We start from the raw sequence: 57,671 nt of genomic DNA, 5'->3' as shown, positions 1-57,671 counted from the left end.
TCAGCACCGCAGAGCAGCTTGCAAAGCTGGCGGAGCTGGTGAATGCGGGCGATACAAGTTACAATAACAAACACTACAAGCTCACCGCCGATCTTGACCTTTCCGCTTACGGCGAAGACTGGAACAGCGGCAAGGGCTGGATGCCGATCGGAAGCACCAGCACCTTCCCTTTCAAGGGAGCCTTTGACGGCGGCAGCAAAAAAATCACCGGGCTTTTTATCAACCGCACGGAGGAGCTTACCGGCCTGTTTGGCTTTGTGACCGGTACGGTGGAAAATCTTAAGCTTATGGAGGTAAGCATCACTGGCGGTGATTTTGTCGGCAGCGTGGCGGGCTATGTTTACGGCGCCAACAGCGACGTGGCAAACTGCAGTGTTTCCGGCTCGATCAGCGGTGCAGGCGGTGTCGGCGGGGTGGTAGGCTATACTTATTACGGCATTGTGATAAACTGCAATGCTTATGGTTTGGTTAGCGGGGCAAAAAGTGTTGGCGGTGTGGCGGGTTCTGTCTTCGGCACCGACAGCGGTGTGGTAAACTGCTATGCAACCAGCACTGTTACTGGCAAAGGTGATAGTGCCGGCGGAGTGGCAGGCAGGGTTAACAGCGGCATTGTGACAAACAGCTATGCCACAGGTACCGTCACCGGCACAGGCAGCCATATCGGCGGCGTGGCGGGCTATGTTGCACTCAATGGCGACGTGATAAACTGCTATGCCACAGGTGCAGTTATCAGCAATGGTGCAGGCAGCAATTTCGGCGGAGTGGCAGGTATTACTTACGGCAATGTAACAAACTGCGCCGCGCTGAACCCCAGTGTCACTGGCAGCAGCGAGGTCGGGCGCGTGGCGGGAGCCATCGCCGGCGGCGGCACACTTACCGGCAATGCGGCTTTTTCCGGCATGACAGACTTGGGCACAGGAAAATTCGGAAGCATAGTAAATAGTCCGGCCGATAAAAACGGCGTGGATATTAGCACTGCCGAAATTAAAGCGGACGGTACCATCTACGGTCGCTTCGCAACTGCCGGCGGCTGGACGACGGAAAACGGCAAGCTGCCCATCCTTATAAATGCGGGTGGCACGCAGGACGCTGCCCTGCCGCCGCACCTTGCGGGCGGCAGCAGCAACCACTTTCTCGGCGAAGGCACAAGCGGTGCCCCCTACCAAATCGGCACCGCAGATCAGCTTGCAAAGCTGGCGGAGCTGGTGAATGATTCGGCAACCAATGCGACCTATGGCGGCAAGGACATATATTACAAGCTCATCGCCGATCTTGACCTTTCCGCTTATGGCAAAGACTGGAACAGCGGCAAGGGCTGGGTTCCGATCGGAAGCACCGGCTCAACCCCCTTCAAGGGAATCTTTGACGGCGGTAACAAAAAAATCACAGGGCTTTCTATCATCAACCGTACGGAGCAGTTCTCCGGCCTGTTCGGCTATATGAGCGGCGGTACGATTCAGAATCTTGGAATTGAGGAGGCAAGCATTTCCGGCAGCGGTAGTGTCGGCGGTGTGGCAGGTTATGTTAATGGTGGAAGCAGCATAACATACTGTTATGTTATCGGTTCAGTCACCGGCCATGGAACCGGTGTGGGCGGTATTGTAGGCAGTGTGGACGGCTTCGTCGATGAAGAGAATAAAGTAGCAAACTGTTATGCTACCGCCTCCGTTACCGGCAGCAACAATATTGGAGGCATTGCAGGCAGTGTTTTAAGAGGCTGGCTGACAGACTGCTATTCCACCGGATCCGTCATTGGGAAAGGCAACAGTGTTGGTGGCGTGGCGGGCTGTGTTTTGGGCGGCGTGACAACAAATTGCTACGCCACGGGCGTGGTCGGCGGTACAAGCGATATCGGCGGTGTGGCGGGTGCTGTAAGCAATAACAGTATCGTGCGAAACTGCGCCGCGCTGAACCCAAGCGTCAGCGGCAGCAGTAATGTCGGGCGCGTGGCAGGTTTTGTCGGTACCGGCGTCACACTCTCCGGCAGTGTGGCGTTTTCCGGTATGACGGGCGCTGGCAATCCTGACGGCACGAATGTAAGCAGCAGGCAGATGAACACCGCCAGCTTCTGGGCAACCGCGGGTAATTGGGATACCTCCGGCTGGGATACTTCGGTCTGGACAATCCAAGACGGCAAGCTGCCTGTCCTTCAAAATGTGGGCGGCACGCAGTCCGGTGAAAGCGGCCTGTACCTGATCCTGCGTGATATTGCGGGAGCTGCGGTAACGCTCAATGAAGATACCTACACCTACACCGGCGCCTCCATTACCCCGTCCTTAACCGTCACCTTTGACGGCCAAACGCTTGAGAAGGATGTAGACTATCAGGTTTCCGTAGCAGGCGGAAGCGCCAGCAATGGAATCAATGTCGGAACTGTTACGATGAACTTAACCGGCACCGGAAACTTTACCGGGACAAAAACCGGCATAACCTTCAACATAGAAAAAGCCAGCCAGTCCGCGCCAGCCGCACCAACGCTAAGCAGCAAAAATGCAATCGAAGTTATGCTGAACGCTATCAGCGGTGCGGAGTACAGAAAAGGGACAGACGGCGCATGGCAGGATTCATTTGCGTTTACCGCCCTTGCCCCAAACACAGCATACAGCTTCTACGCCCGCCTGAAAGGCGATACCAACCACGAACCATCGCCGGCAAGCGAGGCACTTTTGGTGACTACCGATAAGCCGATGCTGATAGGTGGGGTAACCATTAATGGCACAGCAGAATACGGAAATACCCTGATAGCGAACGTCTTGGGGCTCTCTGCCTCATCTGGATACGCTGGATACGATCTGGGTACACTTCGCTACCAGTGGAATCGTAACGGTGTTCCCATCAGCGTTACGCCAACCAATAACTATATTCTGATGCAGGAGGATCTTGGCGCACGAATTACAGTCACCGTGACTGCGGAAAATTGCTCAGGCAGTGTGACCTCCGCTCCAACCGCTGCGGTAGAGAAAGCAGACGGTCCGGAAGCACCGACTGGCGTAACCGGCTCCTACACCGGCGACGGCTCGGCATTTACCTATACGATATCTTCTATCCCCGGTGCGGAATATAGAATGGACAGCGGCGCATGGCAGAACAGCAACGTATTTGCGGGTATTGCACCGGCAAGCACCCCCACCTTTTACACCCGCATCAAAGAAACAGCAACGCATAAGGCGGGTGCAGCGGGCAATACAGGCGCAGTCACCTTTGAAAAGCTGAATGACCGTGCAGCTCCCGCACTGAACTACACCGTAAGCGAAAGCGACTTTCCTAAAACCATCACCATCACGGCGGTTCCGGGTACGGAATATAAGTTTGGCAGCGCAAGCTGGGGCAGCATACGGACCTATACCTCAAACAGTGCGGAAAATGTAACACTGTATATCCGGTGGAAAGCAACAGCAACCCACATTGCCTCCCCGGAAGCCAGTGTAATCGTCGATACGGCAAACCAGAATCAGAGCGCACCGCCGGCATTCACGTTGACCTATGCGAGCGTGTACGATACGAGCTATACCGTGACAATTCCCGCAACAGCGGGCGCGGAGTACAGTTTTGACGGCACAAACTGGAGCGTTACAAACACCAGAACCGGCTGCCAGCCCGGCGATACCATCACCGGCTACAAGCGCATGGCTGCAAAGCCGGGCTATAATGCCAGCTCTGGCACAAGCAGCAGCTTGACCCTGTCGCTGTTTCAGGTGAAAACGCCCACGGCTTTGCCAAACGGCGGAACCTTTACCGGAAGCCAGAGCGTAACACTTTCCTGCACCACGGCAGGCGCGGACATTTACTACACCACCGATGGCAGCCTGCCAACAGCGGGCAGCACGCTTTACATTGGTGCATTCACGCTAAATGCCACCGCAACGGTCAAAGCGATAGGGGTAAAACCGGGAATGACTGACAGCAGAGTACTGTCCGTTACATTTACCAAGGAAACAGACAGAGGTGGAAATTATGGCGGAGGTGGAGGATCGACCTCCGGCACCACCACCACGCCCGAAATGAAGACCGATCAGCCGGTAACGGCGGATGCTTCTGTTACGGCGGAAGCAGGTACGAACGGCGCTGCAAATGCAACTATCCCGAATCAGACCATTACCGACTCCATTGCCAAGGCGCAGGCCGACGCAAAATCTCAGGGCAAAGCTGCAAATAATATTTGTATTTCAGTCACATTGGATAATCCGGCAAACACGAGATCCATCGGTATTGTGCTGACCCAGCCTGTGCTGAAGCAGTTCACCGATGCCAAGGTACAGCAGTTTGAGGTAAACGGTCAGCTTCTGACTCTGAATCTGAATCAGACGGCTTTGCAGGAAATCCAGAATCAGAGTACCGGCGATGTGACCATTACGGTGAAGCCGGTAAGCTTCTCCGGCGTTCGTAGAGCCTACAGCATTACCATAAGCACTGTAAGGGACGGTAAAACCGTGAACCTCACCTCGTTGGGAAATGGAAGTGTAACGCTATCCATCCCCTATACGCCGGGAAATAACGAAGCAGCAGGCTGCCTGTATGCGGTCTATGTGGACGGTAACGGTAAGGTGAACCGCATCCCCGGCTCAGCCTACGATGCCAATAGCCAAAGGATCATCTTCACAACCAATCACTTCTCAGTGTACGGGGTGGGCTATACGGCTCCAAGCGCCAAGTTTACGGATACCGACGCCCATTGGGGCAAGGAATCCATTGATTATGTGGTAGGACGTGGACTGCTTTCGGGAACCTCTGAAACGGCCTTTGCGCCCGACAACGCCATGACAAGGGGAATGCTGGTAACGGCTCTCGGCAGACTGTCAGGAGTAGATACGAAAGTGTATAACACAAGCAGCTTTCCCGATGTGGAGGCTGACAGTGCATATCATCCATACATTGAGTGGGCGTATCAAAATGGTATCATTCAGGGCGTCGGTAACCAGCAGTTCGCACCTGACCGTGATATCACCCGTGAGGAAATTGCGGTGATTTTCGCAAATTACGCCAATGCCACCGGCTATATCCTGCCTGTGACCCGTAAGGCTGTCACCTTTGCAGACGCTGTAAACATCGGCAGCAGCTACAGCGGCGCGGTGAGGTCCATGCAGCAGGCGGGCATCATGATGGGTGAGCAGAACAACAAGTTTAACCCCAAGGCAAATGCCACCCGCGCAGAGGTTTCCTCCATGCTGTACCGTTACATCAAACTGACCATCACCCCTGCCACCGCCCAGGGCTGGGCGCTGGATGACGATGGTCAATATCTGTGCTATAAGGACGGCAAAGCTCTTACCGGAACGCAGACTATCGACGGTGTGAAATATTACTTCAACAACGATGGTACACTGAAAACCGGTTGGGTAAAGGACGGCGATAACTGGCGATTCTATTCAGGCAAGACAATGTTAGTAGGCTTTTGGGATCTCGGTTCAAACGGTAACAATAAAACCTATTACTTTACCAAGTGCGGTGTAATGGTATCCGGTAAGTGGCTTGAGATTGACGGCAAGTGGTATTACTTTTATGCCGATGGCTCCCTTGCAAGAAGCATCATTGTGGACGGCTACGAGGTAGATGAAAACGGCGTAAGAAAAACAAGGTAGTTACTACAAAATAAATACAGCCAAGGGCATACCCGCTATGTTGTGTGAGCCAATGAGTTAAAAAAAATCACCTTTCCGATTATAATAGAGGCAACCAAGCCGCTATTAGAGAAAGGAAAGGTGATTTTAATTGCGAAGAAAGCCAACGAATTGGCGCATACGAAATGGATGTGCCAAAAATCTTATCGTCTTCACACCTAAGTGATGATAAGTAATTTATATTTTATGAGATATCATGAAGCAACTATGCAATTATATTGAGGCTCAAATCTTAAAAGGGCATATCATGCCAGATCACGTCATATGCCGGTATGTATCCCGAATAAAATTAGCATATCTAGTTTTATGGCTACTTGAAAGGGCAATCTGTCCTAATGATGTTTGATCGCCATGGGAAATCATTCTTAAAATTTTAATGAGCTCCGCCGTTCTTGTATTCATGATACTGTTTTGTATAATAGGCAATCTTATGAGATACTTTATCCAGATGTCTGTTCATTTCCTGAATCTGAGTTTCCACATTTTTCTTATGTTCGATCAATATCTCGCAGCGTTGTTTCAGAGTTTCTTTGCCTTCTGCACTTAAATCCACAAATTCTTTGATTTGTTTCAATGACATGCCTGTGTTCTTAAGGCAGCAAATCAATCCCAGCCATTCTAAATCATCTTCCGTATAACTGCGGATGCCGCTTTTGCTTCTGTTAATATTGGACAAAAGTCCCTCTTTTTCATAAAAACGCAGTACATGTGCGCTAAGATTTGTTCGTTCCGATACCTGCTTGATTGTGTAGCCCATTAGGACATTCTCCCTCTTAAAATTGGAATTGTTTGTTACATTTAAAAATCCTATGATTTTTGAAAATACATATTGACTTAGAGTTAAGGTTAAGGTTTATGATACCAATATACATTCAAAATAACAGTTTGTCAAACTGTGATTGGAGGAGCATAGTGAAAACATTAACAGATTGTTATGAACTTTCTGCCGATCCTGATACGATTACAAGGTAAACAAAAAAACAAACGAAATAACAAATCGGAACACAAACCAAAAGAAAGGATGAAAATAAATGCTTAATTTTGACTTTTACTCACCGGCACGGATCCTATTTGGAAAAGGCATGGAAAAGCAGATCGGTGCCCTGTTAAAACCTCATGCCACCAAGATTCTGCTGCATTACGGCGGAGGCAGCATGAAAAAGAGCGGACTGTATGACACCGTGATTCAATCACTAATGGAAAGCGGGCTCTCTTTCGTAGAGCTTGGCGGCGTTGTGCCCAATCCCCGCCTTTCACTGGTACAAGAGGGGATTGCCCTGTGCAAAAAAGAAAAGGTGGATCTGATCCTGGCAGTTGGAGGCGGAAGCGCCATAGATTCTGCCAAGGCCATAGCAATGGGAGTATATTATGATGGTGATGTCTGGGAGATTTATGAACAGGGCATAGAAATCCAAAAGGCACTGCCGGTAGCTACGATTCTTACCATTCCTGCCGCTGGCAGCGAAGCAAGCGGCGATACTGTGATCACCAATGAAGAAAAACAACTGAAATACGGTTATGGCAGCCCTCATCTGCGTCCTTTGCTCAGTATCTTGAATCCGGAATTATTTGTTACCCTGCCTAAAAATCAGATCGCCAACGGTGTGGCAGACATGATGAGTCATGTTTTTGAACGTTATTTTACCAACACAACGCATACTGATCTGACAGATGGTTTATGTGAAACAGTGCTGAAGACCATCATTAAGAATGCTCCGCTTGTCCTTGAAGATCCCTATAACTATCATGCCTGGTGCGAGGTAGGGTTTGGCGGTACCGTTGCCCATAACGGCTTAGTGGGCATGGGCCGTGAACAGGACTGGGCCTGTCATGGTATGGAGCATGAACTCAGCGCCATTTATGACGTGGCACATGGAGCGGGTCTGGCGGTATTGACTCCTGCCTGGATGCAGTATGTTTATAAGGATAATATTAACATGTTCGTACAGTTTGCGGTTAATATCATGGGTGTGGAAGGCAGCTTCCGGGATCCGGACTCAATCATTCAGGAAGCTATCTTCCGGCTGCGTGAATTTTTCCATAAAATGGGTCTTCCCGCTACCCTTGGAGAACTGGGCATTGATGCCAGTCACCTTGAATTAATGGCGAAAAAGGCGACAGGTGCCGCATTTGGAAATGAGGCTCCTATTGGCGGACTGAAAAAGCTTTACTGGCAGGATGTTCTTGAAATTTATAAACTGGCACAATAGAACATTGCAAGGCACTTTCAATGACCTGTATGATATACAGGTTCAGACGGTTAGGAGGTTTTATGTCATGAGAACAGTAAGGTTAGGGGAAATGCAGGTACCAACGATTGCGGTTGGGTGTATGCGCATCAACAAACTGGATAAGTCAGAAGCGGAACGTTTTTTACAGGAATCACTGGATCTTGGTGCCAATTTTTTTGATCATGCAGACATATATGGCGGCGGAGAATGTGAGAAGCTATTTGCAGATGCAATTCATATGAATGCAGCCGTGCGTGAAAAGATCGTTCTGCAATCCAAATGCGGAATCCGCCCTGGTATTGCTTTTGACTTTTCCAAAGAGCATATATTAAAGGCAGTGGATGGCAGCCTGAAAAGGCTGAAGACCGATTATCTCGATGTATTATTGCTGCATCGTCCGGATGCGCTGATGGAGCCGGAAGAGGTTGCCGAAGCGTTTGATATTTTACAGAATACAGGTAAGGTTCGCAATTTTGGGGTTTCCAATCAAAATCCCATGCAGATACAATTATTGAAAAAGTTTGTAAAACAGCCGATCGTTGCGAACCAGCTGCAGTTAAGCATTACAAATGCCAACATGATTTCCCAGGGGATCCATGTCAATATGCTGGATGAACAGGCAGTGAACCGGGATGGCAGCGTATTGGATTTCTGCCGCATCAATGATATTACTGTTCAGCCCTGGTCTCCATTCCAATACGGGTTTTTTGAGGGGGTATTCCTGGACAATGAAAAGTTTCCGCAACTCAACGAAAAGATTGATGAAATTTCTGAAAAGTATGAGACCAGCAGTACGGCCATTGCCATGGCCTGGCTGCTGCGCCATCCAGCCCATATGCAGCCGGTGACCGGGACGATGAATGCAGAGCGTCTGCAGGAGTGCGTCAGGGCCGCCGATATTATGCTCACCCGTGAGGAATGGTACCAGATCTACTTAAGTGCCGGGAACATTTTACCCTAAGGGAATGGCTGGCCTGTTTGATATGATGTGAAATTATAAAAGGACTAAATCGGAAAACCACCAAACACAGTGTGGTTCCAACGATTCAGTCCTTTTATTTATGCCGGAAGGAAATGAACTGTTGAGGGTATAATGAACATGAACTAATTAATTTTTACATTTAAAAAAAATTTCATGAAACGGTTGACATTAACGCAGCGTAATAGTTTATAGTGGTTTTTGCAAGGAGGTGAAATAATGGAATACACCATTAACAAGCTGGCAAAATTGGCTGGGATCAGTACGAGAACATTGAGGTACTATGATGAGCTGGGATTGCTTTCTCCCGCCCGTGTCAGCTCCAATGGATACCGGATCTACGGACAAAAAGAGATCGATCGGCTGCAGCAAATCCTTTTTTACCGTGAACTGGGAGTATCCCTGGAAGAGATCCGAAATATTCTTGCTTCCAAGGATTTTGACGGACTTACGGCGTTAGAGAGCCATTTGTCAGCCCTGCTTGCCAGGCGAGAGCAGTTGGATTTGCTGGTCGCCAATGTCAGAAAGACCATAAAGACCATGAAAGGAGAAATTAAAATGAGTGACCAGGAGAAGTTTGAAGGCTTCCTTCAAAAGCTGGTGGACGACAACGAACAGCAGTATGGGGAAGAAATCAGGGAAAAATATGGGGAAGAAAGCGTCAGCCGCTCCAATGCCAAGGTTTTGAACATGAGCAAGGAACAATATATGGAACTGGAGAAACTGACGGCAGATTTAAACGAGACATTAAAGGCGGCTTATGAGCAAGGCGATCCGGCAGGTGAATTGGCCAGGAGGGCCTGTGAGCTTCATAAAAGATGGCTGTGCTTTTATTGGTCCGATTACAGCAAAGAAGCTCATAGAGGTATAACGCAGATGTATGTGGAGGATCCCCGGTTTCGTGCGTATTACGATAAAATCGCACCTGGCTGTGCAGTATTTCTGCGGGACGCAGTAGCCATATTCTGTAAGTGATATGCTATAAGGCCACAGAAAGGAAGTAAGCAATTAACGGTAACCTTATTCATATCGTAGAGATACAATTCTGGGAAATTGACAATCTTATATTCTTTATGTTAAAATGACTTCATCCTGTTAAATAAAGGAGGACATTCTATCTATGTATTCTGTTCGTTTAAGATAAGCCGGCAATAAAAAAGCAGTTATAGGATCCGCTAAGTGGGCTTTTTTGTTGTGCTTTTTTTACGAATTAAGACATAGATATGGGGGAAGTGTAGCCTTTTGGGGTTATGTGTTTTTCCAATGTCTTTTTAACGTTAAGGTGCAGACGAAAGTTCGCTACGCGAATTTTTGCCTGCATTTTTTATTATGGGCTTTAGCCTGTTGAACATGGGTGAGTTTCTCTTTAAGAGAAATGAATCCATGTGAAATAATAAACCACCCGCTATGCGGGTGCGAGTCAGTAAGTTATACAAAAAATCACCTTTCCGATTATAATAGAGGTGTCCAAGCCACTATTAGAGAAAGGAAAGGTGATTTCAATGGCGAAGAAAGCCAATGAACTGGCACACACGAAATGGATGTGCAAATATCATATCGTCTTCACACCTAAGTATAGACGAAAAGTAATTTATAATACAAGGAAGATTTGAGAGAAGTCTTGAAGCAACTATGTAATTATAAGGGGGTCCAAATCTTAGAAGGCCATATTATGCCGGATCATGTACATATGCTGGTAAGTATTCCGCCTAAAATTAGCATATCCAGTTTTATGGGTTATCTAAAAGGCAAATCCGCCCTTATGATGTTTGATCGCCACGCAAACCTAAAGTATAAATTCGGAAACCGACATTTTTGGTCGGAAGGATACTATGTAAGCACAGTAGGACTAAATGAGGACACCATCCGAAAATATATACAGGAGCAGGAAAAAGCGGATATTATGCAAGATAAACTAAGTGTAAAAGAATACGAGGACCCTTTTAAGGGTTAGTCGGTATTACAAAGGCCCCTTCAGGGGCGGCGACGAGTCAAAAGCATAGTGGCTTGAACGAAGTGAAAGCCAGCGCCTTGAGACGCTGGCCTAGTATCAAAGGGTTATACCCTTTTCACAAGCCACCCGTTTTACGGGTGGTCTTGACTGCCGTAAATCAGAAAGAAAATAACAATAAAAAGTGCAAGGAGAAAAAATATGAATAACAAAACTTCAAAATGGAAACAGTCTTTTTTTATGATCTGGACAGGACAGGCGATTTCACTGATTACCAGTGCCATCCTGCAAATGGCCATTATTTTTTATCTTACTGAAAAAACAGGGTCAGCGATGGTGCTGTCAGTTGCTTCATTCATTGGGTTTCTGCCATATGCAGTCTTTGGGCCTGTGATTGGTGTGTTAGTTGACCGCTACGATAGAAAAAAGATAATGATTGTTGCTGATTTAATGATTGCTGCAGCCGGTGGGGGGCTGGCTATTATTGCCTTGTATATGGATCTGCCGGTTTGGATGGTGATGGCAGTACTGTTTATCCGGAGCATTGGAACCGCCTTTCATTCTCCGGCTCTCAGTGCGGTCACGCCATTGCTGGTACCGGAGGAGGAGTTGACCAAATGCGCTGGTTACAGCCAGTCCCTGCAATCCGTAAGCTATATTCTCAGTCCGGCAGCAGCTGCGTTTTTATATTCTGTCTGGGAACTGAATTTGATCATAGCCATTGACGTGGCAGGTGCAGTTATTGCATGTATTACCGTTGGACTGGTGCAGATTCCAAAGCTCAATGCCGTTGACAAGAATTTAAATCAAAATTTTATGAAAGAAATGAGAGAAGGATTTGATGCTTTGAAAGAAAACAGAGGTATCTTTGCATTGCTGCTTATAGGCACACTGTATATGTTTGTTTACATGCCTATCAATGCATTATATCCTTTGATCAGTATGGAATATTTTTCAGGAACACCGGTACATGTCTCCATTACGGAAATAGCCTATGCCTCCGGTATGCTGGCTGGTGGTTTGCTGTTAGGTTTATTTGGTAACTTAAAGAAGAGAGTTTTATTTATCACTGCATCTGTATTTATGATGGGAGCCAGTCTGACCGTATCGGGATTGCTTCCTCCGGATGGATTTGTTCTATTTGTGATATGCTGCGCGGTTATGGGACTTTCCGTACCGTTTTACAGCGGTGTTCAGACTGCCCTTTTTCAAGAAAAGATCCAACCGGAATATTTAGGGCGTGTGTTTTCACTGACAGGCAGTATCATGTCTCTTGCCATGCCCATTGGTTTGATCCTTTCCGGATTTTTTGCAGACAGAATAGGCGTTAACCATTGGTTCTTGCTATCAGGAATTATGATCATGGGTATTGCTGGTATCTGCCCTATGGTGAATGATATCAGAAAGTTGGATGAGTTCTAGTATCCTTTGATTTTTTTATCAGACAGGATTGACACATATATCTTTATGATATATTATTGTGATATATAAAGTGTGGAGAAGGAGGAAGGATGAAAGAAAATACTGGAAAATCAAAATATGTCATACTTGGAATGCTTGCCCGAATGCCCCAGACCGGTTATACCATAAAAAAATGGATAGAGAACGAATACAGCCATTTCTGGCAGGAGAGTTTTGGTCAGATATATCCGACCCTCAGGAAATTGGTGGCTGAGGGTCTTGCCGTCCCGTCTAATCAAGCACCGCTTGAAAACGGCCGGGGACAGATCCAGTACAGCATCACCGATGCAGGCAGAAGAGAGCTTTCCAATTGGCTGCGGGAAGCACCTGAAGTAGAGAAGATCAGGTATGAGATATTACTGAAGATCTCTTTTGGTGAGAACACAGAACCCCAGGTGCTCCTTGGGCATCTGGAGGATTTTATCAAAAGGAATGAAACGCTGGTTCAGGAGATGAACCGCTATATTGAGCTTTCCGGGCAGCTGAAAGAGAAGGAGATCGACTGCTCCTTCAGTCAGCTTACCGCCCTATGCGGCGTTTATATCTATTCTGCAATGAGGGATTGGGCTGTTGAAGCAAAAAGGATAATTGCTGAAAAAGGGGATGACCAGTCATGAAACAAAGCGGCCCGATGGAGCGATATTTGACATGAAACTATTGGCTGTATGGATGAGATAAGGAAGATTAGGGTGTATTGGAAGTCTGTTATTTCATCAATACCACAAATACAATAAGCCTATAACTGAATTATAGGACCATAAGCTTATTATTTAAGGAGAATCGTTATGAGCACTCTGGTTGTATATTTTTCATACGACGGCAACACAAAATTTATTGCAGAAACGGTTGCAGAAACCATAAGCGCCAATATTATGGAATTGAAAATAAACAAAAAGTATCCGGCGGAAGGATTCCAAAAGTATTTTTGGGGAGGAAAGAGCGTCATTTTCGGTGAAAAGCCGAAGCTGATAAATGAACCCGTTGATTTGAACCAATATGATACTATTATCATAGGTACGCCTGTCTGGGCAGGATCATTTACACCGCCTGTAAAAAGTTTTATCAGCCAATTTAAAATCCGGGGCAAGCGGATTGCGTTGTTTGCCAGCCATGGAGGAGGCGGAGCCAAAAAGTGTTTTGCAAAATTGAAAAAAGAGCTTTCCGGGAATGAATTCATTGGCGAGATTGATTTTGTTGAACCTAAAAAAAATGCGGAGGAAAATTCTTCCAAAGCTGTCAGCTGGGCAAAGAGCCTGACTGACTCATAAACGGTATGTCATAATTCTAAATCAGGTAGATTGGAGATATAAAAATGGGCTGCTGGAAAAGCTAAGAATAAAAGGAAGATCTGTCATGGTGATTTAAACAGCATTACAAAGCAGACTGGTATCTGTCTTTCTGCATGGTTAGCTGCCTTGAATTTACTCATAGATTCAAGGCTCTTTCATGCAGGATCGATTAGAAAGAATCTGCAGATCTGCGGATCAGTTCATGGCGATCAATAATCAGGTACCCATAATCCTTTTTGTCCAGAATCCCGTCCATACAAAGCTGGTTCAGAAGGCGGAACATATGCCTGTAGCTCATACCGATGGAAGAGGACACATCTGCCAGCACTTCATTAAATACTTGATTATTTGAAGACTCTAAAATGTAGGAGCATAAGCGTTCCTCTCCGGTACACAAGGCAGTAGATACATAATCTTTTGAACTGCGTATTAATTTGACGGAAAGTTCACTTCCAAGCCGGTTTAAAAAGGTAAGATTGTTTTTTAAATCTGCGGCATAATTTTTATAGGGAAGTGCGATGCATTCAAAGTCAGTCACTGCGATGACGCTGCTGGATGCATGACTGGCATTGGTCATCAATTCAATATCACCGATAAGGCCATGGGATATGTAATAGCATAATACCAGATCTTTTCCATTTTTTGCGATGGCACAGACTTTGGCTTTTCCCTTAACCACAATGAAAAGGTACAAAATTGGCATTCCCTCATGTAAAATCGTTTCACCGGCTTTATATTTCAGACATAGTCCGGTATCAAGGATCATATGGTTTATGCCATACTGTTCTAATTTTTTAAAATGTTCTTTTTTAAAATGACTGCTATGCATATAGTTCCTCCCCCTTCATTATACCGCTTATATCCCATAACCAGTATGACATATGTCCTATAGTAATGTCAATTTGTAAGGTACAATGGTTTTACGGGGGTGATTCTATGTATCAAATACTGTCTTTATTAACGGGAATCGTCATTGCAGTTATGGTTGCGATCAACGGAAGGCTTACACTTCAATATGGAACGTTTTATGCTGCAGCCATCATTCATATCGTAGGAACTGCATTTGCATTCTTCCTTTGCAGGCTGAGAAAGAAAAGGCTTCCCATTAAGAATCCGCTTCCTGTCTGGCTGTATCTGGGGGGAGTGATTGGTGTTTTAACAACCGTATTCAATAACTTTGCATATGGGAAAATCAGCTTGACAAGTATCATTGCCTTAGGCCTGTTTGGCCAGACAGCAGCTTCCTTATTCATTGACAGTTATGGACTCCTTGGTATGAAAAGGCACTCTTTCAGAAAGTCTTCACTGGTGGGGCTTGCCTTTTCTGTGGCGGGTATGCTTATAATGCTGGATGATTCGGCGGGGATAACACTTTATGCCGTACTGTTTTCATTTTTCGCAGGTATTACAATCGTCCTTTCACGTACGGTAAATGCGAAACTGTCTCAGCATATTGGTGAACTGCAGAGTTCATTAATAAATCATGTGGCAGGACTTCCGATAACAATAGCAGCCGCAGTTATTTTTGAGAAAAGTAATATCTTTTATAACCTCCATACGCCTTCTCCAGGGTGGATATATTTAGGCGGGGTACTGGGTGTCACTGCCGTATGCTTGTGCAATATAACGGTTCCCAGAATAGCAGCTTTTCAGTTAACGCTGTTAACTTTTGTCGGCCAGGTGTCTATGGGAATTGTGCTGGATATATTCTTAAAGAGGGAATATGCAATGACAATGTTTATTGGCGGCGGTCTGGTTGCTGCCGGAATCGCTTTCCATATCATATATGAGCAGGTTCAGCGTGATTCAGAAAGGAAGAATAAGAAATACTGGGAAAGAATCAACAGCCTGAAAAAGGAACATCAGAATCATCTCATAGAGCTTGCAGATGGGCCGGTGGCTTCTCCAGTAAACCTTGTTTTTGAAACACGTCCTGAAAATAGCGTATGCTGCCCTTACTGCTGGACAGTACAATCTTCTGACCGGAACTTTTGCAGGGGATATAAGTGCAATGTAAAATTTATATTCCGGGATGATCCGGGAAGAATCAACAGCAGGTCCTCTGATCACACAATTTAACCTGCTTTTACATAAGATAATTAGAATATAAAATTAAAAGCAGGATGATAGAAAATGTCCTTTCCATCAGAACCTCCGGTATTGAATCCTCCGGAACATATAGCCGGCCTTTCCTTAGCCCCCATATCAAACCAAATTGATCTGGAATTTGAATGTCTCATAGGATACATGAAAGAAAAAAATGTTTACGAAATTACGGAGGCTGTAAAACAAAACTTAAGACATTTTAAAGCAACTGACAGCCGGCTGTATGATAGCTCCATGAATTTCATAAATCAGCATAAGCTTTGGGGGACTTATCACCCGGAAAAGGGTGATTTCCAGCTTGCAGATAACCGGGCGCATGCCCTTGCTGAGCATTGGGAAGATTTTCAATGGCTTTATAAAATTCTTAAAGATTACCGGTCAAAAAAAATTCTTGTTAATATTCTTTGTTACTGGCTTTTGTCGGACCCCAAACGAATCGAAAGGATCCATGAAAAAACCTTTGAACAATATTTTGACCTTGATATCGTAACCTGCAGTAAAAATGAAGTATTTGTGGACATAGGGGCATATATTGGAGATACCATTGTCAATTATTCAAGTATTTTTGGAAACAAATGTTATAAAAGGATGTATTGCTATGAAATAGTACCAGTAAATATAACATATATAGAAAAGAATGTGGAGCTTTTTAAACTGGATCATGTAATCATCAGAAAAAAGGGAGCAAGCAATAGAAACGGTACGATGTATCTTTCGTCCAATGTTTTATCCTCTGTAAGCCAGCTTGCCGGTCATGGATCCATTGCTGTACCTATAACAAAAATAGACGATGATATAGAAGAGGATGTAACCTTTATAAAAATGGACATAGAAGGCGGAGAAGAGGAGGCTCTTTTAGGCTGCCTGGAAAAAATAAAGAAATGTCATCCAAAGTTTGCGCTAAGCATCTATCATAACCACAAAGACATTTGGAAACTGCCCCGCATTATTTATGAAGCTGATCCCTCCTATAATTTTTATATACGCTATTATGGATCCACAATTTTCCCTACTGAATACGTTTTGTACGCTGTTTAGGAGTATGTTTTAGGCAGATCAAAAACAGCTTTTTATGCGTAGGGCGGAGGCAGGCCGCATAGCCGTGGCAGTCAGACAGTGATTTAGGAAGTCTGAGCTACTAACAAGCAATGCGCTGGTTTTGCGCATTGCTTATGTAGCATGGAACTGGCGATTATATGTGTAATTATGGACAGGAAACTTCAGCCTGCAAACGGCCGCAGCTTTTACTTCCGATAAAACGTATCCTCCAGCGGAAGCTTGGTGCGGAACACCCCATCCTTTTGAAAATAGGCATTCTGAATGGCCGGGGCGAATGTGATTGCAGTGATTTCTCCCGCGCCCTTGGCCCCAAAGGCAATCTCTGAGGTGTTTTTTTCAACAATCTTGCATGTGATTTCCGGTACATCCGTGGCGCGTAAAAGCCCCAGCGTCCCGTACTTGGCTTGGGGAACCCCATCCTTCAGCGGGAAATCCTCTGTCAGTGCAAAGCCCATGCTGGTGACTGATCCGCCTTCAAACTGCCCCTCCAGGGATGTGGAATTGATGGCCTTGCCCACATCCACCGCCTGACAAGTAGACACCGCCTTTCCGTCCTTGCCGATTACGACAACCTGCGTGGCAAACCCGTAGGCAACGTGGCTGACGGGATTGGGCTTTGGCGAACCAATGGGGTCAGAATCAAAATGGAACTCTCCCTGAAACAACTGGCCATCCAGTTCTTTCAGGGATTTTTCCTTTAATGCTGCGTACAATTTTTCAGCTGCACGCCTTGTGGCTTCCCCGGTGAATACAGTCTGACGGGAGGCCGTTGTGGTTCCTGCGTCCGGAGTGTATTTTGTGTCCGGGTGTTGGATGACAACCTGATTTAAAGTGAGATTTGCCGTGTCGCATACGATCTGCACTAAAATCGTTTGTAAGCCTTGTCCGATTGCAGCTGCGGATGAACGGATATGCACAATCTCATCTTTTACATAAAGGTGACATTGCCCCTGATCAAAATTTCCGACGCCCGCCCCTGCGTTTTTCATAGCTGATGCTATGCCCACATAATAGCCGTCCTTTTTGCTGTATTTATGGTAGTATTCCTTGCAGGCCTCCAGGGTTTCCAGGTACGCTGTGCCCGCGTCCGCAATCTGGCCGTTGGGCAGTGACTGCCCCGGACGAATTGCATTTTTATATCGGATTTCCCATGGTGAAATTCCCGCCATGTACGCCAGTTCGTTGATTGCGCATTCCGTAGCAAATGCGGACTGGGTCACGCCGAAGCCACGGAATGCGCCCCCCGGCGGGTTGTTGGTGATGACTGCATCACCTTCTATGTCGACTGTCTGGTAGTTGTACGGTCCGGCCGCATGGGTACAGGCGCGTTGCAGCACTGGTCCCGCAAGGGAGGCATAGGCTCCCGAATCCGATAAGATGCGCGCCTGCATTCCCAGCAGATACCCTTCCTTATCGCAGGCCACCTTCACATGCATCCTCATAGAGTGGCGCTTGGGATGGATATTCATGCTTTCCTTGCGGGATAGCAGCACCTTGACCGGCCTCCGTAGCAGCCAGGTGATCAGTGCAGCGTGATGCTGCACGCTCATGTCCTCCTTGCCGCCGAATCCTCCACCGACATAGGCCGATAGAATCCGAACCTTGGAAGAATCCTGCTCAACGCCTAGCATGCGGCAAATCTCCCGTAATTCGTCATAGACGCTCTGTCCGCTGGTGATTACTTTTATAGCATCTTCTCCATCAGGGATTCCAATGGCACACTCTGGTTCCAGGAAGGCGTGCTCTGTAGGCGGAGTATAGTAATCATGCTCGGAGATATAGGCGGCTTTGGTGAATACCGCTTCAATGTCTCCGCCCCGTTTTACCTCTTCGTGCTGGAAGATGTTGTTTTTGGGAATAAAAAGCTGACCTCTCTTGACAATACCTTGGGCGTGGATTTGCGGTGCGCTGTCCTTTTGCGCTTCATAAACATCGGTGACCGGCGGCAGAATCTCATACTCGACCTCCACAGCCTTGCAGGCCTCTTCCAGCTGGCATTTCTGCTCTGTGACCACCAGTGCGACCGCATCGCCTATGTATCGGGTTTCCTCACCGACTGCGATCATCACAGGCCAGTCCCACACCAGATGTCCGATATACCGCTCTCCGGGGATATCCTCGGCGGTGTAAACCGCCAGAACGCCCTTCATTGCCATTGCTTTTTCCTTATTTATGGACAGCACTTTGCAACGGGGGGAAGGCGGACGGACTGCCTTGCCGTATGCCATGCCCTCAACCACAATATCATCTACGTATTTTCCGGTACCCAATGCTTTTTCGATTCCGTCCACACGCGCCAGCCTTTGGCCAACACGCTCGTCACCACTGTGTACCGGAACAGGTTTGTTTTCCCGGAACAGTTTCGCTGCAAGCAGGATTGCGTAAATTATTTTCACATATCCGGTACAGCGGCAAATGTTTCCCTTTATGGCTAGTGCCGCCTGCTGGCGGGTGGGGTTCTTGTTTTCATCCAGCAGTACCTTAGCTGCCATCATCATTCCGGGGCTGCAAAAACCGCACTGCACCGCGCCGGATTTTGAAAACGCGTAGCCGTATACCTCTTTTTCCCGCTCACTTAAGCCCTCAGCAGTAATGATTTTTTTACCGGTCATCTTGGAAAGCTTCATTACACATGCACGGATGGCCTTTCCGTCCGCAATTACGGTACAGGCTCCGCACGCTCCCTGGTCGCAGCCATTTTTGACAGCCGTAAGCCCCAGTTTCTCTCTCAGGAAAGTCATGACTGACATGTCCTGCTCTGATATGTAGTTTTTTCCATTGACATTTACTTCAAACATTATAATACTCCTTTTGTAGTTATATATAAAATATATATTTATTATATATATTTCAAGGTAAAAGAAAGCTGAACGATAAAGTTCAGTTTTCAGGTGGTATTAGGTCGGACAGTCTGGTTTTCTTCAAATAAGTGATCATAGCTTTTTCCGCTTCCTCAAGGGAATTGATCGTTTTTTCCACGATACCTTCAAAAATGTCGTAATCCAGATGAAATCCACGATGTATTTTAAACATTGGGTTTCCTCGTTCCATAGCGTCAAAGACATCGAACAGGGTAATATCTGTTAAAGGCTTCGCAAGCATATTGCCGCCTTTCATTCCCTCCCGCACATCAATGATCCCAGCCGATTTCAGCTTGCCCATGATCTTCACGACAGTGGGAGCCGGAATATTCAACTGTTCAGAAATCACCCGGTTGGACAGGTAATTATAAAGTTCGGCCCTGATTTTATAATGTATATAAATCAAAATAGAGATAGCCTGATAGGTTGCACTGGAATAAGCCATGTCATCCTCCATAAAAAATATATATCTATTATATATATTTAATAATTGTTTTGTCAAGTAACATTAAATGACTATGCCGCATATCCATCAAGACGACAGTACCAGAGCACCATGTACCCCACCCTGTATGAAAACTGAAATCGGAAAGATATTTTTAAGGAATCACAATGCCTTAGGTAAATGATCATCATTTATATATACCATCATTTATGCTGCTCATTGCCGGCCGATTAATGTCTTTTTCCCATGAATGACTATTTTTCTTATCGAACGCTTAGACTGGTACTATAATGCTCCTATAATAAGGAGTAGGCAAGGAGGAAAATATGAAGAAAGAATTACCTTATTTTACAATTGAAAATTCATTTGGCGGAAATCAAAGCTGGTTCCGGAACCCCATGATGCATCTGGGAGGATGCGGAGCTGCTGCGGCATGTGACGCTTGTATTCATATGGCACTTTATGACAATAAAAACCACCTGTATCCCTATGATATTCAAAGGCTTGGCAAGGAAGACTATATCAGGTTTTCTGAGAAAATGAAGCCATATCTCAGGCCTCGCTTTCAGGGAATTAATACGCTGGATGTCTTTATAGATGGGTTTTACAAATATCTGAAAGATGTGGGGGAACAGGATATACGGCTGACCGGCTGTCCGGGAGAGGTTCCTGTAATGGAAGCAGCAAAGAAATTAATAAGCCAAGTTGATAATGGAATCCCAATCCCTTTTTTGCTGCTGCAGCATAAAAATGTTAATTTCAAAGATCTTGTCTGGCATTGGTTCATGTTCATAGGATATGAAGAATTGGAAAATGAGATTTATGTGAAGATTGCAACCTATGGAGAATTTCACTGGCTGTCTTTTCATAAGCTGTGGGAGACTGGCTTTAAGCGCAAAGGCGGAATGGTTTTGATTCAATAAAAAAGCCAGGGAAATGCTTTCCATAACGTTTTGTACTTAAAACCATGCAGGGGTTTCGGAAAATAGAAAAGAGTATGGGTATGTGGAACGTAATGTTGTAAATTTAGAAACTGAAAATAAGAATAAGATGCTGATGTGCTCTGCGGTCTTTCTATAATTTCTTTTCAAATGTTGAAGATCAGGATTACGTCAATTATTCGTTAATGAGTAAATTGCAGAATTACCCACCGTGCAAGTGGAAAAAGATAAAACCGTTGCTCAGTGGGTAGTTCCTTATGTCTGAATATTATTCCAACCAATGAAAAGACAGCCTGATAAAAAGATTTGTTTATATGGACGATTAAGCCATGGACGGTTGACGTTTACTTGCTTCCTTAAGCACCCCTTTTTGTGTTATCATGATATTACTGAAAATGATTGTGAAAATGATCCGCCAACTGATTGGCAGCTGCCATACCCGTATATAATGAACCCTGCATCCAGGCGTGTTTTGTGGAAACGTGTTCCCCGGCAAAGTAGATCCGCTGGTTAAATTCCGGTTTCAGCATCTCATAGGCAAATAAATTTTTCTGTCCTGGAAGTGTCAGGGCAAAAGCGCCCCGACTGTTGGGCTGGTTATCCCAGACCACTGTTTTATGGTCTTTTACAATCGTATCTAAGGAGCCTCTTGGCAATCCGTGAACCTCTTCCACATTTTCCTTTATGAGTCCGTACCGGAGTGATGCTTCCATGTTTCCCACTCTCGTTGCATTTAAATGATAATTATACGAGGCCACCAGTACCCCAGGATCATCCGGTGAGCAGGAGGAAGCATCCGGGCAAAGTAAATGGTCTCCGGGATAAAAGATGGATTGAATGGGAAGATCCGTTGGTGAAAATCCACCCGCCATCCGGCCGTAATCGGTGTTCTGTTCCCAAAAACGTTCCCTGCACATGAAAAACGTTTTTTGGGAATTCACATAGTTTAATTCTAAAATTGCCTGCATTTTCATATTGCTGAAATACGGTTTGATTTCAACTTCCCTCAGCGTGGAATATGGTATAGCGCAAACGACATAATCAAAAACCTGGGCAGTTCTCTTATAATTTCTTACATTGTCATAAGTCAGAATTATTTGGCTGCCATTTTGAGGCTGATAGATCCCAGTGACTGTCTGACCAGGATGATAGGTAACTGTGCCTAGGTGAGACCCCGGAATATTTTGATACTGGGGCGGGATTTCGGTGAGAAAAGATTGGATAAAGGCGTATGGCAGATTTACGATTCCGTTTTCAATGGTATAGGTATTTCGGTAGTCGAGCGTATATTCCTCTTGAGTGGTCTCATCATAGCTGATTTGCAGAAGGGCACCGGTACCTGGATCAACTCCTGAGATTAAGTTGATCGCCCCCTGGCTTAATCCCAGATTTTCCAGGGTCTGCCGGACGGAATAGCTTGCGAGAGTCAGATATTCCGGTGAATATTCCGGTAATATCTGTATCAGCTCTGACCGGATATGGGGCGGAAGCTGTTTCATCAGATACAAAAAGGCATAATCATTAAGTTCTGCCCATGGGGTGTTTTTTTCCTGAGGAGTCAGATCGTATAAAGGATAAAGGATTTGCTCAATAGAGTCCGTTGTTCTCAGACGGGTATTATGTACATAAATAAAATTATTGCGTTTCCTTACGGACAAAGGGCGGGTATTCAGACCGAACAAATTGATATAGTGCCAGGTGGTTTCATGTGTCACAGGAATTCTATGAGCACCGAATTCACTGTAGTATCTGCCTTCCGGATCAAAATAATAGGTATAGACTCTGCCGCCGATTCTGTTGTCATTGGCTTCCAGGATCGTAATGTCGGCTCCCAGCTTACGAAGCTCGAATGCAGCGGATAAACCTGCCAGCCCTCCTCCGATGACGCCGATTTTTACTCCTTTCAGTTCTCCCGGCGATGCGTAATTGGTGATATCAGGTGGAGGGCTTAGTAAATTGACAATATATTCGTAATCTTCCGGGCGGCCTTCCGTTTCCAATGAATTCCTGATCATTTCGCGCCGTTGTTCATCCGTGGGATTGGTTACCTGATTTAATGGGACAACCATTCATTATACCTCCCAATTTTAATACAGTAGTAATATATTGAAAGCCTTCGCCGAATATAACAAATAAGGGATGTATGCGTTATTCCGCTTTGCCAAAGAATGATGGCTGTGGAATCAGGGGAAAGGACTCAGCTTTCTACAAATCCATGCAATACAGGGAAAGACGGCGGAAGATAAGTATGATATAATATCAGCAAATAATAACCGGGAGGGTCTGTTAAATGAAAACCATAGGATTGCTTGGAGGAATGAGCTGGGAAAGTACGGTCACTTATTATAAAATTGTCAATGAAACAGTTAAAAAACAGTTGGGCGGACTGCATTCGGCTAAGGTTCTCTTATACAGCGTGGACTTTTCTGAAATAGAAAAATGTCAGGCAGAGGGGGACTGGGAGAAAAGCGCCGTTATTTTATCAACGGCGGCGAAAAATCTTGAAAAGGCAGGAGCAGACTTTATTGTGATCTGCACAAATACCATGCATAAGGTGGCGTCCCGGATTCAAGAGAATATCAGCATACCGATTATCCACATCGCTGAGGCGACGGCTGACGAATTAAAGCGTCATAATATTACAAAGGTTGCATTGCTGGGAACGAAGTACACCATGACTCAGGATTTTTATAAGGAAAAGCTGATAAATGCGGGAATTACGGTTCTCATTCCGGATGAGCAGGAAATCGAGACGATTAACGACGTTATTTATCATGAATTATGTTTGGGAATTATTTCAGAGGTGTCTAAGGAAACGTATCTGTCCATTGTCCGTGGCCTTGCAGAGAGGGGAGCTCAGGGAGTGATTCTGGGCTGTACAGAGATCGGTCTGCTGATTCAGCAAAAGGATGTGGATTTGCCTGTTTTTGATACGGCGCAGATCCATGGGGAAAAGGCCGCAAGGCTTTCATTGGAAGGATAAACACAATCATGACAAAGCTTGCAGCGATATTCCTTTGCGTTTGTAACGAAAACAGTGAGGATTTCTTATGTAAAATCACATAATTATGGAGGATAAAAAGTGGAAATACATATGGTTTATGAAGCTCCGTCAGCCCAGGATTATTTAAGCCTACGGTTACGTTCGGGTATGGGGAATAAAGATTTAAACAGAAGCAGGACCGCCTTAAAAAACTCTCTGTTTACTGTATGCCTGTATGAGAAAGAAACACTGATCGGATTCGGCAGGGTAGTGGGGGATGGAGGCATTACTTATATTGTAAGTGATATTATGGTAGATAAGGAGCATCATCGGAAAGGTTATGGGGAGAAAATCATGAAGGCCATTGACGGTTATTTCGATGAGAATGCCCATGAAGACAGCTATATATGCCTCATTGCAAACCGGCCGGCCGACCTTCTGTACCATAAGCACCAATTTGATTATTTACCGGAAAACAAATGCGGAATGATGCGAAGGCAATGCAAAGAAAGGATACTGCCATGATTTTATCGGATAAAACAATTATCAGAATGTTAGAAGAAAAGACACTATTGATAGAACCTGTTGAGAAAGCTCAAATACAGCCTGCTAGTGTAGATATTCGTCTTGGAAATACTTTTAGTGTTGTTGAAGACTCGCCGAGCGGGATCATTACAATGCAAAATGCAATCAGATATAAAACCATCCAGGCGGAGAAATACCTTCTTCTTCCGGGACAGTTTGTCCTTGCTACCACTCAGGAATATTTCGTGATGCCGGATAACCTTACGGCATTTGTTGAGGGCAGAAGTTCCTTAGGAAGGATGGGCTTATTTATTCAAAATGCCGGATGGGTTGATCCCGGGTTTGAAGGAGAAATCACTCTTGAGCTGTTTAATGCCAATCGCTGTGCAATCGAATTGCAATCCGGCCGAAGAGTGGGACAGCTTGTTTTTGCGCAGCTGGATGAGAAGGCTCTTAATCCTTATAAAGGAAAATACCAGGGCCAAACGGGTGCTACAGGTTCCAGGGTGTTTATGGACAAAGAAACAAGGTGATACCGTCGATTCTTTAAGGTGGTGATTGATAAGGCGGGGATATGGCAAATGACTTGATTGGTGGTTCCGGGACGTGAGAAGAAAAGATAAGGAAGTAACCGATAACCAGAAAAATATAAAGCTTCTTTCCGGCCGAAAAAGCAGTTCCGGTAAGTCTATTGGTGTAAGCTTTTTTTCATGGTATATTTATTAAAAGACAGCAGAAAATAACAGTTATTAATCACAATCACAAGAAGATTATAACAGGAGGCTTTGCCATGGTAGGACACTACTTGATGTTTAACAGAAACTGTGAAGAGGCTGTTAAAACATATGAAAAGGCATTTAACGGGAAGATCGCTGAGATGAAGAAATATAAGGACATGCCGCCCAATCCCGCATTTCCTATTGCCGAAGAAGATAAAAATCTGGTTTTGCATGCCTGCCTGCAGATCGACGGTATGGAAATTATGTGTGCCGACAGTTCTGACAAAAGTACCAGGGGCAATAACATGTATGTTTCCATAACAACAAAGGATGCCGGACTGGTGGAAAAGGCATGGGGGATATTAAAGCAGGATGGGGAAATCTATGCAGAGCTTGGCCCGACATTTTTTGCGGTTTTGCATGGATCTTTGCAGGATAAATATGGCATCAACTGGATGTTTACGGCATTGAAATAGATTCTTTTATGCTTTTACCGGTTCTTAAGTCAGGGAGCCGGTAAGGCTGTCAAAGCATTTGCTTCAAGTTCAGACAATGAATTGGATTCGTCCTCACAAGGGACGATTTTTATTTAAGGGGATATAAACTGGCCGTATTACAGCCTGTTATCAAGCGTTTATTGCCGCAATGCGAAAGGAGGACTGGAAATGATAAAGCTGGACAGAGAATTTTATAACAGGGATTCCATACTGGTAGCCAGGGAGATCTTAGGAAAGGTGCTTGTCCATCAACAGGAAGAACGGAGAATTTCGGCCAGGATTGTGGAGGCTGAGGCTTATATGGGGCTTGAGGATAAAGCCGCCCATTCTTACGGAGGAAAGAGAACACCAAGAGTGGAAGTGATGTACGGAGATCCTGGCTTTGCCTATATATTCCCCATTTACGGGATGCATTACTGCTTTAACATAGTTACTAGGGAAAGGAGCGTCCCCCAGGCGGTTTTAATCAGGGCCGTGGAACCATTGGAAGGGATCCAATGGATGGCACAAAACAGATATGGCAGGCCTTATGAGGAACTGACAAAAAGTCAGAAAAAGGGCTTTGCAAACGGACCGGGAAAGCTGTGCAGGGCATTAGCCCTGGACAGAAGCTTTAACGGCAAAGACCTGTGCGGTGATCAGCTATTTCTTGAGGAGGGCAACTGGGATGATTTTCATATCATAGCCGCGAAACGTGTGGGAATTGATTATGCGGAGGAAGCCAGGGATTATCTTTGGCGGTTTTATATAGAAGGGAGTCTATAGACGTTTTTAGGAATGACTATTGTTATTATAAAGAAATTGTTGTAATATTTATATAACATGAATCTCATGGTTTTGGGAACGATCCCCGGCGGACGGGTTCCCAGGGGGAAGGAGGCCATATTTTGGAAAAGGAACAATTTTCGACCCGGCGTCCTGGAATTATCGGAGAAGAAAAATTCAGGCAGTATTCGGTGCTGATTCCCCTGATCTGTATTTCAGGAGCCACTTATTTGCTGTTTGAAAAAAGATCCAATCAACTGAAGCGTCAGCCTGGAGAAGTTTGTTTTCCCGGAGGAAAGCTTGAACCAGGAGAATCCCTGGAGGAATGTGCGGTGCGTGAAACCGTGGAGGAGCTGAATGTGTTGCCGCAGCAGATTGAGATCATGGGGCCGGGAGATATTTACTTGTCGCCGTTTAACCTGATGATTCATCCGTTTATCGGTGTTATTAAGGATTATCAGGATACGTTCAGCAGGGATGAGGTGGAGGAAATCATAAAGGTGCCTTTGGATTTCCTTCGCAGCCAGGAGCCGGAGCGGTTTGTAAGCAAGCTGGTTTCAGAGCCTCCGGAAGATTTTCCGTATGAATGGATTCCGGGAGGGACAAAATACCCTTGGGCAAAAGGAAGCTATGACGTCTTGTTCTACAGGTATGAAGACTGGATCATATGGGGTATGACTGCACAGATTTTAAAATCTGCGGTGAATCTGATGGAGGAATATCATATCAGGTAATACGAAGAAGCTTAAATGACTTTTTAAATGATTGTTAAGAGAGGTGATTCCTATGAAAAAAGAAATTTATCTGGCAGGCGGATGCTTTTGGGGAACGGAAAAGTACCTGGAAAATATTCCAGGTGTTCTGTTTACAGAGGTGGGATACGCCAATGGAAGTACGGAAAATCCAACCTATCAGGAAGTGTGCAGCCATGATACGGGGCACGCGGAAACCGTAAAGGTAGAATATGACGACAGCGTCATAGGGCTTCCCCATATTCTGATGCTTTATTATGATGTGATCAATCCTGTAAGCGTGAACCGTCAGGGAGGTGATGTTGGCTCCCAGTACCGCACAGGAATCTATTTTACCGATGACGGGGATGAAGCGGTGATCCGGGATTCCCTGAACCAGCTTCAGAAAAAATATAAAGAAAAAATTGCCATAGAAGCAGAGCCTCTATCCTGCTTTTACAGGGCCGAAGAATACCACCAGAAATATCTGGACAAAAACCCGGGGGGATACTGTCATATTGGTTCTGATAAATTTGAAAAAGCAAAGAAGGCTGAAGATAAAAGCAGGAAATTCGGAAAAAAGACAAGGGATGAATTGAAGAACAGCCTGACGGACCTTCAATTTGAAGTGACACAGAACAGCGCTACAGAGCCTCCCTTTCAAAATGAGTATTTTGATACATTTGAAGAAGGAATCTATGTGGATATTACAACAGGGGAACCGCTCTTTCTGTCAACCGATAAATTCGAGTCAGGCTGCGGCTGGCCCAGCTTTTCCAAACCCATTGATCTGGAGTCGGTTAAGAATTACGAGGACCGGAGCTTTGGAAGGATCCGTACAGAAGTAAGAAGCAGGCTGGGAGATGCCCATCTGGGCCATGTATTTGAGGATGGTCCCATAGACCGGGGAGGACTGCGTTATTGCATCAACAGCGCTTCTTTAAGGTTCATTCCCAGGAAAGAGATGGAGAAGGAAGGGTATGGAGATTACCTGAAACTGTTTTGATGACAAGATCTATTCGTAAAGCGGAAGAAGAGGGAATGATGATTGATGAAATCCTGCAGTATAACAAGAAGTTTGTTGAGAACGAAGGATATGTAAGATATATTACCAATAAATATCCGAATAAAAAGATTGCCATCGTGTCCTGCATGGACACAAGACTGACGGAATTATTGCCATCTGCTCTGGGCCTTAAGAACGGCGATGCAAAAATTATCAAAAATGCAGGGGGAGTGATATCCCATCCCTTTGGAAGTGCAATGAGAAGCCTTCTGATAGGAATTTATGAACTGGATGTCAAGGAGATCCTTGTCATCGGCCATACCGATTGCGGGGCCAGACATACTGACAGCAAGAAAATCATTGAAAAAATGAAGCAGCGGGGCATCCCCCAGAAGAACATTGATATGGTAAAATACTATGGAATAGATTTTGATTCCTGGCTGGGAGGGTTTAAGGATCTGGACTTGTCCATAAAAAAATCCGTTGAGCTGATACGCAGCCATCCATTTGTCCCGGAGGAGATCATGGTATACGGACTGGTAATAGATTCAGTTACGGGCGAATTAAGAAAGGTCGTATAACAGGAGGAGTCTTATGCTTATTGATGTAGCTGTATCCATTACTTTGGCGCTTGTTTTTTATACCGTGGGAGTTTGGAGTGAACGGTTTCAGGGGCAGCTTAAAACGTGGCATCTGCTGATTTTTTGGTTAGGGCTGATCTTTGATACCATTGGAACCGCAATTATGGGCCGGTTTTCTGCATATGGTTTCCGCATGAATATTCATGGGTTAACGGGCTTGCTTGCCATCCTGCTCATGGTATTTCACGCTGTGTGGGCCACCATTGTGGTAGCAAGGGATGACAAAAACGCCAGGGCTGATTTTCACAAATTCAGCATCATCGTATGGCTGATCTGGCTGATCCCATATTTGTCCGGCGCAATATTGGGGATGACAAGGTAACTAAGGAGGAAGGAAAGGCTGACTCCCTAGAAAATGAATCACAGAACTGTACTGGAGAGGAGATAAGTATGAAGCTAGGCATCGTTGGATCTGGAATGATCGTGCAGGAGTTTCTGCCCATGGTTCATCATTTAGAGCAAGTAGAGGTAACTGCTATTTGCTGTACAAAAAGAAGTGAAGCTGCCGGTAAGGAGCTTGCAAATAAATACAGCATTAAGTATATCTTTACAGAATATCAGGAATTTTTAAACTGCGGTGTGGATACGGTATATGTGGCCCTGCCAAACCATCTGCATTTTCAGTTCGGGAAAGAGGCCTTGGAGGCCGGAAAGCATGTGATCGTTGAAAAGCCCTTTACAACAACCTATAAAGAGTCCCTGGAATTAAGCAGGCTGGCCAGGGAAAGAAAGCTGTTTTTGCTTGAAGCAGTTACTACCCTTTATCTGCCCAATTACAGAAAAATCAAGGAATTGCTGCCCGCCATTGGAAACATAAAAATTGTACAATGCAACTTTTCCCAGTATTCCAGAAGATATGACAGCTTCAAAGAGGGCCGCATTTTACCTGCATTTGATCCTCAATGTTCCGGCGGAGCACTCATGGATATTAATATCTACAACATTCATTATGTGGCAGGGTTATTCGGCAGGCCCTTAAAGGTGGAATATTTTCCCAATGTGGAGAGAGGCATTGACACTTCCGGCATATTAGTGCTGGATTACGGCACCTTTAAATGTACCTGTGTAGGTGCGAAGGACTGCAAAGCTCCCATTGCAAACAATATCCAGGGAGATAAGGGGGTCATCCATCAGGAATCGCCTGCCAGTATCTGCGACAGCTTTGAAATCATAATGAATAATAATACAAAAACCTATGTAAATGAAAATAAAGGAGATCACCGCATGCTGGATGAATTTCTGGCATTTCAGGATATGATCTGCGGCAATGATCTGGAAGCCTGCTATCGGTATCTGGATCATACCTTGCTGGTGAGTGAGATCCAGACAATTGCAAGGCGTAAGGGAGGAATTGTATTTCCGGCGGACAAGGAAGCCTGAAGAAGGGCTGGCATGGAGAAGGTTAATTTTTAATTGAAAATTGAAAAAGTAAATTCCACTACCATTTACCCAGGTAGAGTTTACCTCTGCACAGTTTATATTTACTCTTTCATACATACATGGTATCTTTATAACTCCTTCTGACAGCAGTAGAAGGAGATTTTATGAGTAAATATATTCCTGGTAACCAGAAGCATCTCACTCTGAAGGATCGTGTTTTTATTGAAAACTCTTTAAATCAAAATCATACTTTTAAAGATATTGCAAAATACCTGTGCAAAGATCCAACCACCATCTCTAAGGAAGTGAAGGCCAGGCGTTCCTCTGACTGGTATCATAAAGGCACCTTTTACAATACCAAGAACTTCTGCATTTACAGGTTTAGCTGTCGAAAAGTAAATGTCTGCAAAAAGATTCTTGTCTGCGGGATCAAATGTGCTTCCTGTCCGACCTGTAATCAAACCTGCCGGGATTTTGTGAAGGAACGCTGCTCCCGACTGGATAAAGCTCCCTACGTTTGCAATGGCTGCGACAAAAAGATCTCTCACTGCACCATTGCTCACAAATACACATACAATGCACGGTTTGCTGACCGCAAATATCATGAGTTACTCACCAATTCCAGAAACGGTATCTGCATGACAAAGCACGAACTGCATCAAAAAGATATGATTGTTACTCCTCTAATTGAGCAGGGGCAGTCTCCCTATCAGATCTCCATAAATCATCCGGAACTGGATATGTCTGTCCGCACAATCTATACCTACATTGACAAGGGTCTGTTTTCCGCCAGAAATGTAGATTTAAAGCGTAAACCTAAGTTCAAACCGCGAAAATGCCACAAGACACAGATTACGGATCGCTCTGTTTTTGTCAACAGAACCTATCTTGATTTTCAGTCTTTGGATCTTGAATACTTTGCAGAAATGGACACGGTTCATTCTTCCCGTGAATCTAAAAAGACTCTGCTGACGTTCTACTTTACAAAGGAAAAACTTTTTCTTGCATTCCTGATGAACCGATGTACCAAAGGCGCCGTACGACTTGTATTTGATCAGCTTGAGAAACGACTGGGAACCTATGAATTCGTTTCCTTATTCCAATACGTATTAACTGACCGTGGCTCCGAATTTGGCGATCCTATAGGCCTGGAGACTGGGATCAATGAAATTCAGCGCTGTAATCTTTACTACTGTGATCCAATGCGTAGCGGTCAGAAGGGGGGCGTTGAAAATGTTCATACCATGCTTCGCATGGTGCTTCCAAAAGGAACCAGCTTTGAATTTCTAACTCAATGGGACGTGAATCTGATTGTTAATCATATCAATTCCACACCACGGGAGAGTCTGGGTGGTGAAACGCCATATAATCTGGCTCTAGAATCATTTGGCGAAGACACCTTAAAAGGACTTCAGCTTAGGCGCATTGTCCCTGACGAGGTCAATCTGACACCTAAGCTGATTCGCTACAACCGTTAACTAACTTACTTAAATCTGCTGTCGGACTGGAAGTTAACTTTTCACATTTTTTGAATGTGGCCGGTGGAATTTAGTCTCGCACACGAAACTCCAGTGGCCTGTTTTCTCTGCCCTAAAACATGATTTTTGGTAAGAAGTTAGCTTAATTATATCAGAAATCTTAGAACAGTGCGCAAAAACCTCTACCATTTATGACAACTTTTAAAGGGCGGTGGAATTTAGTCCTGCACTGGAATTTACTTTTTCAAGTCAGCGTTAATTTTTAATAATTGACATTTTCTCGTTCCTGTGGTATCATTGCGGAAATAGTGAAAAGGCAATGAAGAGAAATAGTACATATACAATGAATTTCAGAGAGAAGATGGTTGGTGCGAATCTTTATTTTAGTATATCGAAGCAGTCTCGGAGCTTTGGACCGAATAACGGTCTCCGTTCTGATTTCAGGGAGATGGTTTAGTAGGCTTCAACGTATTCCCACGTTACAGGGACACGATATGCTGGTATCGTAGAGAGTGCAGAGATTTCTCTGAATTTAGGTGGTAACACGGATTGTATATTCGCCCTAAACGTTTCGACGTTTAGGGCGTTTTTTTATTACCTTCCTCTATTAAATTACTAAGAAAAAGGAGAATACTGATGAGGAAATTTGAAAAATCCAGCAAGCTGGATCATGTGTGCTATGACATCAGAGGTCCGGTCATGGATGAAGCAAACCGGATGATTGACCAGGGAATTGATATATTAAAACTAAATATCGGGAATCCTGCTCCCTTTGGTTTCCGTGCACCGGAAGAGCTGCTGAAGAGGATGAAGGATCACCTGTCCCATACGGAAGGCTACTCCGATTCCAAAGGGCTGCTTTCTGCCAGAAGGGCAATCGTAGGATCCTGTAAGAAAAAAGGGATTGATCGGGTTACGGTGGATGATGTATACACGGGTAATGGTGTAAGCGAGCTGATCACCTTATCCATGCAGGGCCTGTTAAACTGTGGAGATGAGATTCTGGTTCCCGCTCCGGACTATCCTTTATGGACTGCTTCGGTGACACTTTCCGGGGGGACCGCTGTTCATTACCTGTGCGATGAAGGCGCAGAATGGTACCCGGATATAGAAGATATAAAAAGTAAAATTACCAGCAGGACAAAAGGGATCGTCATTATTAACCCCAACAACCCTACCGGCGCCTTGTACCCAAGGGAACTTCTGGAGGAAATCGTTGGAATCTGCCGGAAGCATGGGATGATCATCTTTGCTGATGAAATTTATGACAGGCTTGTTTTTGACGGTCTGGAGCATGTATCCATCGCCTCCCTGGCTCCCGATCTTTTGACCATTACATTCAACGGTCTCTCCAAATCCCATTTGATCGCAGGATACCGCTGCGGCTGGATGATTCTTTGCGGAGATAAATCCTTTGCAAAGGGCTATGTGGAAGGGTTGAACCTGTTATCCTCCATGAGGCTCTGCTCCAATGTTCCGGCCCAGTCCGTGATAAAAGCTGCTCTGGAAATGGAAGAGGAAACGAAAAAACTTCTGGTTCCCGGCGGGAGGATTTACGAACAGAGAGAATACACCAATGAGGCTCTGAATGCCATTCCGGGGATCTCTGTGGTAAAACCTAAAGCTGCCTTTTACATGTTCCCTAAAATTGATTCCGGCAAATTTCACATTATTGACGATGAAAAATTTGTCCTGGATTTTTTAAAGGATAAAAAGATCCTGCTGACTCACGGAGGCGGGTTCCATTGGGAAAAGCCAGATCATTTCCGGGTGGTTTATCTGCCGGAGCTAAACCAGCTAAAGTCTGCATGCAATAAGCTGGCGGATTTTATGTCTTACTACATACAAACCTGATTGTTCAAGGCGTCATAGACCCTAGATAGCTATAAGAGCATTGGGCCGTTCTGTTTTACCGGTGCCAATGCTCTTTTAGCGTTAATTCTCATTTGTCAGCTTTAGATAATTGTTCAGTTCCCGGTTCCAGCTCTCAAAGCCAGCATCCTTCCGGTGGTCGATGAAGTCTGTGTGTTTCCGTAGATAGTTTCCGATGTAGGCGGATACCTTTACAGCCCCAAAGTAGTTTAAGTGATCACCGTCATCCCTGGAATCCTTTGTCCAGTCAATACCCAGAGCATCAATATCCAGATTTAAGTCAAGGTAAGTCAGTTGGTTGTCATTGGCAAAAGCCGCAGCTGCATTGTGCTTGGAATAGGACCAGCATTTTGGCGAGGGAGCGCTGTACAGGATCAGCTGAATGCCCTTTTCCCTGCACAGGGCGGTGATTTTATTTAAGTATAATAGGGGCTGCTCATCAATCACATAAACATCGTCTGTTTCCGTAACATAAGGTCCGCTTTTGTATGGGGTTACGATTGCGCTGTACTGATATCCCTTGTAAATGGTAGCCGGTTCCTGCTTTGCCTTTTGTCCCAGGCTTTTCAGCATATAAAAGTGGAAATATTTCCAGCTGTTATGGTATTTATAAATGGGAAATATTTTTTTCACTGTATCGTCAATGGCGGTTTCAAGGGCGTTGATGTATTTGAAATCCCGGTAAAATGCATTGGTTTCCAGAAAAACTACCTTCGGAGACTGGTTTTTCAAGAGACGCTCCAGCAGATAATAAGTGTCCTGAAGCTGCTGGCTGGGTACGCCGCAGTTATATCCTGTATAACCATAAGAGTTCCAGATTTCCATGGGGGAAATGCTGGCGCTGCATTCGCTGTCGCCGATGGATACATAGTCAATGGTATCTTTTGGTTCCTTCAGGATCCCATTAGCCTTTTTATACAAGCTGTCCTCCATATTGTTATAGGGAAGAAGCAGGTAGGAAGCAACATACAATAAAATGAAAAGCCCGGTCAAAAATATAATTGATTTTATTCTGTTTCTGGTTTGCATCCGATCACTCCTTAAAATCCGGCATAAATCAGCTTAGCCGGTAAATACCCGTCGCCGTAAGCTCCGAGAAGAATGACAACCAGGATGGCGGCGTAAAGAAAGCTCCAGCGGGCCAGTATATTCCAGCCGGATATTCTGTCCCGGATAGAGATTCCGTTCTCATGAATGGTATCTACCGTGTAAACCGCGATAAAACCAAGGAACAGGGCAACAAAATCCGCCAGGGACAACCCCAGCTTAAGGAGAGAACCGTCTGTAACCGATGACAAGCGGAATCCGGTGAAAACGGACAGGAACATATTTATGCCGGTGGTCAGGTCCTTTGCCCTGAAAAACAATTCTCCCGTGAATACAATCAAAAGCAGTTTTCCGGTCTGGACTCCCCGGTATAAGGGATTGGACCGGGGAATCCTCAGACGATCCGTGACCCTCTGGACCGCAGGCTCTAATAAATTTCCTGTCATAATGAGGACAAAGTAATACATACCAAAGAAAATGTAGTTCCATCCGGTTCCGTGCCATAGTCCGTTTAGCATCCAGACACCAAACAAGGGGAGGAAGGAAGCAAGGTTCTGCCCCAGATGTTTTCCAAATCTGGCCCGGGAATGCCTTCCCAGCTTTTTGACGAATCTGGTTAAGGATAAGGGGTAAAAGATATAGTCCTTTAACCAGCCGCCAAGGGTTATATGCCACCGTCTCCAGAATTCCGATGCAGTTTTAGAGAAAAATGGCTGCCGGAAGTTTTCCGGAATGACAGCCCCAAACATTTCTCCGGTACCAATGGTCATATCAATGCAGCCGGAAAAATCAGCATATAGCTGAAAGGTGTATAAAACAGCTCCGGCAATGACGATGATGCCTCCGTAATGATTGGGGGTGTCAAACACTGTTTCTACAAGAATGTTGAGGCGGTCCGCAATCACAAGCTTTTTAAACAACCCCCATAGGATTCTTTGTAAGCCCCGGGTAACCTTCCCATATTCCAGAGGATTGCCCTGGTATAAGACTTCTGCAGTCTGAGAGTAACGGCAGATCGGGCCTTCCAGAAGAGCCGGAAAAAAGGAGAGGTACAAAGCAAGCCTTCCTAAGTTGTCATCTGCCGGTATTTTCTCATAATAAACGTCAGTCAGGTATGAGATTGCCTGGAGGGTGTAGAAGGAGATTCCAATGGGCAGGGCAAAATTTATGGAAGGCAAAAGCCGTGGAAAGGACAGAGCCTTTAACACTATGTTTAAATTCTCCTGAAAAAAGCCGGAATATTTTAAAATCAATAGAATAGCAAGCTGCAATCCGATCCCAAGCCATAAGATTTGCCGGCGTTTGCTTTCATAAGCAGCCTTTTGTGCCTTTTTATCCTCAACTGCATGGTCTGCTGACAAATAGTCTCTTTTACAGGAAGCAAGCCATAGGCCCATATGATGAATGGAAAGAGTGGAAAAAAGCAAGTACACCAGCAGCCTTCCGCTAAAAGAGAGAAAGAACACATAGCTTGCACCTAGCAGGACTCTATAACGGCGGCACTGGGGCGTAAGCTGATAGGTCAGCATTACAGCCGGTAAAAAGATAAAAAGGTACAGTATTGAGTTGTAAGCCATGGCCTATTCCTCTTTTAACCGGCTGATCATGCTCCATATTGCTTTGGCGGAATTAAAATTGGCGGGTACCATGTCTATGGGTGTGATCTCAATGTCAAAAGCATCCTCTAATTCCGGAATGAGGGAGAGAATGGAAAATGAGTCCAAAAGTCCGCCGTCAATGAGCCCTGTCTCAGTTTCATAGTCAATTCCCGGGTTGATTTCATTTAAGATTTTCATTAATTGTTCCATGGTTTTCGTCTCCTTTATGAATAAAAGTAATTAAATGCATCCGTATGAATACAAGGTCTTGCAATACGGAAGTGTTCTTTGGCAGAATAGAGCAGTACCTGGGGCAGCTCTCTGCTTAAAAATAATGCCATGCCCTCTGTCACCGAATAGGCACCGGCCATTTGGAAAATAATCGGATCCCCCGGCTGCAGGTCCTGAAAAGGGTATTGCTTTACCAGCACATCACTGGCAGTACAAAGAGAACCGCAGACCGTCCATTTTTTTTCCTCTCCCTTCCGTTCATGAAAAGGTAGAATGGGCGGCTTTTTCATGGCAAGCACTTGTCCGTAATAAGTCAGCTGGTGGATGCCTCCGTCAACGATACAGTAAGGCTCTCCCTTGTTTGTTTTCAGGTCCGCCACCCTGGTCACATAGGAACCGCAGGAGGCGGTTATGTATCTCCCCATTTCCAGTGTGATCCTGCCCTCAAAGGAACGGTGTTTCAGAAGAACGGCAAGACCATTTAACATCTCTTCCTCTTCCTTCTTTTCCTCTTCAAAATAGCAGATGGGAAGACCGGGACCATACTCCAGCCTTTTGACCCGAAAGCCGTATTCTGAATTTAATTCCTGGCAAAACTGTTCCAGCATGTTCAGCTCGCTTTCCAGCTTCTTTAAAGATCTTTTTTGGGTGCCGGAAAAGTATTGGATCCCTTCGATTGTGATAAATTCATGGGCACCCATGGCAATGATCTGTCTAATCAGGCTTTCATCCATGCCGAACTGATTTCCGCTGGTCAGGCGGAGGAGTACACGGACGGGTAATTGAAGACGTTTCGAACAGGAGGCAAGGGTCTGCCAGTGGGAGAGAGACTCTGCGGTATAAATGATCTTATTTCCATACTGCTTTAAGGCATATTCCACGTCCTCAGGCTTCTTATACACGCCGGACATGACGACTTTCTCCATGTGGATACCGGCTCTTTCACAGATGGATAATTCCCCTGGGGAACAGACTTCAAAGGATTCCACCAGTCCCTCTATATCTCTGATGACAAATGGATTGGCCTTCATGGCATAGCATAATTCTACATCCGATCCAAGAACATCCCGGATTTTTCTGATCTGAAGGGCAAGGACATCCGTATCAAAAATGTAGAAGGGAGTTTGGTATTGATGTATGGCATAGTCAAATTTTGATTCGTTCATGGCTGCTTTCCTTTCCCCATTTCCAATAATTTTTTTCGGTCCATTTTTCCGTTTGGAGTGACCGGCAATTCCGGCAGAGGGCAGAACCCAGAGGGAATCATATAAACCGGCAGGGATTCCCTCATTCGGATTGAAATCTCCCTTTCATTCATATTACCCACATAAAAAGCCGTAATCTTGTTTTTTTCATCATCAAAGACGCAGCATGCCCGCTCAATGAGGGGATAGCTGTTTAAGACGGCTTCGATCTCCTCCAGCTCGATGCGGTGCCCCATGTGCTTGATCTGGAAATCCTTTCGTCCGGCAAAGCATAGCCCTGCCTTCTCTTGGTAGAATGCCAGATCACCGGTGCGGTAAATGGTTTCTAAGTAGCGGGTGTTAAGCGGATTCTGTACAAACACCCGTTTTGTCTGCTCCGGATTATTATAATATCCCAGGGCCAGAGCGGTTCCGGATACGCAAATCTCCCCAATCCGGCCATTTTCCGTGACCAGCCTGTCATCCTGATCCAGAAGGAAGACCTTTTCATTGGGAAATGCTCTTCCAATGGGCAGAGTTTCATGGGCTTCAAATTTTCGGTCCACAGGGTAGTAGGTGCAGTTGCAGGTGATCTCCGTAGGTCCGTATAGGTTCACATACCTTGCACCGGGAAGATATTTCTGCCAGACTGCTAAATGTTTTACCGGCATAGCCTCTCCGCTGAACAGGACCTTATTGATTCTGGAAGGAACTTTATAGGTGAAACCCTTAAGCTGGGCGATAAGGCACAGGGCGGAGACCGCCCAGATTAAGGTAGTTACCTTGTGTTCCCAAAGGTAATCCAGAAGTTCTGTGGGAATGGAAAACAATTTCTTTGGGATCATGACCATGGTCGCCCCGGTTTTAAGGGTGGAATAAATATCCTTAACAGAAACATCAAAGTCAAAGGGAGCCTGGTTCCCGATAATATCTTCTGACGTTATGCCAAACATGGAAGGAAAATATTCCATAAAATCAATGACGGACCGGTGGCTGACCAGCACGCCCTTTGGAATTCCTGTTGAACCGGAAGTAAAGTTACAGTACAAAGGATCAATGTCCTGGGACCGGTCACGGATGAGCGATAAGTCCTCTTCCTTTATCTCCCCATGGATCATTTCATGGTAATCCAGGAGATTTCCGGTAAATCCCATATCTTCCGCCAGGGCTTTCGGTTCCCCCATGGTGATGAGGGTGCCTGCTTTAAGGACCTCCATGATCTGCCTTATGCGGGGGACCGGCTGCCCCGGGCTGATGAAAACATAGAAGCATCCGGCGTATACGATTCCCAGGAAGGCTGTCAAAGCCTCCACGCTTTTATCCATAAAAACAACAACAGGATTACCCGGTGATTCAAAACCGGAAAGAAAGCTGCCTATCCGTTTGGCATTCAATAACAGTTCTTTATAAGAGCAGCCGGTAACCTGATCCTGCGCGGCAATTTTATCCGGAAATATCCTTGCGGAGTGTTCCAGATACTCCAGTACGTTTCTCATAGATTGTTACTCCTCTCTGACGGATTCCAAAGGAAATGTTACCCGGACCGTGAAATCAGTTCCGTTTTTTTCTATCTCAAAGGTTCCGTTCATTTGTTCTGCTATTTTCTGGCAGGTTTTCAGTCCGATATTGGTGCTTTCCAAAAACGTGCTGTCCCTGCGGATTTCATTGGTGACAGTGATAATCAGGTCATTGCCAGCGATATGGCTGTTGACAATGACCGGCCCATCAACTCCTGCATATTTTCTAACATTGGAAAACAGGTTATCAAACAACCGCCTCAGATACTGGATATCAGCAGTTATGCTGCAGGATTGCTCCACAAATTCTGTTTTCACATTAAAACCCAGATTGCCAAGGTCAAACACGTATTCCATAAAAAGCTGCTGGAGCAGGATCTTTGCATCAAAAGTATCCATCTGCATCAGGATCCGTTCCTTTCCGAATACAAGAAAGTACTGGAAGAGCCGGTCCGAAAGGTCTTTTAGCTGAATGGATTTTTCTTTGCAGCTTTTTATGTATTTATCAAACTGTTCTTCCGAATGATAGCTTTTTGAATCCAATATCTCCAGATAGCCGATGAGGGAAGTAAGGGGGGTCCGGATGTCGTGGGATATGGATGTGATCAGCTCACTGTTTGCCTCCCAGGCCTCCTTCTCACTCTGATATCTTGTAATTAAGGAATTTCTCATGTTATCTGCATTTTTTGCCAGCAAAGAGATTTCATCATTGCCTTTGTAAAAGATGGGCTGCTCTAAATCCCCTTTTTCAATCAGGGAAACCTCCCTTGACAACAGCATGATCCGTGCAATGATCCGGTGGTTATAAAAAATCAGGATTACAAACAGAAACAGGAAAAACACACCCCACGAAGCATAAGTTACCAGGTTATACCACTTTATTTCCGATGAATCAATAATAGAAACGGAATAGGTTCCGTCGCTGAAGGCAATATCCCTAATGGTGGCCGTATCATAGGAGGCATAGGCATCATTCCAGTAGCCGGATTCATAAATGATTTCATTGCCGTTAAAAATGGTTACATAAACGTATTTATGATTCTTCACCCACTTGGAAATCGACCTTACGTTTTTTACGGATACCTGGTATTTATTGATGTAATTTTCAAAAGAGTTCTGATAATTGGTCAGCCTCTTCCATGCAGCCTCTTCATTCATATGGTTCCTGGATATTAAATAATCCCCAAAGGCCTGTGCGGCAAAATACATTCCAAAACTGACCACCGCCCCAAAGATTAATACAAATATCTGCTTATACCTTAAAGATGAAATCCATTTATGCTTCATCGATTTGATAGCCCTTTCCCCAAACGGTTCGTATAATGGCAGGATTATTAAAATCCAGTTCCAGTTTTTTCCGGAGCTTTAATATGTGTACCATGACCGTATTGGTGGAAGAAGGGAGGAACCTATCGTTCCAAACGCCTTCATAGATCGCCTGTGCATCCTTTGCTTTGCCTCTGTTTCTGACCAGATACATCAAAACCTGGAACTCTGTATCCGTAAGCTCAATTTTTTGATTTTCCCGGTAAACAAAACGGTACGTGGTATCAATCAGAATATCCTGGATGCGGATTTCTGAAAGATTAAAAACAGGTTCAGTTTTCCCTTTATAGACTACGTATCTTCTTAAAAGAGAGCGGACCTTCATAAGAAGCTCTGCCTGGGAAAAAGGTTTTACAAGGTAATCATCGCCGCCGTTTTCATAGGCCGCCGTTTTATCGCTTTCTTTTGATTTTGCCGTTAAAAACAATACAGGAGCGGAAGTTATCTTCCGGATCTGGGTACAGGCATCGATTCCCGATAAGCCGGGCATCATGATGTCTAATATAATAAGGTCAATATCAGGATTTTCTGAGACAGCGGCCACCGCATCGTTTCCGTTAACCGCTTCCCATACGGAATAGCCTTTGTTCTCCAGCTGAATGCGGAGAACTTCCCGGATGTCTGCATCGTCATCTACTACCAGTATCTGCTGTGCTGTACTCATGGGCCGGCAACCTCCTTTTCTGCTTTTATAAGGGTAAAATCAGAGAATCCTTCCATTCTTGTTAAGATTCCACTGTAATGCAGGGATATGTTCTTGATACTTTTGTATAGAAATATGGAAAATTATATCATTTATAAATTAAATAACAATGAAATTTAAGGGAATTAAGAATTATTAAGAAATGATATGGAAAGAAAAAAGGCCGGTTAAGAAGGTCCGGCCTTAGTAATTTTTTTAGTGGTATAAGCCATGCCCATATAGGCATCGCCGGAACGCAGCTCATCCAGCATTTGATCCATACGCTTTCGCCGGGTTTCCGGGCGCTTAGCCCTGGTGATCCATCCGAGATAATCATTTCTCTGATACGGCGGCCGGGCGTCGTAGGCCTTAGTCAACCCCTCTTTCTGAAGCTCTGCCATCACATCGTCAGGCATGGGGCACCGGGGCCGTAATTGTTTTTCCATTGTTTTTCCCGTTTTTTTTTCTTCCAATAGTGCCTCCTGTTCAGCCACCCGGAAACGGACCATTTTGCCTATAAGCTCAAGAGGCAGAGGCTTGTCATAGGGAAACCGGACGGTGCCTTTTGAACAGCGGTATTCCTTTAAATCTTCTTGAAAGGCATCAATAGCGGTGGGGGCCGGGTGAAATCCGATGTGCTTTTTCTCTGCGGAAAAATGTACCAGATTGCCGTGATGAACGAATGTAGCCATTCCCCAACTGATCTTTTCCCCTGCTTCCGGTGCCGCCTTTTTTATGGTCTGGTACAGCTTTTCCAGGAGGGGCTGTATTTCCGGGTTTTGTCCAGTGATGTACTCATCAATGGTGGTTGGGAGTTTCTGTTCCATATAGTACCTCCTTTTTATCATTTCGTTATATACTATTTTACCACAAAAAACATGATATAAAATAGAAATAAATTTAGGGAAATATCATAGGATATGGAGAGAAACAAATCAGGAGAAGAGAAATGGGTTATTACGATTACGAAATGTGACCTTTTCCCATATATTGATTTTGACGAGAACTTTTTTATGAAGGGAGTCCGGGCTTTGAATCAAACAGCCCCGGTGTTGAATCCGGTAAGACGGAAGAAGGCGATAAAAAGGTAGTGGAATGGAAGATGGAAAAAACAAGATCATGACAGAACAAATAAGGGTATATGGAATTGTGCAGGGGGTTGGATTCCGTCCCCTTGTTTATCGTACCGCAAAAGAGTACGGGATAAAAGGGCTGGTGCGCAACGTAGGCGGTTATGTGGAGATCGTGGCCCAGTCTGAAAGCGATTTGATCGGCCGGTTCCTGGCTGACCTTAAGGATAACAAAAAGGGCGGCCATGAAATCATGAAGATGGAAGCAGAAGAAATCCCTTTTATGGATCTTGAGGATTTTGCCATCTTGAAGAGTGAATCCATGGGCGAAATATCGGTGATTCCTCCGGATCTTCCGGTATGCCCGGAATGCTTAAGAGAGCTATCCGAAGAGTCGGACAGAAGATATGGGAATCCATTTATCAGCTGTGTCTCCTGCGGACCCAGATATACCATAATGGAGGAACTGCCCTATGACAGAAAACGGACAACCATGGAGGATTTTCCCTTATGCAGCGAATGTCAGAAGGAATACACATGGGCTGCAGGCAGGCGTTTTCATGCCCAGACCGTTTCCTGCAATGACTGCGGCCCTTACCTGATCTATCACCATAAGGGAAATGGTCCTATGGAGCGAAAGGAAAAGGAGGCCTTTGAAAAGGCTTTGACCGTGCTGTCAAAGGGAGGGATCGTTGCAGTGAAAGGAATTGGAGGCTTTCATCTGGTCTGCTCCCCTTTCCGGGAGGATACGGTAAAACGTCTTCGCAAATTAAAGGGGAGAGAGGAAAAGCCTTTTGCAGTTATGTTTCCCGGAATCCAGGAAATAAGCAGGTGCTGCCTGGTCTCTGCGGAAGAAAAAGCGCTGCTGGAATCAAAAGCAAGGCCCATCGTACTGCTTTCCATAAAACAAGATACCATGGCACCCTCTGTTTCCAATGAAAGCATTTATTGCGGGGCTTTCCTTCCTTATACTCCACTCCAGCATATGCTGACAAAAAGGCTGGGCCCCCTGATCATGACAAGCGCCAATATTGCCGGGCAGCCCATTATTCGGGAGGACGAATCCATGCTGGCTCTCTCGTCGCCCTATCTGGATGGTGTATTATATAACCAAAGAAGGATCGTACGTTCAGTGGATGATTCCGTTGCAAGGATCATAGAAGGCATGCCCCAGCTCATCCGAAGAAGCAGAGGCTATGTTCCTTATCCAGTTTTTTTATCTAGGGGAGAGGGAAGCAGGGAAGAGGGGGAAGGCGGGACAAAGACCGGGATCTTTGCGGCAGGAGGGGATCTAAAAGCGGCATTCTGCCTCTGCCAGAAGGGGAATGCAGTGGTATCCCAGCATTTCGGGGACCTGGAGGAAGAGGCAGTTAGAAAGGAATTTCAAAGATCCTATGAAGATCTGACAAGACTTCTTCGAATTACCCCGGGTCTGGCGGTCTGTGACCTCCATCCCAATTACCATTCAGCACGTTTTGCAGAAGCTCTTGGTCTGCCCGTCCTTAAGGTGCAGCACCATCATGCCCATGTCGCTTCCGTCATGGCCGAGCATGATTTAAAGGGGCCTGTGATCGGAGTTGCCTTTGACGGAACTGGCTGCGGGACGGACAGGAGCATATGGGGCGGAGAGTTTCTTGTCTGTGAAGGGATTGATTTCATAAGGGCGGGTCATGTAAGCATGTTTCCCATTCTGGGAGGAGATAGCTCCATGAGAGATGCCAGGAAAACAGCTTCCTGCTGTCTGCTTCACGCAGGGCTTACCGCTTATATTGAGGATGAAAGGCTGGAGGTGATAAAAGCCGCCCTGGAGCATAATATCAATAGGGTATTGACTTCCAGCGTAGGGCGTCTGTTTGATGGGGCAGCGTCTGTCTTAAATATCGGGCATGAGAACCGATATGAGGGAGAATGTGCCGTATTGCTGGAAAGGGAGGCAGTGCTGGGGGAAAGAAACCGGGTAAAGCCGGTCAGTCTTTCGTTTGGAATAAAGGAGCAGGACGATGTCCTTACATTAGATCCCCGGCCGGTTTTCGAGACTCTTTGCACCATGAGAAACAGAGCAGAGACAGGCGCCCTGGCCCTTGGCTTTCATCTTGCCCTGGCACAGGCAGTGGCCTCTGTCTGCAAAAGGCTGGGGAGCCGATATTTAAGCAACACCGTAGCGTTAAGCGGAGGTGTTTTTCAAAATGCCCTGCTGACCAGGCATACCATCGGACTATTAAAGAAAAATGGGTTTTTTGTCTATTTGAATTCGGCGGTTCCTCCTAACGACGGAGGATTGAGCCTGGGTCAGGCTTATCTGGGAAATGAATATTTAAAATCCGGGATTAGGGATTTGGAAAGGACAGGATGCCATGTGTGTTGCAGTTCCGGGAAAAGTGATTCAAATAAAGGGGGATTACGCAAAGATTAACATTATGGATAATATTACCGAGGCCAACATAAGACTGGTGGATACGAAAGTGGGTGATTATGTCCTCATACATGCCGGCTGCGTTATTGAAGTTTTAATGGAGGATACGGCCAAAGAAATCCTTACCATATTTTCCCAGTTTCAGGAGGAGGGATAAAAATATGATCGACCAGGTGATCCATGAACTGAAAAATTATGGCGGCAGGCCGGTAAAAATTATGGAGGTATGCGGGACCCATACGGCCAGCATTTTTAAGAACGGCATCCGGACCATAATCTCACCCAGGATCCAGCTGATTTCTGGGCCGGGCTGTCCGGTCTGCGTCACCTCTTCCGCCTACATAGATGAACTGACGGAATACTCCTTAAAGGAAAATCATTGCGTGCTTACCTTCGGGGATATGATGAAGGTCAGGGGAAGCAGGATGAGCCTGACAGAGGCCAAGGCAGCCGGAGGGAGGGTGAAAATTCTCTATTCTCCCCTTACTGCCATTGGGGAAGCAGAGGAAAACAGGAGGATCCAGTATGTTTTTGCAGCAGTGGGATTTGAAACCACTGCTCCTGTTTATGCTCTGCTTCTAGAGGAAATCCTGCAGAGAAAGATCGAAAACCTGAAGCTTATGACCTCCATAAAAACCATTGTACCGGCCCTTTCCTTTCTCTGTGAAAAGGAAAAAGCCATCGACGGATTTTTAAGCCCAGGACATGTGAGTGTGATTACAGGCTGCGGAGCTTACAGGAAACTGGCCTTTCAATATCAAAAGCCATTTGTAATCGCTGGATTTGAAGGAGAGCACATCCTTGCAGCCGTATATGAGATCCTGCTCCAGACCAGAAAGCAGTGCTTTGAGGTGAAAAACCTTTATGCCAGTGCCGTGACAGAGGAAGGGAACCAGAAGGCGGCTGCACTCATTAACCGATATTTTGAAGCTGGGGATGGCTTATGGAGAGGAATCGGGGTTATAGAAAAGTCAGCCTTAAGGCTTAGAAAAGAATATAGGATCTACGATGCAGGACGTAAGAAAGAAGAGAGGGAAGAGCATATGCCGGTTGGCTGTAAGTGTTCGGATGTAATTCTTGGCCGGATAAATCCGCCGGACTGTCCCCTGTTTAAAACTGCCTGCACCCCACTACATGCCATAGGTCCCTGTATGGTATCCCAGGAAGGGGCCTGCGGCATCTGGTACCAGAATTTCTGAGCCAAAAGGAGTAAAAGAAAGAGAATGGAAGGAGAGCGGAAGCCATGAAAATCGACATGTCCTACGGCAGCGGGGGAAAGCAGACCGGTAATCTCATCACGGAAGTATTTTTAAAGCATTTTAATAATAAAACTCTGAATAAACTGGAAGATTCCGCTGTTTTGAACATCAAAGGGAAGATTGCTTATACAACGGATTCCTTTGTGGTCACTCCCTTATTTTTTAAAGGGGGAGATATTGGTAAGCTTGCCGTATGCGGAACTGTGAATGATCTTTCCATGATGGGGGCTGTTCCAAGATATCTGACAGCAGGCTTCATTATAGAAGAGGGGGCGGAGCTTGAGATCATTGAGAAAATTGCCTCTTCCATGGCCCTGGCAGCCAGAGAAGCCGGAGTAAGGATCGTAGCCGGTGATACGAAGGTGGTGGAAGGAAGCGGCGGAATCTATATCAATACGTCGGGAATAGGGGAGATCCGGAAAGAAGGTATCAGTATTTCAAAGTGCAGGCCCAAAGACGCAGTTATTCTTTCCGGCAATTTAGGAGAACACCATGCAGCCATTCTTTCGCACCGGATGGGGATTGAAAATCAGATTGCAAGTGATTGCGGACCTCTTACTTCCATCGTAAAAAATCTTCTTGATGAAAACATCAGGATCCATTGTATGAGGGATGTTACAAGGGGCGGCCTTGCCACGGTTCTTCATGAGGCAGCGGATCAATCCTCCTGCAGAGTGGAGATATGGGAGGAAGCCCTGCCAATCAGCACCCAGGTGAAAGGTTTTTGTGATATCCTTGGTCTGGATCCCCTTTACATGGCAAATGAAGGGAAAATGATAGCCGTTGTACCGGAAAATCAGGCCCAAAAGGCTTTGCAGGCAATCAGGAAAAGCAAGTATGGGAAAAACGCCAGAATCATCGGGACTGTTCTGGAAGGGAGGGGTGTGACAATGAAAACCCGGCTGCTGGGTAACCGGACCATTGATTTGCTATACGGTGAGGGGCTGCCGAGGATCTGCTAGGAAAAGACGGGTTTTGTATGTGAAAATAACCAAAATACCTATTGAAATGTGACATTTGCCGTAATAAGTCATATATTTATTATAGTGAAGCAGGAAAGGAAATTCTTATATGGCTATTAAAATATTTATTGATCAAGGTCATAATCCCAGCGGATTCTTTAACAGCGGGGCAACGGCAAATGGGTTAAATGAATCGGAGATCAATTATCAGGTGGGGATTTATCTTCAAAATCTGTTAAACAGTGATCCAAGGTTTGATGCACGGGTATCCAGGCCTGAACCTACTACCGTACTAGGCACCAATAATACCACAAGCCTGGCTCAGAGAGTTGCCTTGGCCAATGGATGGCCGGCCGACTATTTTATCAGCATTCATTGCAATCTGAATCCAAACCCTGCAATCCATGGTACGGAGGTATATATTTACCAATTTTATACCCAGGCACAGTGGCTGGCAGAGCAGATCATGGAAGGCATAAACCAGGTGGCAGGAACGGCGAATAACGGGATCAGGGAAAACCCTTCCCTGTATGTATTAAGAAATGCCAATATGCCGGCCAACCTTGTGGAATTGGCGTACTTAAGCAATATTATGGATGCTGAAAAGCTGCGTGATGACCAGTATGGATTTGCATATGGCATTTTTTTAGGTATTATGAGATATTTTGGTTTTGCATGACAATCATAAAACAGCATCGGAAGATATGCTCCCTTTGTGGTAAATAGTAAAAGGAATAAAACTATTTGCTGCAAGGAGGGCATTTTTTTATATGATAAATGGTAAATAAGGAGAAATTAACTGACCATAGATCAAGTTATACAACCTTATGTCATATTTTTCCAATTCATCAACTGATATTCTTATTCTTGTCGAATAATTTTTTCAGGAGGAGGAATTTATGAAACAATTTGGTCTGTTTCAACGTGGTGTGGCCGCTTTTTTAGCTGTGCCTATGGCTTTGTCGGGGGTACCATTTCCGGCAGCCGCGCAAACGGTGCCTGTATCGGAATCCAGTTTTATAGGGGAAATTGCACTGGACCCGCAGGTACATTACCAGACATTAGAGGGTTGGGGGACCTCTCTTTGCTGGTGGGGAAATATCATTGGTTCTGCCGGAGACCGGGATACTAACGGAAATGGCAGGCCCGACCGTGAGGAGATCGCGGAGCTTGTGTTTTCCCCGGAATATTTAAACCTGAACATTGTCCGGTATAACGTGGGCGGGGGTGATAAGCCGGATACGACCATTAAACGGGTGGAAGGGCTTGTGCCAGGCTGGAGCAAGGACATGTTCGGCACGGTTGATGGCAAGGGTATGTTTAAGGAAGAGGAATTTTACGGCAAGGAATCAGGACAAATGAATGATGCCGGACAGATCTGGATGCTGGAGCAGGCCAATCATTGGCGGGCATCGGAAGGTGACATCATAAATAAAGTATTTTCCAATTCCCCGCCCTACTACATGACCAAATCAGGCAGCTCCACAGGTGGTTACGAGTGGGAGAAAGAGAATTTAAGAGATGACTGCTACGACGATTTTGCAACGTATCTGGCGCGGGCAGTGAAATGGCTGGATCAAGACTTAAAAAGCAAGTACAACACAGGCGTGGATTTTGTGGAACCCTTAAATGAGCCGGATACGAATTACTGGATCAACGGCAGTACCAAGCAGGAAGGCTGTATTTTCCGACCGGGCTCCCATCAGATCAAGGCGTACCAGGAGATGAAAAAGGCGTTGGACCAGGAACAATTAAAAAATGTCAAACTGACCGGTACGGATGAGACTGCCCTATGGAACGCCATTAATTCCTTTAAAAAACTGGATGCACAAACCAGAAAGGATATGGCGGTCATAAGTGCTCATACCTATAGCGGCAGTGACCGTGAGCGGGAACAGATAAGAAAGCTGGCTGCATCCTACGACAAAGGGCTTTGGATGTCCGAAGTCACAAAGGGCGGGGGCACCCACGGCAGGGGTTCCCACGATTCTATGTGGGCGGTCAACGCAAAGGACCAGAGTGAGGGAATCATGGCCGATATCAAGAAGATGCAGGCATCCGCCTGGATTATGTGGCTGGCTGCTGACAGTGAATATGAGTGTATCCAGACCAACAGCAGCTGGGGCCCGATTCATTATGTATTTGAAGACCATGGGCCGGTAAAAGGATATCATACCAATTTATTTGACAGCAATGGAAATGTGAAGACAGATGTCCTGGAAGCAGGATATTTTGCCGTGACAAAACAGTTTTACACCATGATGCAGTACAGCAAATTCTTAAAGTCCGGATATACCATGGTGGAAATAGGGGATGGCAATATGTGTGCGGCCATTTCACCGGATAAGCAGGTCCTGGTCATTGTTGCACAGAATTTTACATCAGGCACAAGGAACACCAGTGTGGATCTAACTATGCTTCCCAATGGATCCGATGTGAAGCTTTACCGAACCAGCGACTCTGAAAACTGCCGGCTGGTACAGGAGGGGACGCTGGAGAGAAGGGTTCTCCCCGTTTCATTACCTGGGAATTCCGTGTCCACCTATGTGATCACGGCTAAGGATGGCAGGGCGCTCCTGGACAGCAATGGTTATAAGAAAATCGTGGAATGCGATATCCAGTCCACCGATGATACGGCTTTATCAGGCGCCTCGGATCTTAACAAATTTACATATTCCGGTGATTGGAAGGATGGCTGGAACATCCAGGAAAAATACACAACCACAAAAGGTTCCTCTGCCAGCTTTCGCTTTGCTGGAACACAGGCGGCAATCTATGGAAAGAAGTCTCCTGAGGGCGCAAATCTTACGGTTACCGTTGATGGAGGAGATCCCATTAGTATCAGCACCAATTCCCCATCAGAAGTGAGGGGAAGCCTGCTCTATAGAACGCCTGCCATGAGCGAAGGGGATCACACGGTCACCATAACCATGGAAGACATCCAGACGGCAAAAGCACCGGAAGCTGTACTGGAATATGCGGAAATCATTAACGGGGAATTGGCCGGGAAGGCTCCGCGGATTACGAATATTGCAGCCCACAATGGAAAATTAATTGTGGAATATGAAGGTGTGGAGGGGGTTTCGGATTATACCGTGGAATGGGGCACTTCTCCGGAGAATATGACGGTGAGTAAATCAGCACAAAACGGGACCGCAGTTCTTGGGGGCCTGATAAACGGTATGGATTACCTGGTCCGTGTGAGAGGAAATGACGGATCTGTTTCCCCAACGGAAAGCGGTCGTCCGACTGCGGGGGAGGATGGTCTGTGTTATTTTGTAAATGCCGGTACGGGACAGCCTCGTGTACTTAAGGCTGGCCAGTCTTTTGGCCTTGATAACGGCATTCTGGACCAGGCCTACGGCCCGGACCTAGTAACCGGCAAGACCTGGGGATATACGGATAACAAGGCATATGGCCATACCGGTGAGGATAGGTCCGAGTGGGACAGCTTACGGTATGACGGAAGAGATGAGGCGGAGAAAGGCTTGGAATACCGGTTCCAGTTAGATGAGGGAGCCTATACCGTTGAAGTAGGGATGGATGATCCGTGGAATAACAGCAAACGCAGTCAGGATATTATGATTCAGGGAGAGAAGATGGATACACTTGTACCATATGACCAGACCGTGAAAATATATCATGCTGCGGTTGGGGAAGATGGGCTTCTCACCATAAAAGCAGTGCGTTCCAAAGGCAATATTGATCCTCAGTGCGATCCTCTTATGAACTGGATCAAGATCAAAAAAATAGCAAGTGATGAACTGGTTGACATCGAAAAGTTTCAGGAATATGTCACAGTCAGGGGAGTGGTCCCCGAACTGCCGCGCAGGGTGAGAGGAACCACGCCGGAAGGAGATACTGTGGAGAGAGAGGTGGAATGGAAGGTATCCGCTGCAGCTTTTGATGTCAAAGAGTATACTTGTGTGACCATAAAGGGCAACGTGGAAGGATATGCCCTGGGAGTCAGTGCAGAGGTGCTGGTGGTTCCTCAGAATTTACAGTATTTTATTGACTGTAACAATCAGGAATCCGATACCTTCAAAAAACTGAAGAATCATCTCGGCCTTTACAACGATTCTGCGGATCAAAAATACTTGGACGGAGGCTGGGGGTATGCAGAAGTTTACGGATCTCATTCCTCTGAAACAAGGGATAAGTACGAGAATGGCTGGTATGCCTATAAGAATCAGGACATAGTTTATAAAATGCCTCTGGAGACAGGAAGCTATACGGTGGACTTCGGTTTCCAGGAATGGTGGGGACAGAGCCGTCCCATGAAAATCAGCGCCTCTTTCATTACGGCAGATGGAAACACAGATACCAGGGAACTGGGAGCCGTAACTGTGACAGGCGGGAATCCGGAGGCAGTGGTTTCTGCATCATTGGATGTTCCTGAGAAGACTGAGGTGGTTTTCAGGGTTTCGAAAAACGGCGGTGCGGATCCGGTGCTAAGCTACTTTGATGTCCATCAGAAGATAGACCATTCACTGCTGATATCCGCCCTTGGCCAGGCCCGGACCTTAAACCGGACAGGATGTGATGCCTCTTTGCTGGAAGCACTTGATGCTGCTGTTATGGCAGGCTATGGTCAGCTGACCGCCCCGATGTCTACAAAGGCCGGTTCTGACCGCTCTGCAAAGGCGGTTATTGATGCTTTGAATGCCTTAGCAAAAGGGAAAGAATTTACGGAAGAAGAGCTGGCTGCAAATGATTATATCCTCTATCTGGTCAACTGCGGGACCCCTGATCCGTCGGTTGTGCCCACAGGGTATAAGCTGGGACTCATGCAGTCCGTTGTGGATCAAAGGTATGGGAAGGATCCGTTGAAAAATAATTTATGGGGATATGCGGAAGCTGATGCATACAGCGCAGTGGACAGAAACGGCTCCGATGCAGCCGACATCAGCGGTACTTGCGTAAGTATGAGCCCTGATGTGGTATTTGACAGGGAAAAAAGCGGGCTGAAATACAGTTTTGCCCTTCCGGCCGGAGATTACCAGGTAACTGCGGGCTTTATGAACCCATGGAGTGCCCGGGATGTTGATGTGAAGCTGGAGGGAAGAACAGCAGGGGCATCGGTCAATTTGCAGAAGGAGACCTTGATTGAAAAACAATATGCGGCGGAAGTAACGGATGGGGAACTGAATGTAATGGTACACAGCCCCAAACGAACCAACCAGTATGGAGATCCAATCTTAAGTTACCTTATTGTTAAGGCTGTGCCGGAATATACCATGGATATGCTTCGGAATACACTTACGAAGATGGAGAAAACAGTGGATCAGGCAGAAGAAGGCAGAAACTGGACGGAAAAGAGTCTTGCCGCTTTCCGGATGGTAAGAGAGAATGCGAAAAATCTCATAGAGAAAAGCACAGAGGACAGGGAAGAGATCCGGAACATGTATTTTACATTGTATGAAGCGTTTGCCGGACTGGTCAGCCGCAAAGAATACGATTCCATCACAGGAGTGGAGGGGGCGCCCTATTACGATACCAACGGAGTACAGATTCAGGCACACGGCGGACAGATTCAGCAGCTTACGGTAGATGGAGAGACAAAATATTACTGGATCGGCGAAGATAAGACATATGATTACCGTCCGGTAGGGGGCATCCACCTTTATACCTCGGAAGATCTTTATAACTGGAAGGATGAGGGCGTGGTGCTGAGGACGATGGAACACATGGATGAGTTTGAAACAGACCCGTATTTTAAGGAAGTGTATAGGGACTACAGCCAGGAAAAGAAGCAGGAAGTATTCATTGACCTGGATAAGAATAACTGTGTGATTGAGCGTCCGAAAATGATTTATAACGAGAAGACGGATAAATACGTCATATGGTTCCATGCGGATGGCAGGACCCCTTGGAGTGATGCGGATTATGGTAAGGCTAAAGCAGGTGTAGCCATCGCTGACAGGCCCGGGGGACCATATAAGCTGTTAGGCTCCTATGACTTAAACTACGTAAGCAGCGACGACCAGGGATTTGACGGGAATCATTTAGGCTCCGTGCGTGACATGAACCTGTTTGTGGATGACGATGAAGATAAGACGGCATATGTGATCTATTCCTCCCAGGGTAATAAGACAACGTTTATTTCCAGGCTGAACGAGGATTATACCGGTCTGGTGGTTCCCAAAGACGATGGGGTGCAGGGAGTGCATTTTACCACCAACTTCAAAGGTTGGTCCAGAGAAGCCCCGGCCATGTTTAAATACAACAGGAAATACTATATGATTAACTCCGGCTGCACCGGCTGGTCGCCCAATGAGGCAAAGTATGCGGTGGCTGATCATCCGCTGGGACCGTGGAAAGACATGGGAGATCCCTGTGAAGGAGCCAATTCCAATAAGACCTTTTACACCCAGAGTACCTGTGTATTTCCTGTGGATGCAGAGGCTGGAAAGTATATTTACATGGGTGACCGGTGGAATGCCGATGATTTAAGCGAATCCCGCTACGTATGGCTGCCTGTGGAATTCATGGAGGGAGGCCGCCTGGTATTACGGCCTTACAGCAACTGGACACTTGATGAACTGGACAATAAGGGACTTGTCTGTATCACTTCGGAGATTCCGGAGCAGTTCGCTTCACTGGCAGAACTGGAAGAGGCTTTGCCTGGTACCGTTGATGCAAAAACCGGTAACGAAACATGGAGCGATGCGCCTGTCAAATGGGATGACATTGATGAAACCCGTCCGTTTGTTGGAGAATATACGGTATACGGAACACTTAAAGAACAGGGAAGAAGGATAAGTCATACGGCAACAATCCTTAACCGGAATACCAGATGGTTCTTTGACTGCGGCGCGGAAACTTCGGAATATTTTGATTTAATGATGGAACAAGCCCCTGGGCTGCGGAACATGGAACCGGATCAGGCGTATACGGAAGAAAACCATGCCGGATATATGGGGACCGAGGGCACTGCGTTTGGACGATATTCCGGCCATGATTTATATGGAAACGGCTGGTGGGCGGAAAAAAACCAACCCATTGAATATGCATTTGACTTAGCACCGGGAGAGTATACCGTTTATACCGGATATCAGGAATGGTGGAATACGAAACGGGGGATCAGGCTTTCTGCAGGAAAGAAAAATGAGACAGGAATGGAAGATAAACTGGCTTCCAAAGATTTTATCCTGGAACAGTACGATAAGAACCTGGTACAGGAACTGAAATTCACCGTACCTGGAGGGAATGATACAAGTCATGTGGTTGTCCGTGTGGAGAAAACAGGATCAGCCGACCCGGTATTAAGCTTCATCAGTCTGGTGCCGGAGAAGGATGCCGAGACATATTATACAATTTCCGGTATTATAACTGAGAAAGAAAACGGTGTGGCAGATTTGGAGGTCAATCTCTATAACGGCGGAGACATAACCATTGCAAGTCCTTCTGAGGCTGCAAAAACCGGAGAAGACGGGTCCTATGCATTTAAAAATTTAAAGGATGGAACCTACAGCATTGAGGTACCAGAACAGGGAGGATATAAACAGGCAGTAAAAGTTATCGAAGTAAACGGAAAAAATATAACTGACGCTGATCTGGAATTAACCAGAAAGGAAGAACCGGAGAAGGCGGAAGAAATCAGAATCAAGACCCTTCCTTTACGGAGAAATTATCTGATGGGAGAGCTGCTGGACCCTGAGGGGCTTCAAGTGGTTTTGTACCGTGAAGGAGAGGAAGAACGTGTTCTGGAGAAAGAAGAATATACCTTAAGTGAGTTGGATTCTTCTGCTTCCGGTAAAAAGAAAATAACGGTTACCTATGTGGAAGGGGAAGGCAGCCAACAGAAGACATTAAAGGCATTTTTTGAAGTCATCGTTTATAAATCCGGCTTAGTTCCGGAAATCAAAGTCGTAAAGAAACCGGATAAGCTGTTTTATTTTTCTGGAGAGGATCTGGATTTGTCTGGTATTAAAGTACGCGGACGAAACCTTTTGGAAGCAGGTGTAACCATACTGGAGCCAGGAGATTATGAGGTGGAATTTGACTTCTCGGAGCCGGGTATTTCAGCAGTCACTGTTACCTATCCCCTAGAAAAGGACGGAGAACCGGCCGCAGTTTTAAAAGATTCTTTCCAGGTTACGGTATTTGAGAAGGAAGAAGCGGAATCCTATGTGGATCAGATTCAGATTGTTCAAACGCCTTACCGGATGATCTACCGGCCGGGGGATGATTTTGAAACGGAAGGTATGATTGTGGAGAAAACCGTTAAAATGGTGGCCTCCTCCAGCAATGCTACTTATAAAGAAACGGTGCCTCTGGAAAATGTGGAAGTGGAACCGGAAGATTTTTCAAAGACCGGTAAAAAAAGGGTCCGCATCTTTTATTACGGTGACGGAGAAAATGGAGAGGAAAAGGAATTCTCAGATACGCTGGACGTGGTTGTCACCAGAAATGATAGGGCAGTCACAGAGGGGAATTTAGAGGCACTGATGAGACGGCTCAAGGATAGGCTCCTCTATGGAGATTACTTAACAGAGACTGAAAAAAAATCGGCCTTTACCGAAGCCTTGGATGGCGCAGCAGAAACAATGGAAAGCGTGGAAGAGAGGGAAAAATTAGGTAATAAGACGTTAAAACTGCTGAAGGATCTGGAAGAAAAGCTGCTGAAACAATTTGATCACATTGCAACCTCCCTGCAGGCGGATGGCTTCTTTAAAAATGTCCGTGCCGACGGTCTGGGTTTCAATGCCGACCTGGAATTGGAAGAAGCCCAGCTGATACGGCTGCGGATCCGCAGGACAGAGGAAGAAGTGCCTGATGAAATTGTGAAACAGGCAAAGAACTATGTGGCAATGGACATTGTTCTTTCTGGTAAAGAGGGTGAAATGCAGCCCAGGCTTCCCATCAGAATCACTATGGATATCCCGGAAGGCCTTGGAAAAGAGAAACTGGTTCTTTACCATTGCCATGGGGGAGAAATCCATGTGATCCGTCCGGAGGTAAGCGGAAACCAAATGAGCTTTGACGTTTGGGAGCTTTCCATGTTCGTGGCGGTGAACGCAAAGGATGAAGGGAATCCCCCAGTACCTGGGAAAGACGGCAGTGAGAATAGAGACGCAGGCAAGGGCCCGGGCTTCACTGTCCCCGGAGAATGGAAGAAGAATGATACCGGCTGGTGGTATGAGAAAAAGTCCGGTGGATATATCCGCGGGGCGTGGGCTAGAATTAACGGACTGTGGTATTGTTTCGATGACCGGGGAACTATGAGGACCGGCTGGATCCTTGATAAGGGAATCTGGTATTATTTAAACGAAGACGGAAGCATGGCTGCGGGGAAATGGGTTCTCTGTAAGGATAAGTGGTATTACCTGACGTGGAATGGTGCCATGGCTGTGAATGCGCTGACTCCCGATGGATATGCGGTCGGAAGTGACGGTGCATGGGAGGTGCCTGGTGTGATACAAACGGTGAAGTAAGAGAAGCCGGAGGCTGGCGGAAAGAAATGATACCGCCGGCCTCCTGGTTTTATTTCGGATGAGCCAGAACAAACTCCCTTTTTAACATTAGCAGCTTTTTTATCTGCTTTAAGATATAAAACAGGATGGCTCTGGCTTCAAATTCTTCCCGGTGAGAGGGAAGCTCATGGCTTTTTAAATCCTGAAACAAAAGATCTAAATCCTCTAAAAGTCCTTCGGCCGTGTTATCTCTGTGGTACCCCTGTTGAATTCCTTCCAGAAGCATCGCCACCTGCATTGCCTGCCTGGGCAGACAGGTAATGCTTTTGATGTTTTCGTAAATTTCCTGAAGCACCATGCTTTGCTGCTGGCGCATCTGGATATAATCCAATTCATAGGAATCCTTTTTCCAAAGAGCGTTGTTGTAATTATTAAGGGCACATATTCTTGCCAGATCCAGACGTTCCTTAAGCTGGTTCAGACAATCCGGACCATATCCGCTTTTATCCTCCTCCAAGAGCCAGTGAGACATCCGGCTTAAGATCCCCTTTATCTGGGAATCCACGTCATCTGCCAGCTTCTTAAATGCCTTTTCCCTTCTTCGAAGGTGCATATTGACCAGGACTCCTACGGTAGTGCCTGTCAGAAATAAAGCGATTTCGTTTCCAATAAGAGAAGCAGACATGGACTGCTCCGTCAGAAAATGGGTGATCAATACGGAATCCATGGCTATGGCTTCTCCCCAGTCTGCGTAAAGGCAGAGCAGGGCAAATGACAGAAGGTATCCTGCAAATGCAAGGAGAGTAAACCCTAAAAGGCGGAAGGAGGCTGCGGCCAGTATTAAGGCGCAAAGAAAAGCAAGCGTCCGGTTTCTGGCACTTTTTACGGTTTCCCTTTTGGTGTTCTGGATGCTGAGCACTGTAATGATACCGGCCGTAGCGGAATATTTTAATCCAAGCTCTGCGGCAATGGTAATTGCCAGAACTGCTGCAGCAGCAATTTTTATACTTTTAATCACTTTATCTTTATCTATCGCTTTCACCCCCTGAATATTACAGTTTGTGATAACAGTATATCATATTTTTAAAAACATCCTATGAGAAAGATTGCTATTTCCTTCACCAGTGAGTATAATTTTTTTATTGTAGTTTTATAAAAAGCGAATTCCTTAAGGAGGGACAGTGTGGATAACAACGATATTTTAATACGATTGCGGTATGCTATGGATATGAGGGATTCTGATATGATTGAAATATTCAGGCTGGGGGGGATCACGGTTACAAAAGACGGGATCCGCAGGCTTTTGTCAAAGCCCCAGACCAGTTTAAACGTTTCCGGAGAACAAAAGGTCTTAGAAAATAAAAACAGGGACCTATGTGATGACGTTATGCTGGAGTCCTTTTTAAACGGCTACATTATTTTTAAGAG

Annotated in this window: 43 protein-coding genes, 2 pseudogenes and 1 other annotated feature (2 of these 46 running past the window's edge); of the genes and pseudogenes, 31 read left to right on the top strand and 14 right to left on the bottom strand. The window is 45.7% G+C overall.

What is annotated here, in order from left to right; translation table 11 throughout:
• Window positions 1-5,579, top strand: partial view of a GLUG motif-containing protein gene (locus CLOSA_RS13340; RefSeq protein ID WP_013273297.1) — the 3' portion only. Its footprint begins 2,365 nt before the window's first position; 5,579 of the gene's 7,944 nt are visible here — the last part of the coding sequence; the start codon falls outside the window, past its left edge; the stop codon is at window positions 5,577-5,579.
• Window positions 5,580-5,708: 129 nt separating this feature from the next.
• Window positions 5,709-5,992: pseudogene (locus CLOSA_RS23765) on the top strand (transposase); the annotation flags it as partial.
• On the opposite strand, the gene CLOSA_RS13335 reads toward CLOSA_RS23765, so the two are convergent.
• Window positions 5,992-6,375, bottom strand: a complete 384-nt coding sequence (locus CLOSA_RS13335; RefSeq protein ID WP_013273296.1) for a MerR family transcriptional regulator — start codon at window positions 6,373-6,375, stop codon at window positions 5,992-5,994. The pseudogene CLOSA_RS23765 and the gene CLOSA_RS13335 overlap by 1 nt on opposite strands.
• Window positions 6,376-6,649: 274 nt before the next feature.
• Between CLOSA_RS13335 and CLOSA_RS13330 the strand changes: the two genes are divergently transcribed.
• From CLOSA_RS13330 to CLOSA_RS13300, 7 genes and pseudogenes are all read left to right on the top strand, one after another.
• Complete coding sequence (locus CLOSA_RS13330) at window positions 6,650-7,828, top strand: iron-containing alcohol dehydrogenase (RefSeq protein WP_013273295.1); 1,179 nt, start codon at window positions 6,650-6,652, stop codon at window positions 7,826-7,828.
• A gap of 67 nt (window positions 7,829-7,895) precedes the next feature.
• The gene (locus CLOSA_RS13325) at window positions 7,896-8,810 is read left to right on the top strand and encodes an aldo/keto reductase (protein ID WP_013273294.1); all 915 of its coding nucleotides are present in this window, start codon (window positions 7,896-7,898) and stop codon (window positions 8,808-8,810) included.
• Between the two features lie 237 nt (window positions 8,811-9,047).
• On the top strand, window positions 9,048-9,803 hold the full coding sequence (locus CLOSA_RS13320; protein WP_013273293.1) for a MerR family transcriptional regulator: 756 nt from the start codon (window positions 9,048-9,050) through the stop codon (window positions 9,801-9,803).
• Between the two features lie 527 nt (window positions 9,804-10,330).
• Window positions 10,331-10,782 (top strand): annotated as a pseudogene (tnpA, locus tag CLOSA_RS13315) (IS200/IS605 family transposase).
• 198 nt (window positions 10,783-10,980) lie between these two features.
• Window positions 10,981-12,201, top strand: coding sequence for a macrolide efflux MFS transporter Mef(A) (gene mef(A), locus CLOSA_RS13310; protein ID WP_013273292.1), 1,221 nt, complete (start codon window positions 10,981-10,983; stop codon window positions 12,199-12,201).
• A gap of 89 nt (window positions 12,202-12,290) precedes the next feature.
• Window positions 12,291-12,857: a PadR family transcriptional regulator gene (locus CLOSA_RS13305; RefSeq protein WP_013273291.1), complete on the top strand. Its 567-nt coding sequence runs from the start codon at window positions 12,291-12,293 to the stop codon at window positions 12,855-12,857.
• 168 nt (window positions 12,858-13,025) lie between these two features.
• Window positions 13,026-13,508, top strand: a complete 483-nt coding sequence (locus CLOSA_RS13300; RefSeq protein ID WP_013273290.1) for a flavodoxin family protein — start codon at window positions 13,026-13,028, stop codon at window positions 13,506-13,508.
• Window positions 13,509-13,698: 190 nt separating this feature from the next.
• Here CLOSA_RS13300 and CLOSA_RS13295 read toward each other — a convergent pair whose 3' ends face one another.
• Window positions 13,699-14,358, bottom strand: a complete 660-nt coding sequence (locus tag CLOSA_RS13295; protein WP_013273289.1) for a Crp/Fnr family transcriptional regulator — start codon at window positions 14,356-14,358, stop codon at window positions 13,699-13,701.
• Window positions 14,359-14,465: 107 nt separating this feature from the next.
• Between CLOSA_RS13295 and CLOSA_RS21790 the strand changes: the two genes are divergently transcribed.
• Window positions 14,466-15,608 (top strand): DMT family transporter, encoded by a 1,143-nt coding sequence (locus tag CLOSA_RS21790; RefSeq protein ID WP_013273288.1) that lies wholly within the window; start codon window positions 14,466-14,468, stop codon window positions 15,606-15,608.
• Window positions 15,609-15,662: 54 nt separating this feature from the next.
• Window positions 15,663-16,673 (top strand): FkbM family methyltransferase, encoded by a 1,011-nt coding sequence (locus CLOSA_RS13285; RefSeq protein WP_013273287.1) that lies wholly within the window; start codon window positions 15,663-15,665, stop codon window positions 16,671-16,673.
• A gap of 206 nt (window positions 16,674-16,879) precedes the next feature.
• Here CLOSA_RS13285 and xdh read toward each other — a convergent pair whose 3' ends face one another.
• Both xdh and CLOSA_RS13275 read right to left on the bottom strand, forming a co-directional pair.
• Complete coding sequence (xdh, locus tag CLOSA_RS13280) at window positions 16,880-19,492, bottom strand: selenium-dependent xanthine dehydrogenase (protein WP_013273286.1); 2,613 nt, start codon at window positions 19,490-19,492, stop codon at window positions 16,880-16,882.
• Between the two features lie 82 nt (window positions 19,493-19,574).
• Window positions 19,575-20,000 (bottom strand): Rrf2 family transcriptional regulator, encoded by a 426-nt coding sequence (locus CLOSA_RS13275; RefSeq protein WP_013273285.1) that lies wholly within the window; start codon window positions 19,998-20,000, stop codon window positions 19,575-19,577.
• A 326-nt stretch (window positions 20,001-20,326) separates the two neighbouring features.
• Here CLOSA_RS13275 and CLOSA_RS13270 point away from each other — a divergent pair, with 326 nt between their 5' ends.
• Window positions 20,327-20,923: a hypothetical protein gene (locus CLOSA_RS13270; protein ID WP_013273284.1), complete on the top strand. Its 597-nt coding sequence runs from the start codon at window positions 20,327-20,329 to the stop codon at window positions 20,921-20,923.
• Between the two features lie 404 nt (window positions 20,924-21,327).
• On the opposite strand, the gene CLOSA_RS13265 is transcribed toward CLOSA_RS13270, so the two are convergent.
• Window positions 21,328-23,010, bottom strand: coding sequence for a flavin monoamine oxidase family protein (locus CLOSA_RS13265; protein WP_013273283.1), 1,683 nt, complete (start codon window positions 23,008-23,010; stop codon window positions 21,328-21,330).
• 221 nt (window positions 23,011-23,231) lie between these two features.
• On the opposite strand from CLOSA_RS13265, the gene CLOSA_RS13260 reads away from it, so the two are divergent.
• The 12 genes from CLOSA_RS13260 to CLOSA_RS13205 all read left to right on the top strand — a co-directional run bounded on the left by CLOSA_RS13260 (window position 23,232) and on the right by CLOSA_RS13205 (window position 33,520).
• The gene (locus CLOSA_RS13260) at window positions 23,232-23,924 is read left to right on the top strand and encodes an aspartate/glutamate racemase family protein (protein ID WP_013273282.1); all 693 of its coding nucleotides are present in this window, start codon (window positions 23,232-23,234) and stop codon (window positions 23,922-23,924) included.
• 99 nt (window positions 23,925-24,023) lie between these two features.
• Entirely contained in the window at window positions 24,024-24,449 is a 426-nt protein-coding gene (locus tag CLOSA_RS13255; protein WP_013273281.1) for a GNAT family N-acetyltransferase, read from the top strand.
• Complete coding sequence (gene dcd, locus CLOSA_RS13250) at window positions 24,446-24,982, top strand: dCTP deaminase (protein ID WP_013273280.1); 537 nt, start codon at window positions 24,446-24,448, stop codon at window positions 24,980-24,982. Before CLOSA_RS13255 ends, dcd begins: the two co-directional genes overlap by 4 nt.
• Before the next feature lie 257 nt (window positions 24,983-25,239).
• Window positions 25,240-25,644 carry a VOC family protein gene (locus tag CLOSA_RS13245; RefSeq protein WP_013273279.1) on the top strand — a complete coding sequence of 135 codons (405 nt, stop codon included), beginning with the start codon at window positions 25,240-25,242 and terminating at the stop codon, window positions 25,642-25,644.
• A 189-nt stretch (window positions 25,645-25,833) separates the two neighbouring features.
• Entirely contained in the window at window positions 25,834-26,430 is a 597-nt protein-coding gene (locus CLOSA_RS13240) for a DNA-3-methyladenine glycosylase (RefSeq protein ID WP_013273278.1), read from the top strand.
• A gap of 122 nt (window positions 26,431-26,552) precedes the next feature.
• Window positions 26,553-27,164 carry an NUDIX hydrolase gene (locus CLOSA_RS13235; RefSeq protein WP_013273277.1) on the top strand — a complete coding sequence of 204 codons (612 nt, stop codon included), beginning with the start codon at window positions 26,553-26,555 and terminating at the stop codon, window positions 27,162-27,164.
• A gap of 52 nt (window positions 27,165-27,216) precedes the next feature.
• Entirely contained in the window at window positions 27,217-28,167 is a 951-nt protein-coding gene (msrB, locus tag CLOSA_RS13230) for a peptide-methionine (R)-S-oxide reductase MsrB (RefSeq protein ID WP_013273276.1), read from the top strand.
• Window positions 28,168-28,205: 38 nt separating this feature from the next.
• On the top strand, window positions 28,206-28,748 hold the full coding sequence (locus CLOSA_RS13225) for a beta-class carbonic anhydrase (RefSeq protein WP_041709212.1): 543 nt from the start codon (window positions 28,206-28,208) through the stop codon (window positions 28,746-28,748).
• A gap of 13 nt (window positions 28,749-28,761) precedes the next feature.
• Window positions 28,762-29,130, top strand: coding sequence for an HsmA family protein (locus CLOSA_RS13220; RefSeq protein WP_013273274.1), 369 nt, complete (start codon window positions 28,762-28,764; stop codon window positions 29,128-29,130).
• A gap of 68 nt (window positions 29,131-29,198) precedes the next feature.
• Window positions 29,199-30,188 (top strand): Gfo/Idh/MocA family oxidoreductase, encoded by a 990-nt coding sequence (locus CLOSA_RS13215; RefSeq protein WP_013273273.1) that lies wholly within the window; start codon window positions 29,199-29,201, stop codon window positions 30,186-30,188.
• Between the two features lie 164 nt (window positions 30,189-30,352).
• Window positions 30,353-31,666, top strand: a complete 1,314-nt coding sequence (locus tag CLOSA_RS13210; protein WP_013271245.1) for an IS30 family transposase — start codon at window positions 30,353-30,355, stop codon at window positions 31,664-31,666.
• A 310-nt stretch (window positions 31,667-31,976) separates the two neighbouring features.
• Window positions 31,977-32,234 (top strand) — a binding site (T-box leader).
• Between the two features lie 68 nt (window positions 32,235-32,302).
• The gene (locus tag CLOSA_RS13205; RefSeq protein ID WP_013273272.1) at window positions 32,303-33,520 is read left to right on the top strand and encodes a pyridoxal phosphate-dependent aminotransferase; all 1,218 of its coding nucleotides are present in this window, start codon (window positions 32,303-32,305) and stop codon (window positions 33,518-33,520) included.
• Window positions 33,521-33,601: 81 nt separating this feature from the next.
• On the opposite strand, the gene CLOSA_RS13200 is transcribed toward CLOSA_RS13205, so the two are convergent.
• The 8 genes from CLOSA_RS13200 to CLOSA_RS23490 form a co-directional block, all read right to left on the bottom strand.
• Window positions 33,602-34,567, bottom strand: a complete 966-nt coding sequence (locus CLOSA_RS13200) for a hypothetical protein (protein ID WP_013273271.1) — start codon at window positions 34,565-34,567, stop codon at window positions 33,602-33,604.
• 11 nt (window positions 34,568-34,578) lie between these two features.
• Window positions 34,579-36,162, bottom strand: a complete 1,584-nt coding sequence (locus tag CLOSA_RS13195; protein WP_013273270.1) for an MBOAT family O-acyltransferase — start codon at window positions 36,160-36,162, stop codon at window positions 34,579-34,581.
• A gap of 3 nt (window positions 36,163-36,165) precedes the next feature.
• Window positions 36,166-36,393: an acyl carrier protein gene (locus tag CLOSA_RS13190; RefSeq protein ID WP_013273269.1), complete on the bottom strand. Its 228-nt coding sequence runs from the start codon at window positions 36,391-36,393 to the stop codon at window positions 36,166-36,168.
• Between the two features lie 14 nt (window positions 36,394-36,407).
• The gene (locus CLOSA_RS13185) at window positions 36,408-37,580 is read right to left on the bottom strand and encodes a diaminopimelate decarboxylase family protein (protein WP_013273268.1); all 1,173 of its coding nucleotides are present in this window, start codon (window positions 37,578-37,580) and stop codon (window positions 36,408-36,410) included.
• Window positions 37,577-39,094: an amino acid adenylation domain-containing protein gene (locus tag CLOSA_RS13180; RefSeq protein ID WP_013273267.1), complete on the bottom strand. Its 1,518-nt coding sequence runs from the start codon at window positions 39,092-39,094 to the stop codon at window positions 37,577-37,579. The genes CLOSA_RS13185 and CLOSA_RS13180 overlap by 4 nt, the downstream gene beginning before the upstream one ends.
• 6 nt (window positions 39,095-39,100) lie before the next feature.
• Complete coding sequence (locus CLOSA_RS21785; RefSeq protein WP_013273266.1) at window positions 39,101-40,402, bottom strand: HAMP domain-containing sensor histidine kinase; 1,302 nt, start codon at window positions 40,400-40,402, stop codon at window positions 39,101-39,103.
• Window positions 40,392-41,105, bottom strand: a complete 714-nt coding sequence (locus CLOSA_RS13170; protein ID WP_013273265.1) for a response regulator transcription factor — start codon at window positions 41,103-41,105, stop codon at window positions 40,392-40,394. The genes CLOSA_RS21785 and CLOSA_RS13170 overlap by 11 nt, the downstream gene beginning before the upstream one ends.
• A gap of 206 nt (window positions 41,106-41,311) precedes the next feature.
• Window positions 41,312-41,950, bottom strand: a complete 639-nt coding sequence (locus tag CLOSA_RS23490) for a DUF1801 domain-containing protein (protein WP_013273264.1) — start codon at window positions 41,948-41,950, stop codon at window positions 41,312-41,314.
• A gap of 268 nt (window positions 41,951-42,218) precedes the next feature.
• On the opposite strand from CLOSA_RS23490, the gene hypF reads away from it, so the two are divergent.
• The 6 genes from hypF to CLOSA_RS23210 all read left to right on the top strand — a co-directional run bounded on the left by hypF (window position 42,219) and on the right by CLOSA_RS23210 (window position 56,264).
• Entirely contained in the window at window positions 42,219-44,606 is a 2,388-nt protein-coding gene (hypF, locus tag CLOSA_RS13160) for a carbamoyltransferase HypF (RefSeq protein ID WP_013273263.1), read from the top strand.
• Window positions 44,548-44,763 (top strand): HypC/HybG/HupF family hydrogenase formation chaperone, encoded by a 216-nt coding sequence (locus CLOSA_RS13155; RefSeq protein WP_013273262.1) that lies wholly within the window; start codon window positions 44,548-44,550, stop codon window positions 44,761-44,763. The genes hypF and CLOSA_RS13155 overlap by 59 nt, the downstream gene beginning before the upstream one ends.
• Window positions 44,764-44,767: 4 nt before the next feature.
• Window positions 44,768-45,805 (top strand): hydrogenase formation protein HypD, encoded by a 1,038-nt coding sequence (hypD, locus tag CLOSA_RS13150; protein ID WP_013273261.1) that lies wholly within the window; start codon window positions 44,768-44,770, stop codon window positions 45,803-45,805.
• A 44-nt stretch (window positions 45,806-45,849) separates the two neighbouring features.
• Window positions 45,850-46,827: a hydrogenase expression/formation protein HypE gene (hypE, locus tag CLOSA_RS13145; RefSeq protein WP_013273260.1), complete on the top strand. Its 978-nt coding sequence runs from the start codon at window positions 45,850-45,852 to the stop codon at window positions 46,825-46,827.
• Window positions 46,828-46,936: 109 nt separating this feature from the next.
• Window positions 46,937-47,506, top strand: a complete 570-nt coding sequence (locus tag CLOSA_RS13140; RefSeq protein ID WP_013273259.1) for an N-acetylmuramoyl-L-alanine amidase family protein — start codon at window positions 46,937-46,939, stop codon at window positions 47,504-47,506.
• Window positions 47,507-47,726: 220 nt separating this feature from the next.
• Window positions 47,727-56,264 (top strand): bacterial Ig-like domain-containing protein, encoded by an 8,538-nt coding sequence (locus CLOSA_RS23210; protein WP_013273258.1) that lies wholly within the window; start codon window positions 47,727-47,729, stop codon window positions 56,262-56,264.
• A 49-nt stretch (window positions 56,265-56,313) separates the two neighbouring features.
• Here CLOSA_RS23210 and CLOSA_RS13130 read toward each other — a convergent pair whose 3' ends face one another.
• The gene (locus CLOSA_RS13130) at window positions 56,314-57,261 is read right to left on the bottom strand and encodes an aromatic acid exporter family protein (RefSeq protein ID WP_242647735.1); all 948 of its coding nucleotides are present in this window, start codon (window positions 57,259-57,261) and stop codon (window positions 56,314-56,316) included.
• A 165-nt stretch (window positions 57,262-57,426) separates the two neighbouring features.
• On the opposite strand from CLOSA_RS13130, the gene CLOSA_RS13125 reads away from it, so the two are divergent.
• On the top strand, window positions 57,427-57,671 hold the 5' portion of the coding sequence (locus CLOSA_RS13125; protein WP_013273256.1) for a YehS family protein. Its footprint extends 283 nt past the window's final position; only the first 245 of its 528 coding nucleotides appear in the window; it begins with the start codon at window positions 57,427-57,429; its stop codon lies beyond the right edge, outside the window.

Origin of the sequence: [Clostridium] saccharolyticum WM1 (assembly GCF_000144625.1) — a bacterium.
Lineage (GTDB): Bacteria > Bacillota > Clostridia > Lachnospirales > Lachnospiraceae > Lacrimispora > Lacrimispora saccharolytica.
The sequence above is the reverse complement of the archived record's forward strand: the minus strand, read 5'-3'. Positions and strand labels throughout refer to the sequence as shown.

Excerpts from the sequence above, each read along its gene's own strand:
- CLOSA_RS13335 (WP_013273296.1), bottom strand. The coding sequence starts at position 6,375 with ATGGGCTACACAATCAAGCAGGTATCGGAACGAACAAATCTTAGCGCA.
- CLOSA_RS13330 (WP_013273295.1), top strand. The coding sequence starts at position 6,650 with ATGCTTAATTTTGACTTTTACTCACCGGCACGGATCCTATTTGGAAAA.
- CLOSA_RS13325 (WP_013273294.1), top strand. The coding sequence starts at position 7,896 with ATGAGAACAGTAAGGTTAGGGGAAATGCAGGTACCAACGATTGCGGTT.
- CLOSA_RS13320 (WP_013273293.1), top strand. The coding sequence starts at position 9,048 with ATGGAATACACCATTAACAAGCTGGCAAAATTGGCTGGGATCAGTACG.
- CLOSA_RS13305 (WP_013273291.1), top strand. The coding sequence starts at position 12,291 with ATGAAAGAAAATACTGGAAAATCAAAATATGTCATACTTGGAATGCTT.
- CLOSA_RS13300 (WP_013273290.1), top strand. The coding sequence starts at position 13,026 with ATGAGCACTCTGGTTGTATATTTTTCATACGACGGCAACACAAAATTT.
- CLOSA_RS13295 (WP_013273289.1), bottom strand. The coding sequence starts at position 14,358 with ATGCATAGCAGTCATTTTAAAAAAGAACATTTTAAAAAATTAGAACAG.
- CLOSA_RS21790 (WP_013273288.1), top strand. The coding sequence starts at position 14,466 with ATGTATCAAATACTGTCTTTATTAACGGGAATCGTCATTGCAGTTATG.
- CLOSA_RS13285 (WP_013273287.1), top strand. The coding sequence starts at position 15,663 with ATGTCCTTTCCATCAGAACCTCCGGTATTGAATCCTCCGGAACATATA.
- xdh (WP_013273286.1), bottom strand. The coding sequence starts at position 19,492 with ATGTTTGAAGTAAATGTCAATGGAAAAAACTACATATCAGAGCAGGAC.
- CLOSA_RS13275 (WP_013273285.1), bottom strand. The coding sequence starts at position 20,000 with ATGGCTTATTCCAGTGCAACCTATCAGGCTATCTCTATTTTGATTTAT.
- CLOSA_RS13270 (WP_013273284.1), top strand. The coding sequence starts at position 20,327 with ATGAAGAAAGAATTACCTTATTTTACAATTGAAAATTCATTTGGCGGA.
- CLOSA_RS13265 (WP_013273283.1), bottom strand. The coding sequence starts at position 23,010 with ATGGTTGTCCCATTAAATCAGGTAACCAATCCCACGGATGAACAACGG.
- CLOSA_RS13260 (WP_013273282.1), top strand. The coding sequence starts at position 23,232 with ATGAAAACCATAGGATTGCTTGGAGGAATGAGCTGGGAAAGTACGGTC.
- dcd (WP_013273280.1), top strand. The coding sequence starts at position 24,446 with ATGATTTTATCGGATAAAACAATTATCAGAATGTTAGAAGAAAAGACA.
- CLOSA_RS13245 (WP_013273279.1), top strand. The coding sequence starts at position 25,240 with ATGGTAGGACACTACTTGATGTTTAACAGAAACTGTGAAGAGGCTGTT.
- CLOSA_RS13240 (WP_013273278.1), top strand. The coding sequence starts at position 25,834 with ATGATAAAGCTGGACAGAGAATTTTATAACAGGGATTCCATACTGGTA.
- msrB (WP_013273276.1), top strand. The coding sequence starts at position 27,217 with ATGAAAAAAGAAATTTATCTGGCAGGCGGATGCTTTTGGGGAACGGAA.
- CLOSA_RS13225 (WP_041709212.1), top strand. The coding sequence starts at position 28,206 with ATGATTGATGAAATCCTGCAGTATAACAAGAAGTTTGTTGAGAACGAA.
- CLOSA_RS13220 (WP_013273274.1), top strand. The coding sequence starts at position 28,762 with ATGCTTATTGATGTAGCTGTATCCATTACTTTGGCGCTTGTTTTTTAT.
- CLOSA_RS13215 (WP_013273273.1), top strand. The coding sequence starts at position 29,199 with ATGAAGCTAGGCATCGTTGGATCTGGAATGATCGTGCAGGAGTTTCTG.
- CLOSA_RS13210 (WP_013271245.1), top strand. The coding sequence starts at position 30,353 with ATGAGTAAATATATTCCTGGTAACCAGAAGCATCTCACTCTGAAGGAT.
- CLOSA_RS13205 (WP_013273272.1), top strand. The coding sequence starts at position 32,303 with ATGAGGAAATTTGAAAAATCCAGCAAGCTGGATCATGTGTGCTATGAC.
- CLOSA_RS13200 (WP_013273271.1), bottom strand. The coding sequence starts at position 34,567 with ATGCAAACCAGAAACAGAATAAAATCAATTATATTTTTGACCGGGCTT.
- CLOSA_RS13195 (WP_013273270.1), bottom strand. The coding sequence starts at position 36,162 with ATGGCTTACAACTCAATACTGTACCTTTTTATCTTTTTACCGGCTGTA.
- CLOSA_RS13190 (WP_013273269.1), bottom strand. The coding sequence starts at position 36,393 with ATGGAACAATTAATGAAAATCTTAAATGAAATCAACCCGGGAATTGAC.
- CLOSA_RS13185 (WP_013273268.1), bottom strand. The coding sequence starts at position 37,580 with ATGAACGAATCAAAATTTGACTATGCCATACATCAATACCAAACTCCC.
- CLOSA_RS13180 (WP_013273267.1), bottom strand. The coding sequence starts at position 39,094 with ATGAGAAACGTACTGGAGTATCTGGAACACTCCGCAAGGATATTTCCG.
- CLOSA_RS21785 (WP_013273266.1), bottom strand. The coding sequence starts at position 40,402 with ATGAAGCATAAATGGATTTCATCTTTAAGGTATAAGCAGATATTTGTA.
- CLOSA_RS13170 (WP_013273265.1), bottom strand. The coding sequence starts at position 41,105 with ATGAGTACAGCACAGCAGATACTGGTAGTAGATGACGATGCAGACATC.
- CLOSA_RS23490 (WP_013273264.1), bottom strand. The coding sequence starts at position 41,950 with ATGGAACAGAAACTCCCAACCACCATTGATGAGTACATCACTGGACAA.
- hypF (WP_013273263.1), top strand. The coding sequence starts at position 42,219 with ATGGAAGATGGAAAAAACAAGATCATGACAGAACAAATAAGGGTATAT.
- CLOSA_RS13155 (WP_013273262.1), top strand. The coding sequence starts at position 44,548 with ATGTGTGTTGCAGTTCCGGGAAAAGTGATTCAAATAAAGGGGGATTAC.
- hypD (WP_013273261.1), top strand. The coding sequence starts at position 44,768 with ATGATCGACCAGGTGATCCATGAACTGAAAAATTATGGCGGCAGGCCG.
- hypE (WP_013273260.1), top strand. The coding sequence starts at position 45,850 with ATGAAAATCGACATGTCCTACGGCAGCGGGGGAAAGCAGACCGGTAAT.
- CLOSA_RS13140 (WP_013273259.1), top strand. The coding sequence starts at position 46,937 with ATGGCTATTAAAATATTTATTGATCAAGGTCATAATCCCAGCGGATTC.
- CLOSA_RS23210 (WP_013273258.1), top strand. The coding sequence starts at position 47,727 with ATGAAACAATTTGGTCTGTTTCAACGTGGTGTGGCCGCTTTTTTAGCT.